The organism is Microlunatus aurantiacus, assembly GCF_039536605.1.
GTDB classification, from domain to species: domain Bacteria; phylum Actinomycetota; class Actinomycetes; order Propionibacteriales; family Propionibacteriaceae; genus Microlunatus; species Microlunatus aurantiacus.
In genome coordinates this window covers 442,752-499,180 of the sequence record NZ_BAAAYX010000004.1, presented here as the reverse complement: position 1 = coordinate 499,180, position 56,429 = coordinate 442,752, and the positions used below count along the sequence as shown (strand labels likewise).

Below are 56,429 nucleotides of genomic sequence, written 5' to 3'. Positions count from 1 at the left end.
GAGCAAGAAGGACCGGCAGCAGCTCACCGCGGCCGGCGAGATCGAGGTGCCCCCGGACGAGGTGATCCTGGCCGCCCGGGTCGAGGACCTGGCCGAGAAGGAGGCGGTGCTGGCCGAGCACCCGGAGGCGGTCTTCACCACGCCGCACTTCAACGGCTACCCGGCGGTGCTGGTCCGGCTGGACCGGATCGGCGAGGACCTGCTGGAGGAGGTCGTCACGAGCGCCTGGCTGGCCGTGGCCCCGAAGAAGCTGGCCGACGAGCTCGCCGCCACCGACGACACCACGTCGGGACCGCCCGCGCCGGGATCGAGCTAGACGTCGTCCTCGGTCGCCGCCGACTTCTTGACCTTGGTGAACTTCTTGTACTCCTCGACCACCGACTCGGGATCGCCCTCCATCATCAACCGGCCCTTGTCGAGCCAGATCGCGGCGGTGCACATCTCCTTGATGCTGTTCAGCCCGTGGCTGACCAGGAACATGGCCCGGGCCGACGACCGGAGCTCGGCCATCTTGTCGTTGGCCTTGGCCCGGAAGCGGGCGTCGCCGGTGGACAGGGCCTCGTCCACCATCAAGATGTCGGGCTTCATGTGCACGGCGACCGAGAACGCGACCCGCGCCGACATGCCGGAGGAGTAGGTCCGCATCGGCATCTCGATGAAGTCACCGATCTCGGTCCACTCCGCGACCTCGTCGGCCCGCTCCTCCACCTCCTTGCGGGACAGGCCGGCGGCCAGCCCGCCGAGGATGATGTTCTCCCGGCCGGACAGCTCCTTGTTGAAGCCGACCCCCAGGGCGAGAAGCGTGCTGGCCTTGCCCCAGACCTCGATCGAGCCCTGGGTCGGGGGCAGGATGCCGGCCACCGCCCGCATCAACGTGGACTTGCCGGCGCCGTTGGCGCCGACGATCCCCATCGCGGTGCCGACCGGCACGGTGAACGTCAGGTCCTGGAGCGCGTGCACCTCGCGGACCGAGCGCTGACCCCGCCCGAAGCGGATCAGCGCCTGGCGAAGAGTGGGCTTGCGCTCGAAGGTGGTCCGGTACGTGATCGACAGGTTGTCGACCTTGACGGCCAGACCGGTCTGCTGCTCGTCAGGTGAGCCGGACAGCGAACTCACGCTCCCTCGAGATGAAGAACAGGAAACCGATGATGACCGAGCCGATCGCCCACGCGGCCGAGGCCACCCACATCCACAGCGGGGGGAACGCCTCGCCCTGCAGCAGGTGGGCGTAGCCGGTGAGCATCGGGTACATCGGGTTGAGCTCGACGATCAGCTTCGTCGCCCGACCCATGTGCGACAGCATGTCCGGCATCCACAGCACCGGGGACAGGTACATCCACAACCGGAGGCCGTACGGCAAGAAGTTGGACGTGTCACGGAAGTAGACCTGGCAGGTCGCGAAGAAGGCGGCCAGACCCATGCTGAACACGATCATGGTCAGCAGGAAGTAGAGCGAGACCAGCATCCGCGGGTGCCAGGCCAGACCGAAGACGGCGTGGAACAGCAGGTAGACCGGGATCGTCGGCAGGAACCGCCAGAACGCGGTCCGGACGGCCGACAGCGGGATCAGCAGCCGCGGGAACGCGGTGTTGATGAGCAGTCGGCCCGATCCCGTGACCGAGGTGGCCCCGGACGACGCGGCGGCTTGGACCATGGTCATGGCGAACAGGGCCAGGGTCAGGTGGGTGAACAGCGCCGGGTCATGGCGCTGCCGGATGATGGTGACGAGCAGGTAGTACACCCCGGCCAGCAGCAGCGGGTTGAGGATCAGCCACATCTGCCCGAACACGGTGTTGACGTCGGCGCCCCGCAGCGTGGCCTTGCTCATCTCCGCGGCGAACTCCCGGCGGGCCCACAGCTCACGGAAGTACGGGACCAGGGGTGGCAGCCCGGCGCGGTGCGGTCCGTACTGGTGGTAGACGGGCTCGAAGTCGTCTCGCTCACCGTGGTGAGCGCGGGTCGGCGCTGTCATGTCACCTCTTCTGAACCGTGCAGGCGGATCTGACGCCGGTCGTGTCGTGGGAGCCGGGCCTGCCCGTCCTCGGCAGGACCCCGCCCTCGGTGGGCGGACCACAGTCTGCCACGAGCCCTCCCGCTCACCGGTGATGACGCGGGAGCCGGCGTCGGACCGAGAGCTCCTACCGGGGCCGAAGTATCGCGTTGTTCACATGCGGGGTCTGGTCACCGGCGCCGATCTCGATGAGACTTCGCGGGTACTGCCGTCTGAAGTGGAGGAGTTGTCGCATGGGGTTGCTTTCGAGACGGACCTGGTGGCGGCGGGCGGCGCTGGTCGCGGCGACCGCGCTGGCGCTCGGGTCGCTGAGCGCGACCGGGGCCGAGGCCCACGGGGGCAAGCACCCCAAACCGTCGCCCGCGTCCGTCCAGGTGCGGGTGATCAGCTTCAACGACCTGCACGGCAACCTCGAACCACCCAGCGGGTCGTCGGGTCGGGTGGTGCTGGCCGACGGCACCACCGTCGACGCCGGCGGTGCCGCCTACCTCGCCACCCACGTGAAGCAGCTCGAGGCTGAGGTCAAGAACTCGGTGGTGGTGTCGACCGGTGACAGCATCGGTGCGTCGCCGCTGGCCTCGGCCCTGTTCCACGACGAGCCCACGGTCGAGGTGCTCAACGCGCTGGGGGTGAAGGCGATGGCGCTCGGCAACCACGAGCTGGACGAGGGCTACGACGAGCTGCTGCGCCTGCAGCGCGGCGGTTGCCACCCGGTCGACGGCTGCCAGTTCCGCGACACCTTCGAGGGCACCGACTTCCCGGTCCTCGGGGCCAACGTCTACCTGAAGCGCTCCGGCCGGCCGGCGCTGCTGCCGTTCCGCATCGTCCGTTCCGGCGGGATGCCGGTCGCCATCATCGGCGCCACGCTGAAGGACCTGCCCGACGTGGTCGTGGCCGACGGCATCAAGGACCTGAGGTTCGGTGACGAGGTGTCGGCCATCAACCGCACCGCCAAGGTCCTGGACCGGCTCGGGGTGAAGAGCCAGGTCGTGCTCGTCCACCAGGGCGACTCGCCGCTCGCGGGCAACCCGCCGAACGGCTGCGGCGTGACCAGCGGCCCCGGTTTCACGATCGCGAAGAACGTCTCCGCGAGCGTCGACGCGGTCTTCCTGGCCCACAGCCACCAGCAGTACAACTGCGTGGTCAACGACCCGTCGGGCAAACCCCGGGCCGTCATCCAGGGCCTGTCGTTCGGCCGCCTGCTCTCGGTGGTCGACCTGCAGATCGACCGCCGCACCAAGGACGTCATCCGGTCCAACACGATCGCCGAGAACGAGGTCGTCACGCGTACGGTCACCCCGGACCCGGCCGTCCAGGCCATCGTGGACGAGGCCAAGGCCAAGGCGGCTCCGCTGGCCAACCGGCAGATCGGCACCATCACCGCCGATCTCCTGCGCGCTCAGGCGCCGTCGGGGGAGAGCACGCTGGGCGACGTGATCGCCGACGCCCAGCTGGCCGGCACCCGGGCCAACGGCGCCCAGATCGCCATCACCAACCCCGGGGGGATCCGCGCTGACCTGGTCTACGCCTCCAGCCCGGTCGGCGAGGGCGGCGGCGTGGTCACCTACGGCGAGGCGTTCACCGTCCAGCCGTTCGGCAACATCATGCAGACGGTCACCCTGACCGGCGCCCAGCTGGACGCGGTGCTGGAGCAGCAGTGGCTCAGCGGCGGACGCACGGCGATCCTGCAGATCTCGAACGGGTTCAGCTACACCAGCAGCCCGACCGACCCGATCGGGGCCCGGGTCTCCGACCTGCGGTTGGACGGTGTGCCGATCACGCCGACCGGGACCTACCGGGTGTCGATCAACAACTTCCTCGCCGGGGGTGGGGACGGGTTCAGCGTCTTCGCCGAGGGCACGGACCTGGCGGGGGGACCGATCGACCTGGACGCCCTGGTCGACTACTTCGAGGCCAGCAGCCCGATCGCCCCGCCGCCGCTGAACCGGATCACGGTGAACTGACCCCGCCCGGGAGGTGAAGCAGCGCAGGGCCGGTCGGAGTCACTCTCCGGCCGGCCCTGCGTCGTTCGCAGCTCGACTTGGTGTCGGCGGGCGCGACACGCCGTGCGGGCGGCCAGGTCGCGTTGAGAACGCCGCAGAGTCTGCCCGATCGTCTCTGGTCGCGGTCCCGTCCGCCGGTGTATCACGGTCGGAGCGGCGGTCCTCCTGACGTCGTCGGAGAGGAACCGTCGATGCGCGTGCTCAGTCGTCCTCGGTGCGGGGCTTGTCTCCTCGCGCCGCCATCCGGGTCCACCGCGTCGCCACCCGGGCGGGGGCGGCGGTGACCGCGGCCCGGGCCGGCACGCAGCGGCCGCCCGACCCGAGCAGCTCCCCCGACTTCACCGCGGACGACTTCCCGGTCGAACCGGGGCTGCAGTGCGACATCGTGATGAAGGGTGGCATCACCAGCGGGGTGGTCTACCCGCTGGCGGTCTGCGAGCTGGCCACCACCTTCCGGCTGCGCTCGGTCGGCGGCGCCTCCGCCGGAGCGATCGCCGCCGCCGCCGCGGTGGCCGCCGAGCTGGGCCGGCGCTCGACCCTGCCGGTCCCGACGACCGCGACGGCCTCGACGACCGCGACGGCCTCGACGACCGCGACGGCCTCGACGACCGCGACGGCCTCGACGACTGCGACGACTGCGACGACTCCGACGACCGCAACGTCTCCGACAGGCTCGACGGCGCCGCCAGCCCCGACGCCGGTCCAGGCCGTCGCCGCGTCCTTCCGCGGCCCGGGACCCGGTGCTGACGCCCTGCCGCCCGGCTTCCTCGGGCTCGCCCGATTCCCGGCCCTGCTCACCCAGACCCAGAGCGACGGGCGCTCCCTGTTGTTCCACCTGTTCCGACCCCAGCCCCAGGCACGTCGGCTCTTCGGGCTCCTGTCGGCCGTGCTCGAGCAGAAGACCGCGATGCCGGCCGAGCCGTCGCGCCTCCGGCGGCTCCGGGCGGTGATCGCCGTCGTCGCGCACGCCACCACCAAGGCGCCGATCCGGTCCCTGCTCGGGGTCCTGCTCGGACTGGCCCTGGCCGTCCTGGGCGTGATCGGGCTGACGCTCCGCCCCGACACCGCCGGCCCGGTGGTCATCGTGGCGTTGGTGCTCGCCGTCGTCGTCGGCCTGGTCGCCTGCGTGGTCGGGTTGGCCCTGGCGCTGCTCAGCGGTGTGCTTGCCGATCTCGGCCGGCTGCCGTCGGTGGGGTTCGGGATGAGCTCGGGACGTGGCGCCGACGACACCGCGCTGGCTCTCACCCCGTGGCTGTACCGGCGGCTCCAGGAGCTGGCCGGGCGGCCGTACGAGCGTCCGCTCACCTTCGGCGACCTCCGGCCCGACGAGCTCGAGCTGAAGATGATGACGACCAACCTCTCGCGCGCGCAGCCGATGCCGATGCCCTGGAACGACGACGTGTACTTCTTCGAGCCCGCCGAGTTCGAGGCCCTGTTCGGGCCGGTGGTGGTCCGGGCGATGGTCGAGCACCCCCCACCCCTGCCGTCGGGACCGGTCGCGGCCCTGACCCGGGAGGTGCTGCTGCGGCACGCGGGCAGCAAGCGTCCGTTCCCGCGGGCCGACGACCTGCCGATCATCGTGGCCACCCGGATGAGTCTCAGCTTCCCGCTGCTCATCTCGGCGATCCCGCTGTACGCCGTCGACAACGAGTCGAACGCCACCGTCGCCTACCACGAGGCGCTGCGGGCCCGCCGCAAGGAGCGTCCGGACGCGACGGCGGCCGGGCTCGCCGAGGCCGTCGCCGAGCGGCCCGTGTTCGACGTCAACTGGTTCTCCGACGGCGGGCTGACCGCCAACCTGCCGGTGCAGTTCTTCGACTCCGTGCTGCCGACCCGCCCGACCTTCGCCATCGACCTGGCCCCGTTCAGTGACGACCACCCCCGCAGCCCCGACGAGCGGGACAACAGCTACCTGCCGTCGGTCAACCAGGGCGGCGGCCACCGGCGTACGGCACGGTGGGCGCCCAAGCCGTTGTCGGCTCTGTTCTCCTTCGGGCTGTCTCTGGTCGAGACCGCACGCACCTGGGTGGACCAGGCGTCGCTCACCATGCCGGGCTACCGCGACCGGGTGGTCACCGTCTACCAGGACGGCGCGGAGGGCGGCATCAACCTGGCCATGCCGCCGGAGCTGGTCACCGCCCTGAGCCAACGCGGGCGGTTCGCCGCCGCCCGGCTGGTCGACCGCTTCGGACCGGGTGAGCCCGGCTGGGCCAACCACCGCTGGATCCGCTACCGCACCTCGACCGCCGCCCTGAGCGACTGGCTGGCGGCGTTCACGAAGGGCTACACCAACCAACAGCCCCCGTTCTACGACGCGTTGCTGTCCGACCCCGACTCCCAACCCTGCTACCGGGTCTCCGGCGACAAGCTCGACGCGATCCGCGCCCGGACGCGCGGGCTGCAGGCCGAGGTCGTCGGCTGGGCTGCCGACCCGGCCGACGCCTTCACCGCGAACCGACCCCAGCAGCCGCCCGTCCTGCGGCTGGTGCCGCCCCCCGACGGGGGGTCGTGAGATGGCGACCACCGTGACCGGCGGCGGGTCGGCCGCCGACGCGAGCGCCGCGGCGGCTCTCGCCTACCCGGAGCCCCGGCGCCGGTCGCTGCAGATCTACGCGGTGGACCCGATGATCGCCCGGCTGTCCGGCAACGAGGTGGTCACCATCACGGTGCCGTACGAGCCGTTGCTGCCCGGACCCAGCGGCGACCTGGTGCAGGTGATCGACTACGACGCCAGCACCCGGCAGTTCTACACCCCGGTCGACCTCGACTCTCCCGTCCTGCTGGCCCAGGACGGGCTCGCGCCCAGCGAGCGGGACCCGCGCTTCCACCAGCAGATGGTGTACGCGGTGACGAGCTCGCTGCTGGAGAACTTCGAACGCGGTCTGGGTCGCCGGTTCCGGTGGCGGGGCAACGAGCGGCTGCGGATCTTCCCGCACGGGTTCCAGGGGGAGAACGCCGTCTTCGACGACGGCGAGGGTGGGTCGTTGCGGTTCGGCTACTTCCGTACCGACCCTCGCGACGCCGGCCGCAACCTGCCCGGACAGTGGGTGTTCAGCTGCCTGTCCCACGACATCGTCGTGCACGAGGCCACGCACGCCCTGGTCGACCGCCTCCGCCCCCTCTACAAGGAGGCGACCAACATCGACGTGTACGCCTTCCACGAGGGCTTCGCCGACGTGGTCGCGCTGTTCCAGCACTTCGCGCTGCCCGACCTGCTGGCCCGCTACATCCAGTCGAACCGGGCCGACCTGACCGCCCGGTCGCCGCTGGTCGAGCTGGCCCAGCAGTTCGGTGAGAGCACCGGCCGCGGCCGGGCGCTGCGGGACGCGCTGGGCGAGGAGCCGGACCCGACCCGGCTGAGCCGGACCCTGGAACCGCACGCCCGCGGGTCGATCTTCGTCTCGGCGGTGTTCGACGCCTTCTTCACCACCTACCAGGCGGCGATCGCCGATCTGATCCGGATCGCCACCGCCGGCTCCGGCCAGCTGCCGCCGGGGGCGCTGCACCCCGACCTGGTCGCCCGCGTGGCCGGGGAGGCGCGGGCGATGGCGCAGCGGGTGCTGATGATGTGCATCCGCGCCTTCCAGTACCTCCCCCCGGTCGACGTCACCTTCGGTGACTTCCTGCGCTCAGCGGTCACCGCGGACTGCGACCTGTTCCCGGCGGATGGTCTCGGGTTGCGGGCCGCGTTGGTGGAGGGCTTCCGGAAGCGGGGCATCTACCCCGACGGCGTCAGCGGCCTGGCCGACGAGGCCGTCGCGTGGCCCGCGGCCGCGGAGCTGGGGCTGCCGCCGCTGGACGTGGTGGCGGTCGTGGAGCCCCTGGTCGCCGAGACCGCGCTCGGGTTCCGCAGCCGGCGGTCGGCCGCCGAGGACACCCCCGAGCGGAAGGAGCGCCGTCAGGGCGTGGCCAAGGCACTGAGCGCGTACGCCCGTCGGCACGCGGGAGCCCTTGGTCTCGACCGGCGACTGAAGATCCAGGTGCGCAGCTTCCACGCGGTGTTCCGGCAGGCCAGCAGCGGACTGCTCCAGGTGAACGTGATCGTCCAGATCGTCCAGACCGCGCCGCCGGAGGTCGCCCGGGCGCGTGACGTCGGCGGGATCGAGCTCCGCGGCGGGGTGACCCTGGTCGCCGACGTGGACGGCGAGGTCCGGGCGGTCGTCTCCCGACCGACCCCGGGCCTCGATCCGGTCGGGAACCCGGGTGGCGCGGCCCGGTTCGAGGCGCTGGGGGCCTTCGTCGACCAGTTCGACGACGTCGACCTGCCGGGGCCGTGGCGGATCGACGACCCGACCGCCACCTGGCCCTCGCTGGCCCACCGGCGCGGGCGGGAACGCCGGATCGCCGCCTCGCTCACCCTGGGTCGCCTCGATCGGGGCCGGCCGTGGTGACCGCGACCCTGCGGATGTACGCCGTCGGCTTCGGCGACTGCTTCCTGCTCACCGTCCCGCGGTTCGGCGATCGGCCCTGGCGGATGCTGGTCGACTGCGGCGTGCACGGGATGGGACGCAGCGAGCACTCACTCGGCACGGTGATCACCGACGTGCTCGAGACCTGCCGCGACGGGGACGGTGGGGCGGGTGGGGGCGCCGGGGCCGGCGGGAAGCCGGTCATCGACCTGGTGGTGGCCAGCCACGGGCACCAGGACCACATCGCCGGCTTCACCGACGCCCGGTGGGAGGAGGTGACCGTGGGCGAGGTCTGGCTGCCGTGGTGTGAGGACCCGACCGACACCGAGGCGCAGCGACTGCGGACCCGGCTCGACGGGGCGGCCCGGACCCTGCACCAGCGGTTCGCCGTGGACGGCCCCGAGATCGCCGCGATCGCCCTCAACTCACTGTCCAACGAACGGGCCATGACGACCTTGCGCGACGGTTTCGCCGGGGCGCCGGTCCGCCGCTTCCAGAGCGCCACCGCTCCGGTGCGGACCGAGCTCCCCGGACTGCCCGATGCCCGCATCCACCTGCTCGGTCCGGCCCGCTCCGAGGAGGCGATCAAGGCGATGGACCCGCCCGAGCTGGAGCGCTGGTTGGCGCTGGGCGCAGCGCCGGCGGCCGGTTCGGGCCCAGGACTGTCGGGCTCGGAGTCGCTCGGGCCGTTCGGACCCGCGTACGGGATCGCCGACCGCGACCTCTTCCGGCAGCGGTTCCCGCACCTGGACACCGACGACGACCTGCTCGACCACCCGGTCCTCGACCCCGACGACGCGCTCGCCGCCGCCTCGTGGCTGGATCGCTGCCTGAACAACACCAGCCTGGTGTTCGTGGTGGAGATCGAGGACGTGCGCATCGTCTTCCCCGGCGACGCGCAGTGGGGGGTCTGGCGCGAGATCCTGGCCAACACCGACGCCCGGGCGCTGCTGGAGCGGGCCACCCTCTACAAGGTCAGCCACCACGGCAGCCACAACGGCTCCCCGAAGTCGCTGGTGCACGACGTACTTCCCGACCACGTCACCTCGATGATGTCGTTCCGCAGCATGGAGCGGTGGACGGCGATACCGCAGACCGACCTGGTCGCTGCTCTGCGCACCCCCGGTCGCACCCTGCTGCGCCCCGACGAGGATCTCCCCGCCGGTGGGGCCGCCGGGGTGGGCGAGGTCCGTCGGGCCGCCGACGGCCTGTGGACCGAGATCGACCTGGGTTGACCCGCGGCTGCCGGCCGTTGCGCCCGCCCGTCCTGCTCCGTGCACCCCTTACCCGGCCCTGCACCGGCTACAGCGGGTGCACCGGCGGCGGGAGGGTGCAGCAACGAGAGGGCGGTGCGGGTGCGGGCTGCGACGACGAAGGGCTGGCCCGGTGCACCGGACCAGCCCCTCTTCTGCTCCCGTTTTACCGGAAGAGCGGCTCCGGCCGACCCGACCGGACGTCTCATCCGAGGGTAGGCCCAGATCCGGGCGGTTGACCAGACCGATCGGGTGGTCCCCGGACTCAGCCGTTGAGGTTGATCGACACCGTGACCGTCGAACCGCGCTGGACCAGCGTCCCCGGAGCCGGCTGGATGCCGAGCAGCTCCTCGTGCTCGCGACCCGGCAGCTGGCGTTGATGGTCGTACGCGACGACCAGACCCAGGGCGGTGGCACTCGGCCGCTCGAGCCCACCCATCGAGTCCCCGGACTCGATCTCGGCGAGGCTCAGCCAGGCCGGAACCGCGACCAGCCCCAGGCCGGCCGCCATGGCCGACAACATCTCGGTCTGCGCCGCGAGGGCACGCTGGATCTCGATGACGCCGCGCTCCAGGCGGTCGAGCTGGTCGGGCAGCGGCGCGGTCCGGCGGTCCAGCAGCTCGAGCCAGGCGAAGGCCCGTACGCGTTCGCGCAGCAGCGACGTGACGTGTCGGCCGACCGCTTCCACCGTCACGTCGAGCGTGTCGGGATTCATCACCTTCCCACTCAGCGTCGTGTGGGCTTTCAGCGTCGACGGCTCCTCCCACCGCTGACGGGTCCACCGTTCGGATTCGGTCATCGGGTAGTCGGGGTCTTCGGGCACGGCGCCTCCGATCGATGGAACTCCAGGAGCCCATCATCGATCGTCGGCAGGTCCCGAGCTCCCCGGGGCGGCGCGATCGCGCAGCAAGGACGCCGCGACGCTGCGCCGGCTCGGCCGTCAGGCCCCGAGCACCCGGTCCAGGTACTGGTTGGTGAACACCCGGCGAGGGTCGAGTCGATCCCGCAGCCCGACGAACTCGTCGAACCTCGGGTAGAGCGGGCGGAGGTCGTCGGCGGAGAGGGAGTGCTGCTTGCCCCAGTGCGGACGACCGCCGTGCTCGGCGACGATGGCCTCGAAGGCGGCGAAGAAGCGCCGCGGATCCCGGCGCCAGTAGTGGTGGACCGCGACGTAGGCGTTCTCGCGCCCGAAGCCGGTGGAGAGCCAGAGGTCGTCGGCGGCGGCGGAGCGGATCTCAATCGGGATGCCGATCCGCTCGTCGCTCGTGTCGATCCAGCGGCGCAGCGCGGAGACCACCGGCACCAGCGACGCCCGCGGGACGGCGTACTCGCACTCCACGAACCGCACCCGGCGTGGGGACACGAACACCGCGGCGGAGTGGTCGGTGAAGGTGCGCGGACTCAGGGTCTGTCCGGCGATCTCGTTGATCCGGGGCTGCCAGTCCGGCCGGCGGGTGCCGAGCTCGTTCATCAGAGCGAGTGCGCCGTTGGCCAGCAGCTCGTCGTCGACCAGTCGGCGCCAGCCCGACAACGGGGCCGGCGGCCCGTCGACCCGGTTGTTGCGCTTGGTCAGCACCCACTCCGTGTGCGGGAACCAGTGCAGGTCGACGTGGTCGTTCCCGGCGGTCCAGCTCGGCCACTCCTCCAGCACCTCGTCCAGGCTGGCGGAGCCCTCCTCGGCCCGCAGGAAGAAGGTGGGTACGCACTGCAGGGTCACCTCGACGACGATGCCGAGCGCGCCCAGACCGACGGCCACCGCGGCCAGCAGGTCAGCGTTCTCGTCCGCCGAGCACCGCAGCACCGAGCCGTCGCCGGTGACCACGGTCAGTCCGCGGACCTGGGTGGCCAGTCCCCCGAGCCGGTCGCCGCTGCCGTGGGTGCCGGTGGAGATCGCGCCGGCGATGGTCTGCCGGTCGATGTCACCCAGGTTGGGCAGCGCCAGACCGTACGAGGCCAGGGCCAGGTCGAGGTCCGCGAGGCGGGTGCCGCCGCCGACGGTCACCAGCCCTGCCCCGCGGTCGACGGACCGAAGTCCCGACAGGGCGTCCAGCCGCAGCTGCACCCCGTCGGTGACGGCGATGGGGGAGAAGGAGTGGCCGGCGCCGACGGCCTTGACCGGCCTCCGCCGGTCGGCCGCCTCGGTGACCAGCCGTCGGACCTGACCGACATCGGTCGGCGTCAGGACGGCGGTGGGCCGGCTGGTGACCGTACGGCTCCAGTTGGTCCAGCCCGTGTCAGCCCCCGGACGCCGGCTCATCCGAAGTTCATCCCCTCACCCCGGTAGGTCGGGACCGTGTCGACCAGCTCGCCGCCGCGGACCAGGTGGATCCGGTCGAACCGCTCGCACGCCTCGCCGGCCTTGGCGTGCCGGAAGAACACCCGGTCGCCGATCTGCAGCCCTGCTGCTCCCGGTCCGGCCAACGGCGTCTGCACCTCGCCCGCTGCCTCGGAACCGAGCAGCTCCAGCCGCCGCGGCCAGACCGGTGTCGGGACCCGTGACCGACCGGGTGGGCCGGACGCCACGTAGCCGCCGGAGTAGACGGTCGCGTGGCCGGGCGAGGGCCGTCGGACCACCGAGGTGGCGAAGACCATGGCGGGCCGCGGGGTGAACGCCCGGTAGCCGTCGAACAGGGTGGGTCCGTAGAGCCCGGACCCGCCGGCCAGCTCGGTGAGCTGCCCGTCGCCGGACGTCAGGTGCAGGCTGCCGGTGCCGCCGCCGTTGACCAGCTCCAGGTCGGCGTACGGCTGCACGGCCGCCACCACCGCCGCCCGTCGGCGGGCGAGCTCGGCCTCCGAGGCGCGCTTCACCAGCCGGACGGCGGCGGACGCGTCCGGGAGCCCGGCGATCTGCGCGTCGTAGAGCATCAGCCCGACCAGCCGGGCGCTGTCGCGGCGGGAGATCTGACGCGCCAGGTCCGCGGCCTGGGTCGGGGTGTGGACGGGGGAGCGGCGGACCCCGAGGTGCAGCGGTCCGAGGCGCAACGACGCGTCGATGTCGATGGCCACCCGGATCGGGTGCACCGGCGCGGCCCGGTCGATCAGGTCCAGGTGGGCGCGGGAGTCGACCATCACCGTGACCGCGGCGGCCAGCGCAGGATCCTGTCCCAGCTCGGTGAGGGCGTCCAGGTCGATGGTGGGGTAGCCGACGACGACGTCGCCGTGGCTGTGCCGGGCCAGCCAGAGCGCCTCGACGACCGAGTAGGCGAGCACCCCTCGGAAGCCTGGGCCCGACGCGCCCCCGGCGCCGGTCAACGCCCGGTCCATCAGCGTCCGGCAGCGCAACGACTTCGAGGCCAGCCGGATCGGCAGCCCGTGCGCGCGCGCGGTCATGTCGGTCACGTTGGCGTCGAAGGCGTCCAGGTCGACAGCGGCGTACGGGGTGGTCAGGCCTTCCGTGGCCGCGGCGAGCGGGCCGAGGTCGAGCGGGGCCACGGGAACGGACGCCATCGTCGGTGCCGGACCCTCAATCGAGGTGCCGGCGCAGCCAGGCGATGTCAGCCGCCTGGCCCTCCCGGCCCCCGGGGGTCTCGACCACGATCGGTGCCCCGGCCGCCCGCACCACGGTCAGCAGCCCCTCCGCCCCGATCTCGCCGTCGTCGAGGTTGGCGTGTCGGTCGGCGCCGGAGTCGAAGGAGTCGCGCGAGTCGTTGCAGTGCACCAGGTCGATCCGGCCGGTGATCTCCAGGACCCGCTCGACGGCCTCGGCCAGCACGATGCCACCGGCGTGGGCGTGGCAGGTGTCCAGGCAGAAGCCGACGGTGTCGCCGCCCGAGGCCGAGGTGACGGCGTCCCACAGGCGTTCGATCCGCTCCATCCGGCGCGCCATCGCCTGGTCCCCGCCGGCGGTGTTCTCGATCAGCAGCGGCACCGGCATCTCCAGCCCGTCGATGCACTTGCGCCAGTTGTCGAAGCCCTTGGCCGGGTCGTCGTCCTTCAGCACGTGACCGCCGTGCACGATCACCCCGGCCGCGCCGATCTCGGCGGCGGCGTGCAGGTACTGCTGGAGGAACTTGCGACTCGGGATCCGGATCCGGTTGTTGGTGGTGGCCACGTTCAGCACGTACGGCGCGTGCACGTAGAGCGCGATGTCGGCGTCCCGGGCCGCCTGCTTGAGGGCGGCGGCCCCACCGGCGTACGCGAACTCCGGCCCCTTCCAGCCCTGCGGGTCGCCCAGGAAGAACTGGGCCAGGTCGGCCCCGCGGGCCTGCGCCTCGGCGATCGGGTCGTCCTGCTCGCCGTGGCCACCGATCCGGACGTCGCTCATGCAACCGACCCTAGCCACCCCCACCCCCAGACGTGGCCCAGCGAGGGGTGAGCGGGCCAGGTCGGCTGTGGTCGGACGGCAGGTGCCCCGAGGGAGAGGGGCGGGGGTCGGGGGTGAGGCGCGGTCAGGGCCTGGGCGGGTCGGCGGAGGTCGGCAGGGCCGGTGGGAGGTCCTTCTGGAGCTGGTCCACCTGAGCCCGCAGCAGCTTCAGCTCACGCGTCCGTCGGTCCCAGAGCACCGCCAGCAGCACGACCGCGATCGCGGCCACCGCGCCGAGCACCACCCCCCACAACGTGGCCTGCCGGAAGCCCGGGGCCAGCACGTCCAGGGTGCGGTTGCCGGCCCGGGCGGCCGCACCGGTGCCGACGGCGATGCCGAGCGTCATCAGGTTGGGCGCGGTCAGTGCGGCGGCGACCAGCGCGATGATCACCTTCGTCGGCCAGCGGAAGGCGCGGTGCCGGGCCTGGGCCAGCACGATCAGCGGCAGGAAGGTGAACACGGAGCCGTAGAGCAGACCCAGCACGACGCCCGCGCCGATCCGCCCGCCCACCTGGCGACCGACGGACTGGGACCACCAGCGCGGGATGAACGCGGACAGCAGGAAGTAGAGCAGCACCGTCAGCACCGCTCCGACCACCACGAACACCGTGAACCGGATGACCGCGGCTCGGCGCTCCAGCTGCTCCGGGGTCCGGGGCCGCTTGGCCTTCGCCGGCTTCGGACTCGTCGGTGCGGCGGCGGGCGTGGCGCCGTCCTGGGGCTTGACCGGGGTGCGTGTCGGCTCTGCGGGACCGGTGCTCTCGCTCACGGACCGATCATCGCAGCCTCAGGGGCGGCCGTCGCTCCGGTCGCCGTCGTCCTGGTCGCCGTCGCGCCCGGCCGTCCACCAGCCCCTGACCCGTCCGGCGGCGGCGTTGCCGACCCCGCCGACGACGGTGCCCACGGTGCCGACCACGCGGAACAGCGGGTCCGACGACGTGCGGAAGGCGTTCGCGTACGAGGCGGCGGCGGCCTTGACGTCCTCGCCCATCGGGGCGGCCGCGTCCTCGGAGCGGCGGGGGTACTCCCCGGACAGGATGGCCCGGTACTCCGGACCCGCCGCCCACTGCTGCAGCTCGGCGGCGCGGAGCGCGGCCAGCGGGTGGGTCTGGGAGCTGATCTGGACGATCTTGAGCAGGCTGTCCCGGACGTCGCCGGTGGTCGTGTACTCCGTGGCCTGGTCGAGGAACCCGGCCACGTCCATCTCGTCGGGGTTCTGCGCCCCGGCGAGGGTGGCGTGCACCCGCAGGGCGGCCTTCGGGTCCTGACCACAGAGCAGCCCGGCGCGATCACAGGAGAGCTCGGACTTGCGGTACCACTCGTTGAGGCCCTGGATGATCGCCCGGATGCCCCAGTAGCCGATCGGCATCCACTGGATCGACGTGGCGATGTTGATGAGCTGCAGCAGCATCGTGCGGTAGACGGCGTGCCCGGACAGGACGTGCCCCATCTCGTGCCCGATCACGAACCGCAGGCCGTCGTCGTCCACCAGGTCGAGCATCGCCGTGCTGATCACGATCAGCGGCCGGTCCAGCCCGACGGTCATGGCGGTCGGCAGCGGACTCTGCTGGACGTAGAGCTCGGGCACCGGCTGCACGTCCAGGGCGGTGGCGCACTCGTTCAGCATCTGGTGCAGCAAGGGGTACTGGCGGGGCGAGACGCGGATGGCCGAGGCCAGGTAGAGCAGCCGGACGCTGCGTTCACCGATCGCGGCCGAGACGGCCTTGAGGACCGCGTCGAAGCCGGGAACGGCCCGCAGGGCCACCAGGGCGCCACGGTCGGCCGGGTGCTCGTACGCGCGTGAGCTGAGGTCGGGGAACCGGATCCGTCCGCCACCGACGGCCCAGCGAGACGACTGTGTCATGCAGGCAATGTAGGCGCGTGCTGGTTCGGCCGCCGGGTCGGTGGCTCGAGCCGGGACCGTCGCCCCGTGGTGCCGGCCGGATCTCCGGCGCAGACGTGCGCAGGGGCGGCCACCCCGTCCGGGATGACCGCCCCTGTCAGGCGCGTGCGGTGCCTAGCCGCCCATGTTCTGCAGCATCGGCAGACCCACCGTGAGGTTGTAGATCAGACCGATCACGAACAGCACGGCACCGACGATGATGCCGGCCAGCGCGATGTTGTTCTTGAAGCCCGCCTGCTTGGACTTGTTGAAGGCGATGATGCTGACCACGAGACCGATGAGGTTGCAGAAGATCGCCAGCACCAGACCGACGATGCCCATCGTGCGACCGGGGTCCTGGGCGGGCGGGCCGCCGTACTGGGGAGCTCCGTAAGGGGTGCCGCCGCCGGGGGGCGGGGGGGCCTGGTCGTAGGACATGTCCGAACTCTCTCTCTGTCGTCCTGCGTCTGGATGGCGTCAGCCTAGCGACCGAGGGGCTCGCGCGCAGGACAAAGCGCCCCGAACCGCCGTAGGCTCGGCGACCATGAACGTGATCTTCGTCGAGCCTGCGTTCCCCGCCTACCAGCGTCAGTTCGTCCGCGGGCTGCACGCCGTCGGGGCCACGGTGATCGGGATCGGCGAGCGGCCCGGCGAGTGGCTCGACGACGAGCTCCGGGGCTGGCTGCACCACTACCACCAGATCGGCTCGGTCACCGACGTCGGTGCGCTCCACGACGCCGTCCGCTGGGTGCAGGACAAGCTCTGGGTGGACCGGCTGGAGGCGACGATCGAGGCGCACATCCTGCCCGCGGCCGAGGTGCGGGAGGCGTGCGGGATCCCGGGCACCAGCCGGCGTACGGCGTGGTTGTGCCGGGACAAGCCGGCCATGAAGGAAGCGCTGCGGTCCGCCGGCGTGCCGACCGCGGCGTCGGCGGCCGTCGACTCCTCCGACGAGGCCCACGCGTTCGCGGCGGCCGTCGGCTATCCCTTGATCATCAAGCCCCGGGCCGCGGCCGGTGCTTCGGGCACCAGCCGGGTGGACAACGACACCCAGCTCGACGCGGCGCTCGCGCAGTTCGGGGCCGAGGGGGTCGGCTCCGTGGCCCTGGAGGAGTTCGTCGAGGGCCACGAGGGCTTCTACGACACGTTGTCGATCAACGGGCACGCGGCGTACGACTTCGTCTGTCACTACTACCCGAACGTGCTGGAGGCGATGCGGACGCGGTGGATCTCCCCGCAGTTCGTCTCCACCAACCGGGTCGACGCCGCCGACGGCTACGGCGAGCTCAAGGAGATGGGGCACCGGGTCAACGAGGTGCTCGGCATCGGCACCTCGGCCACCCACATGGAGTGGTTCTCCGGCCCCAAGGGACTGCGCTTCTCCGAGATCGGCTGCCGCCCCTCCGGGGTCGGCGCCTGGGACCTGTACGTCGCCGGCAACGACGTCGACCTCTACACCGAGTGGGCCCGGGCGGTGGTGCACGGCGACGTCCACGCTCCGCTGAGTCGCCGGTACGCGGCCGGCATGATCGCGTTGCGGCCGACCGCCGACGGGCAGATCCACGGCTACTCCGGGGTCGAGGAGATGCAGCAGCAGTACGGCGAGTGGGTGTTCGACGCCCACCTCCCCCCGGCCGGCACCCCGACCCAGGCGGTCGAGGCCGGCTACATGGCCAACGCGTACGTCCGGCTGAAGCACCCGGACTTCGACGTGCTGCGCGGGATGCTCAACGACGTGGGCGAGACGATCACGGTTCACGCCGGCTGACGCGGGGTACTGGCCTCACATGGACGTCACCGTTCTCGGACCCCAGCGTCGCACCACCGCGACCCGGACCGCCGTCGCCGAGCTGATCCCGACGGGGTCCGTGGCCACCGTCAACGCCGGTTGGCGGGAGCGCGAGTCGGCCGACACCGAGCTCGGCGAGGTGCTGGGCGGCCGGATGGTCAACCTCCGGCTCTACCAGCGCTGGCAGGAGCTGGTCAACGAGGATCCCGACTACGCCGCCGCGGAGCGCGGGTTGACCGAGCTGCTCGAGGAGCAGCAGACGGTCTACGCGCAGCGCCTGTTCCACGCGGTGGCCGCGATCGAGGAGGTCAACCGGCGGGACAAGATGTCGACCGTCCGGGCGGCCGCGGTGGCCGACGGGATCCGGGCGCTGAGGGCGCTGGACACCTGGCACCTGGCCGAGGTGGCGTCCTCGCGGCACCGGTTCTACGCGGAGACTTCGATCGGTGACCGGGAGAGCGTTCGGCGGCACCGCCTGGAGCTGGCCGAGCTGGTCCACGACAGCGCCGGTCTGGTGATCGCGGGCGGACACGTCGGGGTGCTGCTCCACCTGCTGCACGTCTTCGGGCTCGTGACGATGATCAAGGAACCGGTGATCACCTGGTCCGCGGGGGCGATGGCCCTCTCGGACCGGGTGGTGCTGTTCGGCACGCACCGACCGGCCGGCCGGCGACTGCCGGAGGTGTGGGCGGAGGGACTCGGCGTCTTCCCGGGTGCGCTGGTCTTCCCGCACCCGCGGCACCGGCTGCCCATGCACGACCCGTACCAGCTCGCCCTGCTGGCCCGCCGGTTCAAGAGCTGGTCCTGCCTGCTGTTCGACGACGGCGCCCGGGTCGACCTGACCGGCAGCTGGCCGCCCCCGGTCGGCGCCCGGTGGCTCACCCGGGACGGCGCGGTGTGGGCGCGCACCGAGGACCACATCGTCGAGGAGCGTGCCGGGGTGCCGTTCGACGAGAGCGGTCACCCGGCCCGCCGTCCGATCGACGCCGACGTGGTCACGGCGCGGACCGCATGACGATCATGGTCGATGCGCCGTCTGCCGGGCGTCTCGGGAGGGAGGGCTAGTGGCCCGCCGCGAGAAGCTCGCGATCAACCGGCTGCGGGAGTCAAAGGTCCTGGACCAGCAGGAGCTCGAGAGCTTCGTCGAGAAGCACGACTTCCCGATCATGGAGGGCACCCAGGCGACCTTCGTGGCCTGGCAGCAGGCCGATCAGGTGTTCCTGCGGCACCGGGTCGTCGGCATCCCCGATCAGCTGCCGCTCCGCCGGATCGAGGGCACCGACCTCTGGTACGTGGTGCTGGAGATCCCGCGGGACTCCCGGGTGGAGTACCAGCTCGAGGTCCGCCGCGGTGATCACTGGGAGCGGTTCAACGACCCGCTGAACCCGCGGACCGCGCGGAGCCCGGTGGGTGACTCGTCGGTCTGCTACGGCCTCGGCTACGAGGTCCCGGACTGGGCCCGGCACGACCCCGAGGCACGGCCGGGTGAGCTGGTCGAGCTGATGATCAGGAGCCAGGCCCAGCGACGGGACAACCGGGTCACCCTCTACCTGCCGGCACGGTTCCGGACCACCAGGCGCTACCCGCTCCTGGTGGTGCACGACGGCGGCGACTTCCTGGAGTACGCCTCGATGAAGACCGTGCTGGACAACCTGATCCACCGTCTGGACATGGCCGAGACCGTGGTCGCCTTCACCTACCCGGGCGACCGGCTGCGCGAGTACCCGAACTCGGGCCCGCACGCGCGCTGGATCACCAAGGAGCTCCTCGGCCAGCTCGAGGAGCAGTTCCCGCTGATCGCCCACCCGTCCGGTCGGGCCCTGATGGGGTCCAGCTTCGGGGCGATCGCCTCGCTCACCACGGCGGTCCGCTACCCGCAGACGTACGGGTCGCTGCTGCTCCAGTCCGGCTCGTTCGTCTTCACCGACATCGGTGACCTGCGGGGGGAGGACCCGGCGTTCGCCCCGGTGGTGAAGTTCATGAACCGCTACCGGACCAAGCCCCTCCGGATGGTCGACCGGATGTTCCAGTCGTGCGGGGTCTACGAGCCGCTGATCGTGTTCAACCGCTCGATGGTGCCGGTGTTCACCGAGACCGGCATGACGGTCAACTACGTGGAGTCCCGCGACGGGCACAGCTGGGAGTCCTGGCGCGACCGGCTCCGGGACGGTCTCTGCTGGATCTTCCCCGGCGAGAGCCTGTACGTCTACGAGTGAAGGCGTTCCCGGGCGCCGCCGGCCAGCCCGACCCCGACGGACCCGACCCCGATCCCGTCCCCGACCCGACCCCGTCCCCGACCCCCTGCTGACGCCCCCTTTCACTGCATCACGCCCCCGCTGCGGAGGGGGCGTCAGGGAGCGAAAGGGGGCGTCGGCGGGTTGGGGGGCGCTGGTTTTGCTGCTGCGCGGACCCAGCCGGTAGTCTTCTCCGTTGGCGCCCGACCATCCGAGGCCGGGCTCCAGGCATCGCCCTCCTGCCATGGGGACGTCCCATGGCCGCTGAGACCAGAGGAGGAGGAGTTCGCGCATGCGCCCATACGAGGTCATGGTCATCTTCGACCCCGAGACCGATGAGCGGTCGGTTCAGCCGACGCTCGAGCAGTACCTCACCGTCATCACCAAGGGTGGCGGCACCGTGGACAACCTGGACATCTGGGGTCGTCGCCGTCTGGCGTACGAGATCCAGAAGAAGTCCGAGGGGATCTACGCCGTCATCACCTTGACCGCTGAGCCGGACGACGTGAAGGAAATGGATCGTCAGTTCCGGATCAACGAGTCGATCATGCGGACCAAGGTCATCCGGCCCGACACCCGCTGAGGTCGTCGCCCGCCACGGGTCGGCACGCTGACGGCACGACTGGTCAGCTGGTCGACCTGTCGGGGCACCGGCAGGCCCGTCCTGTCAGTGGCCACTGACAGGCTGGCACCGCACACCACACAGACTGAGTCCAACGGAGACACACCATGGCTGGCGAGACCGTCATCACCCTGGTCGGCAACCTGACTGCCGATCCCGAGCTGCGCTTCACCCCGTCGGGGGCACCGGTGGCCAACTTCACCGTCGCCTCCACGCCCCGCACCTTCGACCGCCAGACCGGCGAGTGGAAGGACGGCGACGCGATGTTCCTCAGCTGCGCCGTGTGGCGGCAGGCGGCGGAGAACGTGGCCGAGTCGTTGCAGAAGGGGATGCGGGTCATCGTGCAGGGGCGGCTGAAGTCGCGCTCGTACGAGACTCGTGAGGGCGAGCGCCGGACCGTCTTCGAGGTCGACGTGGACGAGATCGGCCCTGCGCTGAAGTACGCCACGGCCAAGGTCACCCGCTCCTCCGGTGGAGGCGGCGGCGGTGGCTACTCCGGTGGCGGCGGCTCCGGCGGCGGGAGCGGCTACTCCGGTGGCGGCTCCGGCGGTCAGGGCGGCGGTCAGGGTGGCGGTCGCCCGGGCGGCGTCGGCAACGACCCGTGGGCCACCGGTGGTGGCTCCGGCGGAGGCAACTCCGGCGGTGGCAACTCCGGCGGTCAGGGCAACCAAGGCGGTGGCGACCCGTGGGGAGCCCCGCCCAGCGACGAGCCCCCGTTCTGATCCAGGCATCAGAGTTCTGATCCTGCGATCGCAGGCTGGTCACCCGATCAGCACACGGCTCGTCATCCAGTAACAGCAGTTCGGCACATTCCGGCTCCGTACGCCGGGCTTTCGAAAGGAGAGCACCACAATGGCCAGCACGCCCCCACCTCCTCGCAAGGTGAAGAAGAAGGCCAACCCGCTCCGCGCGGGCCAGCACATCGACTACAAGGACACCGCCACGCTGCGGAAGTTCATCTCCGAGCGTGGCAAGATCCGCGCTCGCCGGGTGACCGGTCTCTCCGTCCAGGAGCAGCGCCGTGTCGCCATCGCCATCAAGAACGCCCGCGAGGTTGCGCTGTTGCCGTACGCCTCGACGGCCCGCTGAGTCGAGAGGACGCAGAGATGAAGCTCATTCTGACGGCCGCCGTCGACAACCTGGGTCTGGCCGGCGACATCGTCGAGGTCAAGGACGGCTACGGCCGGAACTACCTCGTGCCGCGCGGCTACGCCCTGCGGTGGACCAAGGGTGGCGAGAAGCAGATCGAGGGCATCAAGCGCAGCCGCGACGCCCGCGAGATCCGCAGCCTCGACCACGCGCAGGAGGTGCGGACCCAGCTCGAGGGTCTGACCATCCAGCTGGATGCCCGTGCCGGTGAGAGCGGCAAGCTCTTCGGTGCGATCACCCCGGCCGACGTCGCGTCGGCCATCAAGAAGTCGGGTGGTCCTCTGGTGGACAAGCGGTCCATCGAGATCGGCAAGCCGATCAGGTCCACCGGCAAGCACACAGTGGGTGTCAAGCTGCACGAAGCCGTGACCGCCCACGTCGCTGTCGCGGTGAACGCCCAGGCCTGAGCCTGAGCACAGCCACGACGTGACCGCTGCAGCGTTCGCACCGACGGCCGGTCCCGGGATCCCCCGGGGCCGGCCGTCGGCGTCTGCCCGGCCGGGACGGTGAGCAGCGTGTCTCCTCGCGCCCGGGTCGCCGTCGTCGTGGTCATCGGCGTGCTGATGGCCGTCAGCCTGGTGGCGCCACACATCGGCATCGCCGGTCAGGGGATCGGCCGCTCCCTCATCCCCGCCGGACTGCTGTTCTCCCAGGTGCAGGCGGCCGCGGTCGGGCCGTACGACCCGGTGCTGCTGGGTCTGGGCATCAACGTCGGCTACCTGGGCATCGGGCTGCACCAGCTCAGCCTGGTGGCGGGATCCGCCTCGTTCTGGGTGCTGGCCACCGAGGACATCAACCGGTGGATCTACCGGATCGCGGTGGCATCGGGTTGGGTGCTGGCGGCGAGCGCACCGATCGCCCTGACCGGGTGGTCCCTGATCGCCTCGTCGGGCGCCCCGGCCCTGCTCGGCTGGGCCTGGCTCCCGGCCCTGCTCGCGGGGATCGCGCTGATCGTGGTCGGCCGACGCTCCCGCGAGCGGATCGACCGCAGCTGGTACGTCACCAAGCCCGAGCTGCAGTAGCGCCGGCGGAGCCGGCGGTCGGCGAGCACCTCGTCCCCGCGTGCTGCCGCGCCGTCGGCGGGGTCAGGCGAAGGGGTCGGTGATCTCGCGCAACAGCACCAGAGCCCGTTCCAGCTCGGCGGTCGCGGGCTCACCGAGATGATCCCGCCACTCCTGCTCGATCGCGCGCTCCACCGTGCCGGCCAGCGCGATCACGTCCTGCCCCCGGCGGGTGGCCCGAACCAGACGGGCGCGTCCGTCGGTGGGATCGGGCACCCGCTCGACGTAGCCGCCGCTCTCCAGCTGGTCGACCAGGAACTTCGCCGCCTGCTTGGTCACCTGGGCGGCCTCGGCCAGCTGGGTGAGTCGCGACCCCTGCCGATCGACCCGCTGGAAGAGCCGGGCCTGCGGGAGCGTGATCGCGTACCCGGCCGCCGTGACGGCTTCGAGGATTCGTTGCTCCATGTGCCGGTACGGCAGGAACAGCAGCACCCCCAGGTTCGGTTCCGTCCGGTCGGGCGTCACCATCGCGTACCCCTTGCCAGCGTCGTCCGATCGGTCCACACTAGTAAAAGTCTATTACTAGTTGAGGAGGCGAGCGTGGACGACACGACCTGGCAGCTCATTGCGAACGAGCGCAGGACCATGGCGGATCTGCTCGAGGGTCTGACCCCTGACCAGTGGGAGGTCACGTCCCTGTGCTCGGAGTGGCGGGTGCGGGACGTGGCCGCGCACCTGGCCATGACACCGACCGGTGCCCCTCCGGTGGCGACGATGCTGCGGGCGCTGGTGACCACCAGGGGCCGGTTGTGGCCGGCCGTTCGTGACGTGGCCGTGGCGTATGCGGCCGCTCGTCCGGAGGATCTGGTCGCCGGGTTGCGGCGGGACGCGGCGTCGCGGAGGAAGTCGGTCTTCGTCCAGGCCGAGAACATCCTCCCGGACCTGGTCATCCACGGTCAGGACATCGCCGTCCCGCTGGGCATCGACCGGGCGGTCCCGCCGGCGGCCGGGCGAGTGGCCCTCAGCCGGATCTGGTCGCTGGGGTGGCCCTTCCACGCCCGACGCAGGTTCGCCGGCGTCACGGTGCGGGCGGAGGACTGCGACTGGTCCGCGGGTCAGGGACCCGAGGTCCGGGGCAGCACCGCGCAGCTCCTGGCGGAGATGACCGGCCGGAGCGTCGGCGGCGACCTGCACGGTCCCGGAGCCGAGGCCGTCCGGCGGCGCACCGCCCCGGCACCCACTGTCAGCGCGACCTAGAGAGGACCACCACCATGTACTACGGCGTGATCACCAGCGTGGGCGAGAGCATCACCAGCTACGACCGGCTGCACGCGGCGCTGATGGAACGCACCGGTGACGACCTCACCGGCATGCTGCTGCACGTCGGGCGGGAGACCGACGAGGGGTTCCAGGTCATCGAGGTCTGGGAGACCAAGGAGCAGTTCGACCGCTGCAACCGCGAGATCATCTGGCCGCTGGCCGCCGAGCTCTTCGGTCCGGAGCCGTCGGCTCCGCCCACCTTCGAGGAGTTCGAGCCGCGCGGTCTGGTCCTCACCGGCAGCCGCCTCGCGCACTGAGCCGAGCGGTCACCGGACGGCGTCGAGGGCCCAGAGCGCGTTGGCGGCGGTGGAACACGGGTACGGACCGCCGGAACCGTCGGCGCGGCACTCCCGACACTGGAGCACGACCCGTCCGCCGGCCAGCACGCTCGTCGTGTCGTGGGCGTGCAGGATGATGGCCAGCGCTCCGATCAGCCGGTCGCCACTGGCCAGGGCGCGCCGGAGCAGCGTCGTCCGCTGACGGATGAAGACCTCCTGCTCGGGGTCCGGCGTCTGCCGGACCGCCGCGGAAAGGGCCAGGTCGTCGGCTGCGGAGTCGTCGGCCACCTCGTCGAGATCCTCGAAGCCCATGGACCAGTCGGGGAAGCGTCGTTCCGCGCTGGTGCTGGTCCAGACCGTGGTCACGTCGAAGTGGCGCGAGTCGCCCTCGATCTGTCGGTAGAGATCCCGGACGGACCGGTCCGGCCCTTCCAGGATCTGCATCACGTGGCGATCTCGTACGAGCAGGACGCCGGTGACCTGCTGGGCCGCGTTGCGGTCCCGGCTCGTGGCCAGCAGCTCCTCGATCTCGGCCGGCGAGAGGGAGTCTCGCAGCGTGCTCACGTAGGTCAGCGTGTGGATCACGGACTCACGATACGAGTCGGACGCCGGCCGCGTCGGTCCCGCCGGGACGGGGGTCAGCCGGGGTTCCCACCTCGCTCCTAGTCTGACGACCATGGAGCAACGCATTCTCGGTCGTACGGAACGTCCCGTCTCGGTGGTGGGCCTGGGCACCTGGCAGCTCGGAGCGGACTGGGGGTCGGTGTCGGAGACGGACGCGCTGGACGTGCTGGCCGCCGCGGTGGAGGGCGGGGTCACGTTCCTCGACACCGCCGACGTGTACGGCGACGGACGCAGCGAGCAGCTGATCGGCCGCTTCCTGGTCGAGCACGCCGACACGCCCGTGACCGTGGCCACCAAGATGGGGCGCCGGGCGGAGCAGGTGCCCGAGAACTACAGCCTGGCCAACTTCCGCGCGTGGGTCGATCGTTCCCGCCGCAACCTCGGCACCGACCAGCTCGACCTGGTGCAGCTGCACTGCCCGCCGGCGTCGGTCCTGTCCGCCGACCAGGTCTACGACGACCTGGACACCCTGGTCTCCGAGCACGTCATCGCGGCGTACGGGGTGAGCGTGGAGACCTGCGACGAGGCGTTGACGGCGATGTCGCGGCGGGGCACCGCCACGGTCCAGATCATCCTGAACGCGTTCCGGCGCAAGCCGCTGGACGACGTCCTCGCCGCGGCCGCGGCGAACGGGGTCGGGGTCATCGCCCGGGTGCCGCTGGCCAGCGGACTGCTGAGCGGCCGCTACACCGCCGACACCACGTTCGCCGCCGACGACCACCGCACCTACAACCGGCAGGGCGAGGCGTTCGACGTCGGCGAGACCTTCTCCGGTGTCGACTTCGCCACCGGGGTCGAGGCGGCGCGCGAGTTCTCCGAGCTGGTGGCCGGCGCCGGGATCGACGCTACGCCGGCCCAGGTGGCGCTGGCCTGGGTGGTGCAGCAGCCTGGCGTGACCACCGTCATCCCGGGGGCCCGCTCGGTCGACCAGGCGCACGCGAACGCGGCCGCCGGCGAGCTGCCGGCCCTGGACGACGCGTTCCTCGCCGCCGTGGAGGACATCTACGACCGGCACTTCCGAGCCGCCATCCACGACCGCTGGTGAACCGGCGATGAGTCGCGGCGTCGCGCGGAGTCCACACGCCTGACGATTGCCGATCCGACGGAGGACGATGCGCACCCTCAGCGTGACCATGAGCACGACCCTGGACGGGGTCGTCCAGGGACTGGGCCGACCCGATGAAGACACGCGGGGTGGCTTCGACCACGGCGGCTGGGGCCCGCGCTACACCGACGACGTGATGATGGCCGAGATGGGCAAGGGCATGAGCGCCCCGGGCGACATGCTCTTCGGTCGGCGGACCTGGGTCGACTTCCGCCACGCCTGGGCCGATGCCGAGGACGGCAACCCCTTCACGGCCCACCTGAACGGAGCGCGCAAGTACGTCGCGTCCACGACCATGACCGACGCGGACGCCTGGCAGAACTCGGTGCTGCTGCCCGGGGACGCGGCCCGGACCGTGGCCGAGCTCAAGGCCACCGACGGACCGGATCTGGGTGTCATCGGCAGCGCCGCTCTGGTCCGCTCGCTCCACGCCGCCGGTCTGGTCGACACCTACACGCTGTTGATCCACCCGCTGGTGCTGGGGCAGGGCACCCGCCTGTTCGACGACACGTCGCCGCTGACCGAGTTCACCCTGACCCGGTCCGTGGTCACCGGCACCGGAGTGATCATCGCCACCTACGCACGGACCTGACCCCCGACCACCCGCGGGGTAGCAGGGCCGGGGACCACGGCTGGGGGCCGATCAGCCCCAGTTGGCCGCGTCGGTCAGGCAGAACGGGTGTCCCGCCGGGTCGAGCAGCACCCGCCAGGTCTCCCCGGGCTGGTCGTCGGGCACGGTCGCGCCGAGCTCGACACACCGCCGCTCGGCCGCCGCGATGTCGCCGGCCTTCAGGTCGAAGTGGAACTGCTTGCTGCCCCGGTCGTTCGGCCAGGCCGGCGGCACGTAGTCGGGCACCTTGCCGAACCCGAGGGCCGCGGAGTCCGGTCCCTTGAGCATCGCGTACTCGTCCTCCACCGCGAGGACGTCCCAGCCCAGCAGCTCCGACCAGAAGGTCGCCTCCACCCGGGGGTCGGCGCAGTCCAGCGTGACCATCGCGAGGGCCACCGTCGTCGTCTCACTCATGGACCCCACTCTCCTCCCGCGGCCGCAGGTGGGCTTGGACAAATGCGACACCCGCCGGCGTTCGATCGTCTAGCGTGACGCGGGTGCTGGGACCGCCGACCGAGCTGACCGACCTCGAGGTGCTCCGCCTCGTCCGGGCCGCCTGGGACGACACGGCGACGGGCGTCGAGCACCTGGCCGTGGGGTTCGGTGCCCACCACTGGCGGGTCGACGGGCCCGCCGGGCCGAGCCTGTTCGCCACGTACGACCGCTTCGGTACGAGGCACACCGTCGACTCCCTGACGTCGGCGTACGCGGGCGCGATCCGGTTGGCCGACGCGGGTCTGGAGTTCGTGCTCGCTCCGTTGCGCACCCGGTCGGGTGGGGTGCTGGTGCCCGTGGCGCAGGGGGCGCTGAGCTGCACGCCCTGGGTCGACGCCGCCGTGGTGGGGGAGGGCACCGTCGACGACGCCGACGTGGCCGTCGCGAACATCGCCGACCTCGCCCGGCTGCACGCCGCCGACCCTCCCGCCGGTCTGCCCGGCTGGGCGCCCGTGGTGGAGCCCGACACCGGGGACCGGCTGGCCGGTCTGGTGGCGAACCCGTGGACCACGGGTCCGTACGGGGAACGGGCTCGACGGGCGGTCGCCGGGCGACTGCCCGCGATCGCGACGTGGGCCCGCCGCTACCTGGCGCTCGCCGAGGCCGCCGCCGATCGGCGGTGGGTGGTCACGCACGGCGAGACCCACACCCGCAACCAGCTGATGACCCGCGACGGCATCCGCTTCGTCGACTGGGAGTCGCTGAAGCTGGCGCCGCGCGAGCGGGATCTCGCCACGCTGGTGCAGGCGGGCTACGGCGCACGGGTGGACGCCGACCCGGAGATGGTCGAGCTGTTCGACCTGGAGTGGCGGTTGGCCGAGATCGTCGCGTACGCCCACTGGTTCGCGGCCCCGCACACCGGCACCGACGACGACCGGATCGCGTACGACGGTCTGCTCGACGAGCTGGATCGGGGTCCGTGGTGGCCACCGGCCTCCGACCCCCGCTGACGCCCCCTTTCGCTGTCTGACGCCCCCACTGCAGACGGGGCGTCACCGAGCGAAAGGGGGCGTCGTGGAGGCCGAGAACCGGCGGCTGACCAGGGAATCGCCGGCGGGACGAGTCGGCGTAGCTCGCAGTGGGTTGCCAGCCGCGGACCCCTTCGGTACTGTAAGCGCTTACGGAGCCACGGGCGGCGACGACGGCATCTCTGCCACCCTGCGTCACGTGACCGAGCAGGAGACGGGAGGGGGACGAGGTGTCGACGGACCGCGGCCGACCACGAGCGCGCAGGTCACCGACGTCGGGTCGCGCCACCATCTACTCCGTCGCGGAGCGGGCCGGGGTCTCCATCGCCACCGTCTCGCGGGTGCTCAGTGGCACCGCCGTCACCTCCCCGGAGGCGACCGAACGGGTGCTGAAGGCCGCGCACGAGCTGGCGTACGTGCCGCAGAACTCGGCGAAGAGCCTGGCGTCGGCGCGCTACCAGACCCACGCGGTGGTGATCGGCTCGCTGGACGGTCCCTACTACTCCGAGCTGTTGATGGGGTACGAGGAGGTGGCGGCCCGTCACGACCAGGAGCTGCTGCTGGTGGTGGCCGACCTGCCGCGACGGGCCCGCACGCTGGCCGACCTGCGGGCCCGGGTGGACGGCGTCATGATCGCCCAGATGGACATCCCGGCCGAGGAGATCGCGGCGCTGGCCGCGCTCATCCCGGTGGTGGTCGTCGGGCGCACGCGGCTCGAGGGCTGCGACGTCGTGATCAGTGAGAGCACCGACACCGCGAACGCCCTGACCCGTCATCTCATCGACGTCCACGGGCGCCGTCGACTGGTCTTCGTCGGGGACCCCGACCAGTCCAGCGACGTGGCGGCCCGGCACGCGGGTTTCCAGGCCGCCCTGACCGAGAGCGGTCTGGACCCCGTTGCGGAACCGCTGCGCGTGCCCTACACCGAGCAGGGCGGGGACGCCGCTGTCGCGCTCGTGCTCGGCCTCCCGTCGCGGCCGGACGCCCTGGTCTGCGCCAACGACGAGGTCGCACTCGCCCTGGGAGCGGGGCTCCGCCGACGGTCGATCGTCCCCGGTGCCGATCTCTCCCTGACCGGCTGGGACGACGTGACCGCCGCACGCTACGTCAGACCCGGTCTCACCACCGCCCGCCAGCCCGTCCGGGAGATGGGCGGCCGCGCCGCGGAGCTGCTCCACCGACGGGTCGGCGGGTCCGCGGGGCCGGTGGGTCAGCACGTCCTGGCCACCGAGGCGGTGATACGGCAGTCCTGCGGCTGCCCGGACTGACCGACAGCCGTCACCACCGCCGAGTCGACACCGACCCGGCTCGGTCGAACACGCCCGGCCCAGCGTTCTGTGACCCCGCCCGCCGGTCCGGCCAGCACGACGACCACCCGCCGCACCACCGTCCGACCGACACGACGTGAGAGCAACGGGGTGATCATGAGGGACGATCCGCCGGCGCCCTGCTGGTCTGCACCCTGGCGCTGTCCAGAGGCGGATCCTGGGGCGCTCCCGTAGCCGGGGTCACCGCGCAGACCCGAGCCGGGCGGGGCCGATCGCGCTCGGCGGAGGGCCGACCGTTCCGACCAGCTGCCGGGCACCCGGTCGGCGCGCCCTGACCCGCCGGCCCCCTCGGCACGGAAGAGTTCGCCGGGTGAGCGTCCTCTCCGGTCAGGGTCTGGCCAAGGGAACGGTGCGCGCCGCACTCGTGACCGCGGCCCGGATGCTGGGGTCACTGGTGGCGGTGATGGCGATCTACTACCTGCTGCCGGTGCGGTTGGACGACGGGGTCTCCGACGTCCCGTGGCTGCTGCTGGACGTGGTGCTGTTCGCCGCGCTGGTCGGGGCCCAGCTGCCGTTGATCGGTCGGTCCCGCCATCCCGAGCTGCGCGCGATCGAGGCCATGACGCTCAGCATCATGATCTTCCTGACCCTGTTCGCGCGCCTCTACCTGTCGGCCGATGCCGGCGACCACGCCGCCTTCAGCCAGCCGCTGGATCGGACGACCGCTCTCTACTTCACGATCACCGTGTTCGCCACCGTGGGCTTCGGCGACATCGTGGCCCAGACCCCGGCCGCCAAGGTCCTGGTCAGCGTGCAGATGCTGTTGAACCTGGTGGTCCTCGGCCTGGTGGTCAGGCTGCTGCTGAACGCCGGTCGGCGAGCCGTCCGGCGCCGGCCCCCGGATGCTTCCCCGGAGTCGTGAACCCGGCGGGACCGCACCGGGCGCGAGCCCGACCGGAGCCGGGACGGCGCGTGACCTCAGCCGAACACCTCGGTGACCACCGCGTACGCCTGGTCGAGGTGTCCCCACTCGTCGGGGTCGGGGCCGTCGTAGACCATGGCCAGGGGACCGGCGTAGCCGGCGTCCCGCAGCACGCCCAGCGACCGCCGGTAGTCCTCGACGTCCAGGCCGGTGTCCGCCATCCGCACCTTGGCCTGGCAGGTCTCCGCCAGGTGGGCGACCCGGGCGAGCTCGTCGTACTTCCCCGGCCCGCGCCAGTTGCCCAGATCGGCCAGGAACCCGACCCGGTCCTCGGTCCGCTCCAGCAGCGCGATCACCGCGTCCGCGTTCGGCAGCAGGGCGTGCCAGTTCTCCGTCACCACCCGGAGCTCCGGGTGCCGGTCGGCCAGGCGCCGCAGCACCCGCGCGCTGGCGTCCAGTCGCAGGGGGGTGGGCTCGGACTTGCCCGCGACCACCCGGGCCCGGGGCGCGCCCAGGGCGACGGCGATGTCGAGCCAGCCGCTGATCCAGTCCTCGCCGGGGGCGGCGCCGATCGTGTCGCTGGGGTCCCCGTCGTCGATCAGGAAGCACTCCAGCTGGACGTCAGCGGCGGTCAGGGCCGCGCGCAGCTCGGCGAGGTAGCCGGGGTCGGTGCTCGGCAGGTAGAAGTGCGCCAGCTGGAACGCTCCGTACCCGCGCCGAGCCAGCTCAGCGGGAAGGTCGAGCAGGGCGAGTCCGCCGCCCCCGCCGGCCGGCAGCCCGCCCATCGGCATGGCCCCGGCGGCGACGAAGGATCCGAGGGTGCGGTGCAACGCCCAGCTGTGGACGGCTTTGACGGGGGCGGGGCGTCGGGTGGCGGTCACCCCTCGACCCTAACGGCGTCCGGTCAGCGGACCTTGCGCCGGTAGATCGCTCCGGCGCCCAGGTACGCCGCCAGACCGATGGCGACCAGCCAGCCGAGGGCGACCCAGATGTCGTCGCCCACCGGCTGCTGGGCGAACAGCGCCCGTACGGTATCGACCACCGAGGTGACCGGCTGGTGCTCGGCGAACCAGGCCACCGGACCGGGCATCGTGTCGGTCGGCACGAAGGCGGAGCTGATGAACGGCAGGAAGATCAGGGGATAGCTGAAGCCGCTGGCGCCGTCGACGGTCTTCGCCGACAGGCCCGCGATCACCGCGATCCAGGTCAGGGCCAGGGTGAACAGGACGAGGATGCCGACGACCGCGAGCCAGGCGGCCACGGAGGCGCCGGTCCGGAACCCCATGACCAACGCGACCCCGATGACGATGACCACGGCGGCGAGGTTGGCGACCAGGGACGTCAGCACGTGCGCCCACAGCACGCTGGAGCGGGCGATCGGCATCGACCGGAACCGCTCGACGATGCCGCCCTGCAGGTCGAGGAACAGCCGGTAGGAGGTGTAGGCCACCCCGGACGCGATGGTGATCAACAAGATCCCGGGCAGCAGGTAGCTGACGTACGACTCTCCGGAGCCGATGTCGATCGCGCCGCCGAACACGTACGTGAACAACAGCATCAGCGCGACCGGGGTGACAGCGGTGGTGATGATCGTGTCGGGGCTGCGGACGATGTGGCGGAGGGAGCGACCGGTGAGGACACCGGTGTCGCTCAGCACGTGCGTGGTCATCGGTGGTCCCCTTCGTCCGGTGCCGTGGGGCCGACGAGAGCGAGGAAGACGTCCTCGAGCGAGGGCTGCTTCTCGACGTAGGTCACCTCGCCGGGCGGGAGCAGCTGCTTGAGCTCGGCCAGCGTGCCGTTCTGGATGATCGTGCCGCGGTGCAGGATCGCGATCCGGTCGGCGAGGTGCTCGGCCTCGTCCAGGTACTGGGTGGTGAGCAGCACCGTGGTGCCGCCCCTCGCGAGATCCTGCACGGTCTGCCAGACCTCGTTCCTCGCCTGCGGGTCGAGACCGGTGGTCGGCTCGTCGAGGAAGATGATCGGTGGGTCGCCGATGAGGCTCATCGCGATGTCCAACCGACGTCGCATCCCACCCGAGTAGGTCGCCACCCGGCGCTGAGCGGCGTCGGCGAGCCCGAAGCGGATCAGCAGGTCGTCGGCGACGCTCCCCGGGTCGGGGAGGTGGCGCAGCCGGGCCACCAGCACCAGGTTCTCGCGACCGGTGAGCACGCCGTCGACGGCCGCGAACTGGCCCGTGAGACTGATCGCCCGACGCACCTCGGCAGGGTGCTCGGTGACGTCGACACCGTGGACGACGGCGTGGCCGGCGTCGGCGGTGAGCAGGGTCGAGAGGATCTTCACCAGGGTCGTCTTGCCGGCGCCGTTGGAGCCGAGCAGGGCGAAGATGCTGCCGGCGTCCACCTCGAAGTCGACGCCGCGCAGCACGGGGAGGTCCGCGAACGACTTCTCGATCCCCTGCACCCGAATGGCGGTCGTGGCGCTCACGGCTGGTGTCCCTGTTCGGTGTCCTCGACGGCTCTGGTCAGCCGGGCACGTTCCTTGTCGATCCAGTGCGTGCCGGTGTAGGACTGGCAGAACGTCTCGGCGAACCCGACGGGGTCGTCGCCGACGATCGCGCGGACCGGGGTCCCGTCCGCCGCGGCCCGCTCCCAGAGGTCGGCGAAGTCCTCGAGCATCGTCAGGACGGAGTCCCCGTCCACCAGACCGGCGTAGTAGAGGAAATAGCGCTGGAACGCCTTGGCGGAGGCGCGGTACGGCTCGGGCAGCGCCTCGATCCTCCTCTTCTGCCGCCGGTATCCCTTCTTCTGCTCCAGCGGGCCGGTGACCAGCTCGAGCCACTTGATGCTCACGATCGTCCTCCTCCGTGGAGCTGTTCCAGGCGTTCGGTGAGGAAGCTCCAGGTCCTCCAGAACTCGTCCAGCTGGTCGCGTCCGTCGGCGTTGAGCGAGTACACCTTGCGCGGCGGCCCCTTCTCCGAGGGGACCTTCTCCACGTCCACGAGGCCGCGTCGCTCGATCCGGATCAGCAGGGCGTAGACGGTGCCCTCGACCAGGTCGGTGAAACCCTGCTCCCGCAGGCTTGCGGTGATCTCGTAGCCGTACGCGGGGCGGCGGGCCAGGATCGCCAGCACGATCCCCTCGAGGGTGCCCTTGAGCATCTCCGTCATCTGGTTGCCCACGGACCCACCTCGCTACTCTCTGTCGCTGACTACTGGTAGACCGTAACACCAAGTACCGGTAGCTAGCAACACCGAATAGTGAACGAGGCGTCCAGGCGCACGGTGTCGGTGCGTCGAACTCAGCCCGACTGGCGGCTCCACCGGCGTGTCGCGGCCGTTCCGGCCAGGTCGAGCTGAGTTCGACGCAGCTTCCTAGGAGACGAGCGCGCTCAGGGGGGTCGCCGGGCGACCGGTGAGATCCGCGACAGCGTCGCTCGTGGCCCCCATGAAGCCCTCGCGGGTGGCCGTCCCGAAGGAGGCGAGCAGCTCGGCCACCGGCTGCGGGAGGCCGGCCGACACCAGCCCGGCGACGTAGGCCTCGTCGGTGACGTCGACCACCTCGACCGGCTGGCCACCGATCTGACCGGCCAGCTCGGCCAGGTCGGCCGTGGAGACGGCGGTGGGGCCGGTGATGTCGTAGACCTGGGCCGGTTCGGGCAGCAGCAACGCCGCCGCGGCCGCGGCCGCGCAGTCGGTCCGGGTGACGTACGCGGTCAGACCGGCGCCGGCGTTGGTGACCAGCTGTCCGCTGGCGGCGGCCTGCTGCAGCGTCGGCAGCTGGAACTCGGAGTACAGGTTGTTGCGGAGCGCGGTCCAGGGCAGCCCGCTGGCGGCCAGCGCCTCCTCGGTGGCCCGGTGATCCGGCACCACCCCGGCGGGGTTGTCGGCGGTCGGCTCCGAGACCGAGGTGTAGAAGACGTGCCCCACGCCGGCGGTCCTGGCCGCGGCGACGGCGGCGAGCTGACCCTCCAGGCGGTCACCCACCACGTCGGTCGAGATGATCAGCAACCGGTCGACCCCGGCGAAGGCCGCGGGCAGCGTGTCGGCGTCGGCGAAGTCGGCCGACCGCACGGAGGCCCCGCGAGCGACCAGGTCCGCGACGGCCTCGGGCCGCCGGGTGATCAGGACGACGTCGGCGGGGTCGGTGAGGGCGAGCAGCTGCTCGGCGACGAGGCGGCCGAGGTTGCCGGCGGCACCGGTGAGGGCGATGGTCATGGGTGAGCTCCTTGAGGGTGAACAAAGACTGTCTCAGTCTGATGACGAATAACTGTAGCCAGTCTGACGGCGATCTGGGAGAATGGACGCATGGCGAGACCGACGAGCACCCAGTTCGCGGTGGCCGTGCACGTCCTCACGTATCTGGCCAGCGTCATGGCGGAGGCGCGCGCGGTGAGCTCCGACGAGCTCGCCCGGAGCGTGAACGCGAACCCCGTCCACGTACGCCGGGTGCTCGGTCCGCTGCGGGACGCCGGTCTGGTCTCCTCCCGCCCGGGGCCGCGGGGCGGCTGGGGTCTCGGCCGCCCGTCCACCGACATCACCGCGGCCGAGGTCTGGGACCTGGTCCAGGGGGATGACGCCGTGCTCGGGCTGCACGGTCCGAACCCGGCCTGCCCGGTCGGGCGGTCGATCCAGCAGTCCCTGGTCGACATCGACGCGCGCGCCCGCCGGGCCGTCCGGGCCGAGCTCGACCGGATCACGATCGCCGACCTGGCCGCAGGGGTCGCGCTGGCCGTCTGAGCCGGCCGCTCAGGTCAGGTCCGCGCCCGTACGGATCCAGGCGTCGGAGCGGGCGCGGAGCACCAGGGTGAGCATCCGGGCCAGCATGAAGCCGCCGTACGCGACCCACAGCCAGACCAGGCCCGCGTCCAGCCAGCGCACCGTGAGGGCCAGCGGGATGTAGGCCAGCAGGGAGAGCAGACCGGCCAGGGCGAGGTAGCGGCCGTCCCCGGCCCCGATCAGCACCCCGTCCAGCACGTAGACGATGCCGGAGATCGGTGTGAGCACGGCCACGGCCACCAGCACCCGCCCGACCAGTCGCTGCACCTCCGGGTCGGGGGTGAAGACCGCCGCCACGAACTGCCCACCGATCGCCACGACCAGCCCGAAACCCACGCCGCAGACCACGCCCCAGCCGATCATCCGGGTGGTCATGGCCCGCCCCAGGGCGACGTCGCCGGCTCCCAGCAGGCGGCCGATGATCGCCTGGCCGGCGATGGCGATGGCGTCCAGCGCGAAGGCCAGCAGCACCCAGATCGAGTTGACCACCTGGTGGGCGGCCAGCACGACGGTGCCTCCGGCCGCGGCCACCACGGTGGTCAGCGTGATGGCGGCCTGCAGGGTGGCGGTGCGGGCGATCAGCCAGACCCCGGTCCGGGCGGCGGCGAGGACACCGCGGGGGTGGAACCCCAGCGGCACGTCCGAGCGGCGCGCACCCCGGATCACGATGACCGCGATCACGGCAGCCGCCCCGGTCTGCGCGATCAGGGTGCCGATGGCCGAGCCGCGGATGCCGAGTCCCACCCCGTAGACCAGGGTCGCGTTCAGGGCGATGTTGGCCAGGTTGGTGGCGACCGCGACCTTGAGCGGGGTGGTGGTGTCCTGCAGACCGCGGAGCACCCCGGTGCCGGCCAGCAGCACCAGGACGGACGGCAGCCCGCAGACGGCCACCCGCAGATAGGCCAGCGCCGCCTCGCGGACCGGGGCCGAGGGACCGTACGCGCCGACGATGGTCGGCAGCAGCAGCTGCAGGACGACCACCAGCCCCACGCCGATCAGCACGGCCAGGACGAGCCCGTCGATCCCGCCGGACAGCGCCGCCCGTCGGTCACCCGCGCCGAGCCGACGCGCCACCGTGCTCGTGGTCCCGTACGCGAGGAAGATGCACAGCCCGACCACGATGCCGATCAGGTTGGCGGCGATCCCGAGACCGGCCAGCTGGTCGGTGCCGAGGTGGCCGATGAAGGCGGAGTCGGCGATCAGCAGCAGCGGCTCGGTGACCAGGGTGGCGAAGGTGGGCAGCGCGAGCGCGAAGATCTCGCGGTCGAGGGCACCGAAGCGGCGGTTCTCCCCGGGCACGCGGCTCCGGCTGGGTCGGGCAGGCATCACGGCCTCGGGTCGGACGGTCGTCGTGGACGACGGGGCGGGGTGGACGAGGGGCGGGGTGGATGCAGGGGGCGGGCGACTCGTTGTCCACAGGAGTTGTCCCCAGTGTGGACGAGTTACACGCGTGTCATTAGCAGTCGACCACCGGGCCAAGGGTGCACGGTCGTGCCGTCAGCGCCAGAGCGTGGCGATCCCGAACGCGGCGGCCATGCCGCCCATGCCGATCAGGATGTTCCAGTTGCCCAGCGCCGCCATGAACGGGATCTGGTAGCCGGCGATGTAGAAGACGATCAGCCAGGCCACCCCGAGCAGACCGACCGTGATGAAGGTCGGCGGCACCCAACGTCGGCTGGACGGCGCCTTGACCTTCTTCGGTGTCGCCTCGGCTGCCGCCTTGTGCTTCTTCTTGCTCTCGGTCGACTTACGGACTCTGGACTCGGGCACGCTGATAACTCCTCGGGTGTCGAGCCGTTAGCGTAGTTCACTTGGCCGTGGAACCGCCGCTGCCGACGACGGGGACGAGGGACGGAGGGGCCGTGGAGGGATCGGGCCGACCGGTGCAGTCCGTCTGGCGTCGCCTGCGTCGGTCCCTGGTCCGGGCCCGCTCGGCCCAGCGGCGGCGCGACAGCCAACGCACCCGGGCCGGACGGCTGGCCACGGCGGCGGTGCTGGTGGTCGCCGGGCTGCTGGTGGTGGTGAGCGCCTCGAACGCCCGCGGGATCGACCTGCGGCCGGGTCGCAACACCGATCTGGTCAGCCTGGTCCAGTCGGAGTCGCGCCGCAACACCGCGCTGGCCGCGCAGCTCACCCGGTTGCGGTCCGAGGTCGACACGCTCGCGGCGGCCCAGGGGGACGCCGGCAGCACCGACCTCTCCGAGGAGCTGGCCGAGCGGTCCGCGCTGGTCGGGCTGACCCCGGTCTCGGGGCCGAGCGTGACCGTCACCCTCACCGACGCACCGAGCTCGGTGGCCGGCGACGGGGTCGACCAGGACCTGCTGGTCGTCCACCAGCAGGACATCCAGGCCGTGGCCAACGAGCTGTGGCGCGGTGGCGCCGAGGCGATGACCATCCAGGGCCAGCGGGTGATCGCCACCACCGGCATCAAGTGCGTGGGGAACACCGTCGTGCTGCACGGCATCCCCTACGCGCCGCCGTACCGGATCAGCGCCATCGGTGACCCGGCGAAGCTGCAGGCCGCCCTGGCCGGCTCGGAGTTCATCCGGATCTACCAGCAGTACGTCGACGCCTACCGGCTGGGGTACGAGGTGACCTCCTCGTCGCGCGCGGACTTCCCGGGCTACCAGGGCTCGATCGACCTGCAGTACGCGACCCCGCTGGAGACTCCCCGCTGATCGCGGGTCGTCCCCGAGATCCGCGGGTGGCCGACACGTCGTGGCCCGTGCGCGAGAATGGGCCCATGCCGCGTACGAAGATCCTCGTGGTCGACAACTACGACTCGTTCGTCTACAACCTCGTCCAGTACCTGGCGCAGATCGGCGCCGAGGTCGAGGTGTGGCGCAACGACGACCCGAGGTTCGCCGACGACTCCTTCACCGCCGGCTTCGACGGGATCCTGCTCTCGCCCGGACCCGGCACTCCCGAGGAAGCCGGTGTCTGCATCGACGTGATCCACCGCAAGGCGGGCGAGGTGCCGATCTTCGGTGTCTGCCTGGGTCTGCAGGCGATCGGGGTCGCGTACGGCGGGGTGGTCGACCGGGCGCCCGAGCTGCTGCACGGCAAGACCTCGTCGGTGCACCACGAGGGGCTCGGCGTGCTGGCCGGTCTACCGGAGCCGTTCACCGCCACCCGCTACCACTCGCTGGCGATCGAGCCGGACACCATGCCGGCCGTCCTCGAGGTCACCGCGGCGACGGAGGGCGGGGTCATCATGGCCGTCCGCCACCGCAGCCTGCCGGTGGAGGCCGTGCAGTTCCACCCCGAGTCGGTGCTCACCGAGGGCGGCTACCAGATGCTGGCCAACTGGCTGGCGATCTGCGGTGACCCGGAGGCACCCGAGCGGGCCAAGGACTTCGCTCCGCTGATGAGCGCCCGCTGAGTGCTGGGCCGGAGGTGACGGGAACGATCACCTCGGAGGCGCAGGACCCGGCAAAACGCCGGAGAACGGCTGACGAGAAGCAGATTCCCGTCACGAAGTAATCCAACCCGCCCGGGACGCTCAGGAGAAGCCGAACCGGGCCAGCGGCTCGACCAGCTCGTGCTCCTCGTACGACAGGTGCGAGGTCATGGTGTCGCTGAGCAGGTCGACGGCCCGGCGCAGCTCGGGCAGCCCGTCGGGCCCGGAGACGACCGCGACCAGGGCCCGGTCGACCTCGTCGAGCACCCCCGCGATCACGTGGTGCTCCGCCTCCAGCCGGTCGATCACCGGGGACAGGGCGACATCCGCGGATCGCAGGTGGGGGAACAAGCTGGCGTCCTCGAGGGAGTGGTGGGTGGTGACCAGCCTGCAGTAGGACTGGCAGTAGGCCCCGAGTGTCCAGTCGTTCTGCCGCATCGTCATCGCATTGATCAGCGACCGGGCCCGGCCGGCGTCGACGGCACCCGCCGCCACCTGGTCGATCAGGTCGAACAGCTGCCGCAGCTCTGTCCGCAGGTGGTCGTGGACGTCGATCAGGTGCTGGCCGGACGCCCGCTCGTGCGCGGTCCAGGTGAGCGGGGCCGAGGACGGGGCGTACGTGGGTCGGGTGGCGTCGTCCCACGGACGGCGGTCGCTGCGGCGTACGCCGTCGTCCGGGGTCGGGCGGGGTCCGTCGCCCAGCCGGCGTCCCCGCGGGACGTCCGGTCCCGCCTCCGACCGGGAGCGCGGGGGCTCCGCCGACAGCTCGGCGTCCCCGTCGGCACCGGTGGCGGACGGGTCGGTGGCGGTGGCGTGGGTCTCCGAGTCGAGCCGGTCGGGGTCTCTCGAGCCGCCCGTGCGTTCGGCGGTCACCAGGTCGCGGACCGCCGGGGCGATCTCGCTCCCGAAGCGCTGGATCACCTGCGCGTCATCGCCGGCGACGATGAAGGTGCTGGCGCCGTGGACGAGGGCGAGCTCGGCGAGCTGCTCGGCCCAGGCCGGATCGGTGGACGGGTTCACGTTGTAGAGCCGGCGGATCTGCCCGGGGTCCCGCCCGGCCGCCAGCGCTGCCTCGTCGATCCGCGCGTTCTTCTCGGCCAGCTGGTCCGGCGGCACGTACGCCTGCGACGGCAGCCAGCCATCGGCCGACCGGCCGGTCAGCGCCAGCATCTTGGGTCCGATGGCCCCGACCCAGATCTCCATGGCGTGGGCCGGCGCGGGACCGGGATGCGCGCCGACGACCCGGTAGTGCGTCCCGTAGACCCGGACGGAGCGCCGGGCGGCGTCCCATGTGGCCCGGATGATCTCGATGCCCTCGGCCAGCGCGGCGACGGCCTCCTTCGGCGTCCGCCGGGGACCACCGGCCGCCACCACGGCGTCCCAGAACGCGCCGGCTCCGATCCCCAGCTCGATCCTCCCGCGGCTGAGGAGGTCGAGACTGGCCACGGTCTTGGCCAGCACGAACGGCGGCCGCAGCGGCAGGTTGGTCACGTTGGTGGTCAGTCGCAGCGTGCTGGTCCGCGCCGCGATGGTGCCGATCAGCGCCCAGCTGTCCAGGAACCGGGCCTGGTACGGGTGGTCCTGGACGGTGGCCAGGTCGAGACCGGCCGCCTCCGTCAGCAGCCCCAGCTCGACGACCTGATCGGGCCGGCTCGCGTCGGGGGTGAGGAACGTACCGAACTGGAGATCCTGGCCGTAGTCGGTCACGTCCCGATCCTGCCGCACATTCTCGTTCCCGCGGCACCCACCGGATCCCGCTCCCGTGCTCCTGCTCTCGCTTCCGTCGGGCCACCGCGATCCGACCGGGCGCGGGTCGTCCGCCCGGATCCTGCGGTCAGCGCACCCCGCGGGGTCGGAACTGCACGCTCATCCGCGGCCCGACGGGGCGGGAGGTCTTGGGGACCGCATGCTCCCAGGTGCGCTGGCAGGACCCGCCCATCACGATGAGGTCGCCGTGTCCCAGTCGATGCCGGATGGTCGCGCCGCCGCCCCGCGGGCGGAGCAGGAACTCCCGCGCCGATCCCAGCGAGAGGATGGCGACCATGGTGTCCTCGCTCCGGCCCCGGCCGATCGTGTCGCCGTGCCAGGCCACCGAGTCGCGGCCGTCCCGGTAGAGACACATCCCGGCGGTGGTGAACGGCTCGCCCAGCTCGGGGCCGTAGTGCTGGTTGAGGGCCTGCCGCGCCGTGGTCAGCGTCGGGTGGGGAAGCTCCTCGCCCTCGCCGTAGAACCGCAGCAGCCGGGGCACGTCGACCACCCGCTCGTACATCTGACGTCGCTCGGCCTGCCAGTCGACGTCGAGCAACCGGTCGTACACCTCATCGGCGCAACCCAGCCACCCGGGCAGCAGATCCACCCACGCGCCCCGGCCGAGCCGGTGCCGGACGACGAGATCGGCCAGCGGGCCCAACCCGGGCGCCGCGTCGAGCTCGAACAGGGACCCCTGCAGTGCGGTCATCACGGACATGCGCCGAGTGTACCCCTATTCGATCCCGTGTTCTATTAGGCGAACCGCAGCGTTCGCCGCGGGCGGGAGGCGCAGGCTCCCGCCGAGCGGACGGAGCGCAGAAGTCGACAGTGGTCGGAAACGCCCGCCCCCGCCACCCGCCCCCGCCACCCGTCTCCGCCGCCCGCTCCCGCCGTCCGTACGCGGCGACCTGGCGACCATGGTCGGAGAGCGCACGCTCCTGCCGACAGCACGGGCGCGTACGCCGACAGTGGTCGGAGAACGGACGCCTGGCTCCGCCCGCCGGCCCCGCCCGCCAGCCCCGCCCGCCGGCCCCGCCCGCCAGCCCCGCCCGCCCCGTGCCCGCTCCGGAGCTCAGCTCGGGGTGTCGGACGGCTCCGGGGTGGTGGGGGTGCTCGGTGGGGCCGAGGTGGGCGGGGGAGTCGGGGTCGGGGACGGCGACGGCGGGGGAGTCGCGGCGACCACGAGCGAGATCGTCTCCCCGCGGGCCAGCGTCGAGCCGGAGGCCGGGTCCTGGGAGACGACCAGTCCGGCGGGCTGCTCGTCGGTCGGCTGCTCGGTGAAGCGGACCTTGAAGCCGGCCGCCTTGGCGTCGGTCTCGGCCCGTTCCCGGTTCACGCCGACGAGGTTGGGAACGGTCGACTCCCCGGTGGCGTAGGTGAGCGTGACCTTGGTCGAGAGCGGGACCGTCGCGCCCTCCTTGGGACTCACCGTGAGCACCTGACCGGCCTTGGCGTCGTTCGGCTCCGACGTGGCCGCCTTGGCGTCCACGGAGTCGAAGCCGGCCTCGTTCAGCCGGTCCTCGGCCGCCTTGCGGTCCCGACCGACCAGCCCGTCGGGGATGGCAGCGGTCTCCGGACCCTGGTTGACGGTGATCGTGACCGAGCTGTCGACCTCGACCTGGGTCTCCGCGATCGGGTCCTGCTGAGTCACCTGGCCCTTGGTGTCAGCCGGTCCGTTCACCTCGCGCACCGTGGCCTTGAGACCGACCCCCTCGAGGCGCGCGGTCGCCTGGTCGGCGGTGTAGGTGAGCACGTTCGGCACCGCGACGAGGGCGGGCGGTGGTGGTTCGTTCGGCTGCGTCCACCGGTAGACGCCCCAGGCCACTCCGCCCAGCAGCAGGACGGCGAGGACGACGACGAGGGCGATGAGTCCGCCGCGCTTCTTCGGCTCCTCGTCGATGTCGTCGTCCACCGGGGGCGGCGGCGTGGGCACCGGGCGGGTGGCGACGCGAGTCGGCACGTCCGACTCGGGCAGCGGTCGGGGGACCACGGCGGTCGCCTGCTGTCCCGCCAGCACCCGGGTGATGTCGTTCTTGAACTCCCGGGCCGACTGGTAGCGGTCGTCGGCGTCCTTGGCCAGCGCCTTGAGCGTGATGGCGTCGATGTCGGGGGTGATCTCGGGGTCGAGCCGGCTGGGCGGGACGGGTTGCTCGCGGACGTGCTGGTAGGCCACGCTCACCGGCGAGTCGCCGACGAAGGGCGGCCGTCCGACCAGCAGCTCGTAGAGCAGGCAGCCCGCCGAGTAGATGTCGCTGCGGGCGTCCACGGTCTCGCCGCGGGCCTGCTCGGGCGACAGGTACTGGGCCGTGCCGATCACCGCCGCCGTCTGGGTCATCGTCGCCGAGGTGTCGGCGACCGCCCGGGCGATGCCGAAGTCCATCACCTTGACCTGACCGGTGGGGGTCAGCATCACGTTGGCCGGCTTGATGTCGCGGTGCACGATGCCGGCCTTGTGGCTGTAGCTCAGTGCGTCCAGCACACCGACTGTCAGCTCCAGCGCCCGTTCGGGCAGCAGCTTGCGGCCCTCGCGGAGCACGTCCCGCAGCGTCTGGCCCTCGACGAGCTCCATCACGATGTACGGGATCGAGGTCCCGGTGACCGGGTTCGTCTCCTCCCCGGTGTCGTAGACGGCGACGATGGTCGGGTGGTTGAGACCGGCGGCGGACTGCGCCTCACGACGGAACCGGGCCTGGAAGGTCGGGTCGGTCGCCAGATCGGCGCGCAGCTCCTTGACCGCCACGGGTCGCCCCAGTCGGAGGTCGAGCGCCCGGTGGACCTCGGCCATCCCGCCGCGGCCGAGCAGCCCGCTCAGCTCGTAGCGTCCCCCGACCAGCTTGGGCTGGCTCGTCATCTCCTCAGTCCTCTCATCCTCGGCACTCCCGCCGACACCGCGGCCACGCTCGTCGACCCTCCCACGACCACGGCAGGTCGCACGACCACCCCGAGGGGTGCGGGTTGCCCGACGACCGGGCGGCGAGGGGTGTTCCGGCTGCCCGCCCGGGTGCTGGCCCGACCCGCTCGGGTGCCAGCCTCACCTGCTCTGGTGCCGGCCCGACCCGCCGGGGTGCCTGCCTGACCGGGTCGAGCCCTCACGACAGGGCCGCCTGCATCGTGGCGCGGGCGATCGGTGCGGCCACCCGCCCCCCGGCGATGTCCTGCCGCGGGATGTCGGCGTCCTCCACGATCACCGCGACCGCGACCTTGGGGTCGTCCACGGGGGCGAACGACGTGAACCAGGCGAAGGGCTTCCGCGTCGGGTCGGACTGGGCGGTGCCGGTCTTGCCGGCCACGTCGACGCCGGAGATCTGCGCCGACGACCCGGTCCCCTCGGCCACGACGACCCGCATCATCTCCTGCAGCTCCTTGGCGTTCGCCGGGCTCATCGCCTGGCTCAGCTTGGTGGGGTTGGTGGTGGAGATCGGCTTGAGGTCCGGTCCCTGGACCATGCTGACCACGTACGGATCCATCACCGCCCCGTCGTTGGCGATGCCCGCGGTGACCATGGCCATCTGCAGCGGGCTGGCCGCCACGTCGTACTGGCCGATCGAGCTCAGGGCGAGCTGAGCCTGGTCCATCTCGTCGGGGAACTGGCTGGCCACGCCGTTGAGGTCGGCCAGGTGCCGGGCGTTGAAGCCGAACTTCTGCGCCTGCTCCCGCAGCTTGTCCTGCCCGACCTCCAGCCCGAGGTTGGCGAAGGCGGTGTTGCAGGAGACCCGCAGGGCGTTGCCGATGGTGGTCTCCGAGCCGCCGCAGTTGGTGGAGTTCGGCAGGTAGGTCTCGGTGTTGGGCAGCTTCAGCCGGTCCGGCGAGGCCACCTTGCTGTCGGCGGACATGCCGTCCTCCAGCGCGGCCGCCGCCGTCACCAGCTTGAACGTCGACCCGGGCGGGTAGATCTCGCGCGCGGCCCGGTTGGCCAGCGGCCGGGTCTTGTCCTTGGCCAGGGCGCTCCAGCTCTTGTTGGCCGCCTCGATGTCGTGGCTGGCGACGGTGTTGGGGTCGTAGCCGGGGCTGGTCACCATGGCCAGCACGGCACCCGTCCTGGGGTCGAGGGCGACCACGGCGCCCTTCTGGTTGCCGAGCGCCTCGGCCGCCGCCTTCTGCACCCGCGGCACGATCGTGGTCTGGACGCTGGCGCCCTTCTGCGGGCTGTCGGTGACCAGGTCGACCAGGCGGCGGACGAACAGCGAGTCGTCGGTGCCGGCCAGCTGGGTGTTGTAGGAGTTCTCCAGCCCCGTCCGGCCATGGTCGTAGGAGTAGTAGCCGGTGACCACCGAGTAGAGGTCGTCGTCGGGGTAGACGCGCTGGAAGCGGAACCGGTCGTCGGACGCCTCGGTCTCGGCCATCGGCACCTTGCCGGTGGCCAGGATGGCACCCCGGTCCTGGGCGAACTCGGCGTCCCGCGTACGACGGTTCTGGCTGTCGGCCTCCAGACCTGCCTGGCGGAACAGCACGGAGTACGTGACGTTGCCCAGCAGCAGGGCGAACATCACCATGGCCACGAACGCGACCCGGCGGATGGGCTTGTTCACACCGGTCTCGCCATCAGCTGGGTCGTCTCGCCGTCGGGGTCGATCTCCATCGTGGTGGCGATCGGCTTGCGGGCGTGGTGGGAGATGACCATCAGCAGCCCGATGACGATCCAGTTGCAGATCAGCGACGAGCCGCCCTGCGACATGAAGGGGGTGGTCAGACCGGTCAGCGGCAGCAGCCGGGTCACCCCTCCGATGATGGTGAAGACCTGCAGCGCGAGACCGAACGCGAGACCGGCCGCCAGCAGCTTGCCGAACGGGTCCCGGCACTGCAGGGCGGTGCGCAGGCCCCGGAAGACGATCAGGCCGTAAATCACGATGACGGCCATCAGACCGGTGGCGCCCAGCTCCTCGCCGATGGCGGCGGCGATGAAGTCGGAGCGGGCCAGCGGGGTCAGTCCGGGTCGGCCCTCGCCGAGTCCGCGCCCGAGCAGACCGCCCCAGGCCATGCCGAACTGGGCGTTGATCACCTGGTAGTAACGGTCGTAGTCGCCGAAAGGATCCAGCCAGGCGCCGACCCGGATCTTCACGTGGTCGAAGAGCAGGAACGCCAGGTACGCACCACCCGCGAACAGCGTGGTGCCCAGCACCACCCAGCCGGGACGCTCGGTGGCGACGTACAGCATCATCACGAACATCCCGAAGAACAGCAGCGAGGTGCCGAGGTCGCGCTGGGAGATCAGGATCAGCAGGCTCATCGCCCACACGCACAGGATCGGACCGAGGTCGCGGGCCCGCGGCAGGTCCAGCCCCAGCACCCGCCAACCGGCCAGGGCGAGCACGTCCCGCTTCTCCACCAGGTAGGAGGCGAAGGCGACGGCCAGCACGACCTTGGCCGCCTCGGCCGGTTGGAAGCTGTAGGGACCGACCTGGATCCAGATCTGCGCGCCGAACTTCTCGGTGCCGAGCCCCGGCACGAGCGGCAGCAGCAGCAGGACCAGACCGAGCAGCCCGAGCGTGTACGTGTAGCCCTGCAGCGGCCGGTGGTCGCGGAGCACCACGGCCACCAGGATGAACATGACGACACCGATGGTCGTCCAGATCAGCTGGGTGCGGGCCCCGTCCAGGGGCGGCGAGTTGATCAGGTCGATCCGGTGGATCATGGCGATGCCCAACCCGTTGAGCAGCACCACGCAGGGCAGCAGCACCGGGTCGGCGTACGGCAGCCGCCAGCGCACCGCGATGTGGGCGGCGACCACCGCGACCGTGGACGCGATGGCGAGGGTGGTGAACCGGGCCGAGAGCTCGCCGTCGACGTTGAGATCGACCTGCGCGTACGCGCCCAGCACCAGGACCAGGGCGAACAGCAGCCCGAAGAGCTCCGCCCCCCGGCGCTTGCGGGGGACGACGGTCATCGCGGAGTCGGCGCTCATCGGCCGGCTCGCCGTGCTCTCGTCACCACTAGCAGCCCTCACCGGGCAGCGGGGTCGGCGCGGGCGTGCTCGGGGTCGTCGCGCGGGGGGCGGCGGTGGGCTGGGTGGAGGTGAGGGAGCTGCTGGCCCCCGACGGGGTGGGTGCCGTCCTCGGCGTGCCCGACGCCCCGGGGGTGCTCGAGCTGCGCGGGATCGGACTGCTGGGGGTGCCGGCGGAGGCGCCGGTCGGCCTCGGGGTCGGCGAGGCGGACGGCTTGGTCGCGCACCGGAGGGCCATCTCGCGCAGCTGCTCGATGGTGACCCGGGCCGCCTCGACACTCGCCACCTCGATGCCGGCGGTCACCTCCGCCTGGTAGTACGGCGGCAGGCTCCGCACCGGCAGGTCCTGCACCTCGTAGACCGTCGAGAGCCGCAACCCGGGGATGCCGTCCGGCAGACCCTGGTAGATGGCGACCTGGTCACCGGCGGCACCGACGAAGAACTGGGTGCGGGTCCAGGCGTACCCGGCCCCGAGGCCGGCGCCCGCCACCAGCAGGACCGCGAGCCCGACCAGCAGCGTGCGGACGAGACGCCGCTTGACCGGCGGGCCCGGGGAGTAGCGGGACTCGTCGTCCTGGGTGCTCCGAGCCGGCGGAGGGGGCGTCGTCGTCCCGGCGTCCGGATCCGTCGCCGGGTCCTCGTCGAGGTTGTCGTCGACCTTGTCGAAGCCCGGCACCAGCGAGCCCCGGGTCGGCGCCGCGGGGATCTCGCGCTCGGCGGCAGCGCCGAGCACCACAGCGGCTCCCACCACCGGCCGGACCGCCGTGTCGTCCTCCTCCGGCACGACCGTGCTCGTCAGCTCGACGGCCTCGGCCGCGATCACGGTGATGTTGTCGATGCCGCCGGCGGCCAGAGCCTCGTCGACCAGGTCGGCGACCGCTGTGTCGAGGTCGGCCTGTCCGAGGAGCTGGCCGATCCGGGGGTCGTCGACCAGACCGCAGAGCCCGTCGCTGCAGAACAGCAACCGGTCGCCCGCCCGCAGCTCCACCGTGGTGAGGTCCGGGTCGTTGGCCGGTTGGCCGTTCAGGACCTTCAGCAGCAGCGAACGGTGCGGGTGGTAGGCCGCCTCGTCGGGGGAGATCTTGCCGTCGTCGATCAGCGACTGCACCCAGCTGTGGTCGTGGGTCAGGCGCTCCAGCCGGCCGTCGCGGAGCAGGTAGGCCCGGCTGTCGCCGATGTGGGCCAGACCGAGCCGAGAACCGTCGAAGACCGCTCCGGTGACGGTGGTCCCCATCCCCTCGAGGCTGTAGTCGGCGGCCACCAGGTCGGCGATCCGGGTGTTGGCGTCCGCGATCGAGGCGGCCAGCCGGGCGAGCAGCGGGTTGAGTCCGGCCGCCCCCGGCTCCTGGTCGACCAGTGTGAGCGGCACGATCACCGTGTTCTCGTCACCACCCGCCGACCCCGACTCGGACCCCGTGGACCCGCCGGGGCCCGGGGTCTGCACCGGGTCCTCGTCGCCGGACGTTCTCGACGCGGGCTCATCGTGGTCGAGCGAGGGCGTGGCCGTGTCCGGGGTTCCGGCCGGCGCCGTGGTGGCGAGCAGGTCCGGTGTGTCGAGCCGCTTGATCTCGTCGATGGCCACCGCCGAGGCCAGGTCGCCGGCGGCTGCTCCGCCCATCCCGTCGGCGACGACGAGCAGGTGCGGGCTGGCGTAGCCGGAGTCCTGGTTGTTCTTGCGGACCAGTCCGACCTCGGAGTGGGAGACGACGCGGAGCTGGAGGGTCATCCGCTCAGACCTCCAGCTTCAGGACCGTCTTGCCGATCCGGATGGTGTCGACCAGGGACACGCTGGTGGGCGCCGTGATGCGCTGGCCGTTGACGTAGGTGCCGTTGGTCGAGCCGAGGTCCTCCACGTACGGACCCTGGTCAGCGGCCACGACGCGGGCGTGCCGGGTGGAGACGTAGTCGTCGTCCAGGATCAGCTGGCAGTCCGACCCGCGGCCGATCAGCACCACCCCGTCGGCGAGACCCGCGGTCAGGCCGGACTGCGGTCCCTGCACGATGGTCAGCTTGTGCGGGCGGCCCTTCTTGCCCCGACGCGACTTCTTCGCCGGGGCCGGTTCCTCCAGCGGCTGCGGTTGGGGGTCGTCCACCGGGGAGGGCGTGGGCACCGTCCGACCGAACAGGTCGCTGCGGATGACCGAGACCACCGACAGGATGAACAGCCACAGCAGCGCGAGATAGAGCACCTTGATGGCGGTGACAGCGAGCTCGGACATGGTTGCCAGGTGCCTTCAGCGCCCGGCAGGCGCGTGCACCAGCATCCGGGTGGAACCGATCTCGATCCGCGTGCCCTCGGTCAGCGCGGCCCGTTGCACCTTGTGACCGTTGACGGTGATGCCGTTGGTGGAGCCGAGGTCGAGGATCTCGGTCGCCCCGCTCGCGGGGTGCACCTTCACCTCGGCGTGCAGCCGGGAGATGCCGGGATCGTCGATCCGCAGGTCGGCGTCGGTGCCTCGGCCGATCACGAACCCGGGCGGGGTGAGCGGGTGCCGCAGCCCGTTCACCTCGAGCACCAGCGCGGTGCGGTTGGTGGTGGGTCGGTAGAGATCGTCCGGCGCGCTCTCGGCGGACCGGGCCGAGAAGGCCGACCCCCCGCTGAGCCCGGACGCGGCACTCTGGGCCGACGGAGCTGACCACGCCGAGGAAGCTGACTGCGCCGAGGGGGCTGACGGCGCCGACGGGGCCGGGGGACCCGACTGAGGAGACGTGCCGGAGCGTCCGAACCGGCCCGACGGGGCGGCGGGCCGGGCTTCTCCCGCCGGGGTCATGCCGGCGACGGCCTCCGAGGCGACGGTGAACCGGCCGGTCGGCAGGGCGGTGTCCTGGTCGAAGTGGATCCGGATCGGGCCGTTGAACACGTAGCCCATGTCGCGGGCGTGGGTCTTCAGCTCCGCGGCCAGCTCGGCGATCAGGGTCTTGCTGTACGGGGTGAGCTTGGCGTAGTCGTGCTCGGAGAGACCGACCGAGAACTCGTTCGGCACCAGTCGCTTGTCCCGCGACATCAGCTTGGCCTCGGCGTCCAGCTCCTTCTGCAGCCGGGCCGCGATCTCGACCGGCTGGACGTCACCCTTGAAGGCGCGGGCGAACACGCCGTTGACCGCGCTCTCGACCTTCTTCTCGAACTTGCCGAAGATGCTCACGTCGCCTCCTCCCTGGATCGTCGCCGTCGTCGTTCCGTACGTCGTGCTGGACAGACCGGAGCGACCGTACGCGCCCGCGGCGCACCGGGACCACAGCCTCGGCACGGTGGATCAGCCTAGATCGTATCCAGCAGATCGTGCCCGACCCCGGTTCCGCCGGCCGGTGAGAGCACGGTTCGGTCACGTCGGGACGGTTCTCCCCGCTCACCTGACGGTTGCGCGGTCACCGTCGGGTAACGCCTGGAAGGCTTCGATCCGGGTGCGAGCTCCCGGCGTGTCCCGGCCCGTCGAGGGGTCACCGGGCGGTCGTCAACGGATTCGTGCCCTCCCGGACACCGTGCTAGCCTTTCCCGGCGGTTGCCCCACCAGGGGTCGCTGACGCGCGAGTGGCGGAATGGCAGACGCGCTGGCTTCAGGTGCCAGTGTCCGCAAGGACGTGGGGGTTCAAGTCCCCCCTCGCGCACCGACAGGCCCCGGGATCTTCGGAACCCGGGGCCTTTTGCGTTCCGTGGAAGCGTTGTCTGAGTGCGCCGAAATGGTCGCGGGGACTCGATACGCCCTGCCGACGCACTCATCCTCCCTGTGCGGTGAAGCAGGCCGTCGGCCACCGACCGGTCTCTGCCGCTGTGCCAGACTGACCTGGTGCCGAGGCCCGAACGAACTCTGCTGATCACCGGCGCTGGCGGCCCAGCGGGACGGTCTCTGGGTCGACAGCTGGCCGAGCGGATCGCTGACGGTCTGTCTGTGCACGTCGTGGGCGTTGATCTGACGCCGCTGGAGGCCATTGGTTACGACCGGGTGCTGGCGGTGCCGCCTGCCGGTGACCTCGGCTACGGCCCGGCGATGCGGGATGTGGTCGCGGCCGTGGCACCGGACGTGATCATCCCCACCGTGCAGGATGAGCTGCCACAGATCGCGGTGCTCGCCGACATCTTGGGGCGGGCGGCAACCCTGGGCCGCGCCGACAAGACCCCGGCCCGGGTGGTCACCGCCGGAGCGGTCCCCTCGGCGATCGCCGCGGACAAGCTGCTCACCATGTGGGCACTGGCTGCGGTCGGTGTGCCGGTGCCCGTGCACGCGCCGGCGAACGCCTTCGCCTCAGCGGCGGACGCCATCGCCTGGGCCGGCGGTCCCGTCGTGGTCAAACCGCGCGTCTCCCGGGGCGGTCGCGGAGTGGTCCTGGTGGAGGAGCCTGCAGACGTCGATTGGTCGACCGTCGGCCCTGCTCACGTGGTGCAGAGCTTCGCCGGTGGCACGGAGTACGCGCCTCAGACCTACCGGGCTGTCGATGGCACCGTCAGGTCCTACGTGCTGGAGAAGACCGTGCTGAAGCAGGGCCGGGTCGGCAACGCCGCGGATGCCATCCGGGTCCCGGACGGCTCGCGACCCGAGATAGCGCAGCTGGCTGTCGCCACCGTGGAGGCGCTCGGACTGGTCGGGCCGGTGGACATGGACATACGGCTGGATGACGCCGGCCGACCACTGGTGCTCGAGGTGAACGGGAGGTTCGGAGCGCTGTCGGCGCTGGCGCCCGAGCTCCTCGCGGGTGTGCTCGAGGACCACCTGCCCCGATGACCGACCCGCGATGAGCGACGTCCTCGGCAGCCTGGCCGCCGTCATCGCGATCACCATGGTCGTCGCCGGTCTCATCCGGTTGGCCTTGGTGCCCTTCGCGGTCGCCTTCGAGATCCGGCATCGGGGGCACCGCGCGGACGATGCGCCCGTGACCACCCACACGATCTTCTCCGAGCCGCCGCTGGTCACGGTGGTCGTACCGGCGTACAACGAGGGTGTCGTCATCGAGAACTGTCTCCGCTCGATCGTCCGCAGCCACTACGACCGCTACGAGGTGATCGCGGTCGACGACGGTTCGAACGACGACACCTTCACCCGGATGCAGGTACTGGCCGCGGAGTTCGACCAGATCACGGCCGTACGTCAGGAGAACGCCGGTAAGGGGGCAGCGCTCAACACCGGTCTGGCCCTGGCCAACGGCAGCGTGGTGATGCTGGTCGACGCCGACGGCCTGTTCGGTCCTCACACCATCACCCGGATGCTGCGTGGGTTCTCCGACGAGGGTGTCGGCGCCGTCTGCGGCAACGACCGGCCGGTGAACCTGGACCGCATCCAGACTCGGTTCATGGCCCTCATCTCCCATCTGGGTACCGGGCTGATGCGGCGTTCGATGAGCGAGCTGCACTGTCTCCCGGTGGTCTCCGGCAACATCGGTGCCTTTCGCCGCGACGTCCTCGAGGCCACCGGCCCGTTGCGCGAGGACACCGTCGGCGAGGATCTCGAGCTCACCTGGCGGGTGTACGCCGTCGGGCGCCGGATCGCCTTCGCCCCGCACGCCCTGCTCTACGCCGAATCGCCGTCCACCCCGCGGGCGCTGTGGCGTCAGCGGGTGCGCTGGGCTCGCGGTCTGCTGCAGGTGACCCGGCTGCACAAGCGGATGGTCGGCAACCCTCGGTACGGGATGTTCGGGCTCTTCCTCGCCTACAACTCGCTGACGCAGATCGTGGTGCCGTTCCTGCAGGTGCTGGCTGTGCTGCTCGTCAGCGGGCTCGCGCTGGCCGGGCGGGTGCCGAGCACGCCGGCGGGTCTGTGGCAGGTGCTGATCCTCGTCGGACTGCCCCTGTCGATCCTGCTGCTGCTGATCTCGGTCCTGCTCGACCGGTCTCCGGGCGACCTCCGGCACGCCTGGACGCTGCCGATCTGGCCGCTCTACTCCAGCTTCATGACGCTGGTCATGCTCAAGGCCGTCTGGCAGGAGATCTCGCGGGCAGAGAACCGCTGGAACAAGCTGGAACGGACCGGCACGGTCTCCATCGGCGGTCTGGTGGACGACGAGCAGTCGCCGGGCGGATCCTGAGCGTTGCGGCTACGAGGCCTGGCCCGCTCGCCCGACCGGGGCCGGGGGGCCGACGGTGACCGCGGCACGGATCGTCTCGAGCGGCTCGACGTCGATGGCCTGGCTGAAGCGTGACCAGTAGCGAGCCGTGGCACGCACCATGTCCGGCTGCATGTAGTCACGGTGCGTCTGGGACGCGTAAGCGGCCAGCATCTCCAGCTTGCGGTCCACGAACCCGGTGATGTCGACGAATCGGTTGGGCTTGAAGTCGACGGTGCACGAGGGGCTCTGGAAGCACCACAGACCGGCTACCTGGCGGGCGGCGATCTGCACGGACTCGTTGACGGCTCGATGGTCCTGGTGCCGGTCGTGGGGACTGTGGGTGTAGATCAGATCGGGTTGGACCTGGGAGATGACCTTCTCGACGGCGCTGATCACGCCCTTGGCCGGATCGAGCAGCGTGTCCTCGAAGTCGAGGTGGACCAGTTCCGCACCCACCGATCCCGCCGCCTGCATCGCCTTCTCCTGCCGGACGCTCGCCTCACCGCCGATCGCCCCGCCGGACAGCGTGAGGATGGCCAGGCGGTCGCCCGCAGCCTGATGGGCGGCCAGGGTTCCGCCCACGCCGATCTCGACGTCGTCGGGGTGCGCGCCGATCGCCAGTACGGCCAGCCGGTTCCGCGCCCGCCGGGTCCGTCCGAGATCAGCCAGCTCGCTCGCCCGGCTCGCGAGCTCGGCGGGCCGGATCGGCTTCACCAGGAAGTCGTCGGCGGCCTGCCGCAGAGCCTCGACGGCATACGTCAGACTGCCGTGGGCGGTCAGGACCAGCACGGGCACTCCGGGCTGCAGCTCGCGGATCTGGGGCAGGATCTCCAGACCTGAACGACCCGGCATCTCGATGTCGGTGATGATGATGTCGAAGGACCGGTCGGCCAGCGCGCTGAGCGCCTCCTGGGCGTCGGCGCAGATCTCGACGTCCATCCCGGCGAGCTGTCGCAGGGTCGTCTGGCTCAACAACGCCGAGTCGGCATCATCCTCGATCACGAGGACCCGGAAGGGGATGGTGAACATGACAGTCCTCCGTGCGTCATCGGATCGGGGGCCGCTGAATTCGGGCGGACACCAAACGTAACGCGGTCAGGGCGCGACGCCGCGTCGGGTGGGCTGCGTCGACGCTGCGCGCCCGCTGGCAGGTGGCCTGCTTGACTGGGGGCATGTCGGTGCGGCGACGGTCTGTCCGGACCCCGGGCGCGCGGCGGCGAGGAGTGACCCGATGGAGGGTACGAGACCGGTCGGGCGAGATCCCGACCGACGATTGCGTCCGTCCGCGGTCCTCGTGATCGTCCTGTCCGTCGTGATCGTGCTCCTGGTGGTCGCCGTGCCGGCGGTCCAGCGCTGGAAGGCCGACGAACCACCGGTGCCCCTGCGACCGTCCACCGCTCCGGACCGGGTCCGATCGGTCAGCATCGACTTCGGACTCGTCGTCGACCCCGGGACGTCCTGGCCCGGCGTCGCGCGCCGGCTCGATCAGGTACAGGCGACCGGCGTCGCGCTCAACGCCGGCCGGGTCGAGTTCACCGCCTTCGACTGGCCGGCCCACCCCGAGGTCGCGGCTGAGTCCGGCACCGACCACCTGGCCGTGGCCGCCCGCCAGCTCCGGGTCGGCACCGATGGGCAGGAGCGGCAGATCACCTTGGTGGTCGACGCCTTCATCCCCGAGTGGATCAAGTCCGACCCCTCGGTCGGTGGTGTCGGCGCCGCGGGACAGCGAGGGCCGTACACGGCGTCGGCCTCGCAGCTCCACTCCGGTGTCGTCGGCGACCGTCTGGTGGAGTACGTCGCGGCGCTCGGCGAGCGCTACGACCCGAGTGCCATCGAGCTCACCGAGCTGTTCTTGAGTCGCTACACGTTCGGTGCCGAAGATCTCGTGCTCTACCGGCAGATGACCGGCGCGACCGACTGGCCGCGCAACACCGACGGCTCGATCTTCGAGGACGACCCCACCATCGGCACGTGGCGATCCCAGGTGCTCGCCCACCTTTTGGGTCGGATGCGCAGTGCCCTGGACGGCGTCCGCGACGGGAGGGGCAGCGACATCGACTTGATCATGGACGTCCGAGTGGACTGGGAGGATCCGGCGGCCGGGCGACCGTTCAGCGGTCAGGACTACGCCATTCTGCTCGGTGTGGTCGACAAGCTGCAGCTGTGGGCCTACCTCGGCTCACCCACCGGGCCTGAACGGACGGTGTCGGACATCACCGACCTCACCGGCACCCTGCAGTCGGCCGGCCTGGACATGTCCCGGCTGATCGTCTCGGTGGGGCTCTGGTCGGGTTCGGAGTCGGGAGAACCGCCCGGGCGCCTGGCGCCCCGAACCCTCGGTGAGGCGGCGGCCGCGGCGGAGCAGCACGACATCCGGGCGGTCAGCGTCACGCCGTACACGCTGATGACGGACGACCACTGGGCCGCCCTGGCCGAGATCTGGGCGTGATGTGAGTCCGGGCCGACGGGGGCTGAGGCAGCCCTAGCACCCTGACAGGTCCGTTCGCTGGCGCTCGAAGCGCTTGGTGATGTGTGGTGCCTCGGGCGCGGTATCCGTCGTAGTGGGCAGGGGCACCCGGTGAGACCGTCAGCGCCGGCTGGGCCTGCTGGTGGAGGGATCGGCGAGACGTCGGGTGCGGACACGAGGACACCTCACCTGAGGTTGCGACAGTGCTCCCCCAGACGGCGGCGCGATCGCCAGTCTCGATCAAGGACTGACTGATGTGCCCCCTTAGGATGCGCGCATGCCCTCGACCGGTCGTCGCCCGTCCTCGACCGGCGCGGTGATCGCGGTGCTGTGCCTGGCCGGCACCACCGTCTCCCTGCAGCAGACCCTGGTGGTGGCCCTGCTGCCCAGCTTCGCGGAGCTGCTCTCGATCTCCGCGGACGACGCCTCCTGGTTGATCACCGCGACGCTGCTCACCTCCGCCGTGGCCACGCCGGTCGTCGCCCGGCTGGCCGACATGTACGGCAAGCGGCTGATGATGATCATCTGCATCCTGCTGATGGCCAGCGGGTCCCTGGTCGCGGCGCTCAGTGCCGGCAGCTTCGCCCTGTTGATCCTCGGGCGGGCGCTGCAGGGCTTCTCCTCCGCGCTCATCCCGGTGGGGATCTCGATCATGCGCGACGAGCTGCCCAAGGAGAAGGTGTCCTCGGCCATCGCCTTGATGAGCGCGACCCTCGGGATCGGTGGGGCGCTGGGGCTGCCGCTGGGCGGGCTGCTGTTCGGGCAGTTCGGCTGGTCGTCGGTGTTCTGGCTGTCGGTGGTGGTCGGGCTGGCGATCGGGGTCGCCGTGCTGCTGGTGGTGCCGGAGTCGGGCGTGAAGACCCGCGGTCGGTTCGACCTGCTCGGAGCCGTGCTCCTGTCGGCCGCCCTCACCTGCCTGCTGCTGGTGATCTCCAAGGGCGCTCGCTGGGGTGGCGAGTCCATCGCCCTGCTGCTGACCGCCACCGCCGTGCTGCTGGCGGTCTGGTTCCCGTACTCGCTGAAGGTCAGCCAGCCCCTGGTGGATCTGCGGACCTCGGCCCGGCGTCCGGTGCTGTTCACCAACCTGGCCTCGATCCTGGTCGGGTTCGCCCTGATGGCCAACATCCTGGTCAGCACCCAGCAGCTGCAGCTGCCCCCGGAGGCCGGCGGCTACGGTCTCGGCGCCCTGCAGGCGGGTCTGGCGATGGTGCCCGGCGGCCTGGCCATGGTGGTCTTCTCGCCGGTCTCGGGGAAGATGATCAACGTCCTGGGTGGGCGGATCACCTTGATCACCGGTTGCGCGATCATGGGTGTCGCGTACGTGGGTCGGGTCTTCCTCGACCACTCGCTGCTGTCCATCGTGATCGGCTCGGCCGTGGTCAGCGTCGGGTCGGCGATCGCGTACGCGGCCATGCCCAGTCTGATCATGGCCAACGTCCCGATCACCGAGACCGCCTCGGCCAACGGTCTGAACGCCCTGCTGCGCGCCCTGGGGACCTCCACCGCGAGCGCCGTGATCGCCGGCCTGCTGACCGCTGTGACGATCACCGTCGACGGCGCCACGGTGACCAGCCCGGCCGCGTTCACCATCACCTACTGGCTCGCCGGGGCGGTGTCCCTGCTGGCCTGCGGGATCGTCTGGCTGGTGCCGCGCCGGTCGGTGGAGGCCGCGCCGGTGTCGGAGGTCGAGCCGGCGGCCTCGGTCAGCCAGGCCGGTGGGGGAGCGGAGATCGTCGTCCGCGGCCGGGTGCTGCGCCCCGACGACAGCCCGCACCCGCACGCGGTGGTCACCGCCGTCCGGCTGACCGGCGAGCCGCTGGACTGGAGCCGGGCCGACAACACCGGCGCGTTCTCG

General features: G+C 71.5%; 55 protein-coding genes, 1 tRNA gene and 1 pseudogene (2 of these 57 cut by a window edge). 28 read left to right on the top strand and 29 right to left on the bottom strand.

Annotated features, from left to right (window positions below; genetic code table 11):
- Window positions 1-316, top strand: partial view of an MmcQ/YjbR family DNA-binding protein gene (locus ABD714_RS10170; protein WP_344812204.1) — the 3' portion only. The gene continues 140 nt to the left of window position 1, outside the view; only the last 316 of its 456 coding nucleotides appear in the window; its start codon lies beyond the left edge, outside the window; the stop codon is at window positions 314-316.
- On the opposite strand, the gene ABD714_RS10165 is transcribed toward ABD714_RS10170, so the two are convergent.
- The gene (locus ABD714_RS10165; RefSeq protein ID WP_344812203.1) at window positions 313-1,116 is read right to left on the bottom strand and encodes an ABC transporter ATP-binding protein; all 804 of its coding nucleotides are present in this window, start codon (window positions 1,114-1,116) and stop codon (window positions 313-315) included. The two genes, ABD714_RS10170 and ABD714_RS10165, sit on opposite strands and share 4 nt — an antisense overlap.
- A complete protein-coding gene (locus tag ABD714_RS10160) occupies window positions 1,091-1,972 on the bottom strand; it encodes an ABC transporter permease (RefSeq protein WP_344812202.1) in 882 nt (293 codons plus the stop codon). The genes ABD714_RS10165 and ABD714_RS10160 overlap by 26 nt, the downstream gene beginning before the upstream one ends.
- Window positions 1,973-2,244: 272 nt before the next feature.
- Here ABD714_RS10160 and ABD714_RS10155 point away from each other — a divergent pair, with 272 nt between their 5' ends.
- From ABD714_RS10155 to ABD714_RS10140, 4 genes are all read left to right on the top strand, one after another.
- On the top strand, window positions 2,245-3,975 hold the full coding sequence (locus ABD714_RS10155) for a bifunctional metallophosphatase/5'-nucleotidase (protein WP_344812201.1): 1,731 nt from the start codon (window positions 2,245-2,247) through the stop codon (window positions 3,973-3,975).
- Between the two features lie 262 nt (window positions 3,976-4,237).
- Window positions 4,238-6,526 carry a hypothetical protein gene (locus ABD714_RS10150; RefSeq protein ID WP_344812200.1) on the top strand — a complete coding sequence of 763 codons (2,289 nt, stop codon included), beginning with the start codon at window positions 4,238-4,240 and terminating at the stop codon, window positions 6,524-6,526.
- Between the two features lies 1 nt (window position 6,527).
- Window positions 6,528-8,405, top strand: a complete 1,878-nt coding sequence (locus tag ABD714_RS10145) for a gluzincin family metallopeptidase (protein ID WP_344812199.1) — start codon at window positions 6,528-6,530, stop codon at window positions 8,403-8,405.
- The gene (locus ABD714_RS10140; RefSeq protein WP_344812198.1) at window positions 8,399-9,658 is read left to right on the top strand and encodes a ComEC/Rec2 family competence protein; all 1,260 of its coding nucleotides are present in this window, start codon (window positions 8,399-8,401) and stop codon (window positions 9,656-9,658) included. The genes ABD714_RS10145 and ABD714_RS10140 overlap by 7 nt, the downstream gene beginning before the upstream one ends.
- Before the next feature lie 283 nt (window positions 9,659-9,941).
- Here the strand turns inward: ABD714_RS10140 and ABD714_RS10135 are convergent, their stop codons facing one another.
- The 7 genes from ABD714_RS10135 to ABD714_RS10105 all read right to left on the bottom strand — a co-directional run bounded on the left by ABD714_RS10135 (window position 9,942) and on the right by ABD714_RS10105 (window position 16,299).
- The gene (locus ABD714_RS10135; RefSeq protein WP_344812197.1) at window positions 9,942-10,499 is read right to left on the bottom strand and encodes a hypothetical protein; all 558 of its coding nucleotides are present in this window, start codon (window positions 10,497-10,499) and stop codon (window positions 9,942-9,944) included.
- 117 nt (window positions 10,500-10,616) lie between these two features.
- Entirely contained in the window at window positions 10,617-11,933 is a 1,317-nt protein-coding gene (locus ABD714_RS10130; RefSeq protein WP_344812196.1) for a D-arabinono-1,4-lactone oxidase, read from the bottom strand.
- Entirely contained in the window at window positions 11,930-13,123 is a 1,194-nt protein-coding gene (locus ABD714_RS10125; protein WP_344812195.1) for an alanine racemase, read from the bottom strand. Before ABD714_RS10125 ends, ABD714_RS10130 begins: the two co-directional genes overlap by 4 nt.
- A gap of 16 nt (window positions 13,124-13,139) precedes the next feature.
- Window positions 13,140-13,940, bottom strand: coding sequence for a deoxyribonuclease IV (locus ABD714_RS10120; protein WP_344812194.1), 801 nt, complete (start codon window positions 13,938-13,940; stop codon window positions 13,140-13,142).
- A 124-nt stretch (window positions 13,941-14,064) separates the two neighbouring features.
- Window positions 14,065-14,748, bottom strand: coding sequence for a hypothetical protein (locus ABD714_RS10115; protein WP_344812193.1), 684 nt, complete (start codon window positions 14,746-14,748; stop codon window positions 14,065-14,067).
- An 18-nt stretch (window positions 14,749-14,766) separates the two neighbouring features.
- Window positions 14,767-15,843: a M48 family metallopeptidase gene (locus ABD714_RS10110; protein WP_344812192.1), complete on the bottom strand. Its 1,077-nt coding sequence runs from the start codon at window positions 15,841-15,843 to the stop codon at window positions 14,767-14,769.
- A gap of 153 nt (window positions 15,844-15,996) precedes the next feature.
- Window positions 15,997-16,299 (bottom strand): hypothetical protein, encoded by a 303-nt coding sequence (locus tag ABD714_RS10105; RefSeq protein ID WP_344812191.1) that lies wholly within the window; start codon window positions 16,297-16,299, stop codon window positions 15,997-15,999.
- Window positions 16,300-16,405: 106 nt separating this feature from the next.
- Between ABD714_RS10105 and ABD714_RS10100 the strand changes: the two genes are divergently transcribed.
- The 8 genes from ABD714_RS10100 (at window position 16,406) to ABD714_RS10065 (ending at window position 22,677) form a co-directional block, all read left to right on the top strand.
- Window positions 16,406-17,629: an ATP-grasp domain-containing protein gene (locus tag ABD714_RS10100; RefSeq protein ID WP_344812190.1), complete on the top strand. Its 1,224-nt coding sequence runs from the start codon at window positions 16,406-16,408 to the stop codon at window positions 17,627-17,629.
- 19 nt (window positions 17,630-17,648) lie between these two features.
- The gene (locus tag ABD714_RS10095) at window positions 17,649-18,665 is read left to right on the top strand and encodes a hypothetical protein (RefSeq protein ID WP_344812189.1); all 1,017 of its coding nucleotides are present in this window, start codon (window positions 17,649-17,651) and stop codon (window positions 18,663-18,665) included.
- 49 nt (window positions 18,666-18,714) lie between these two features.
- Window positions 18,715-19,866: an alpha/beta hydrolase-fold protein gene (locus ABD714_RS10090; protein ID WP_344812188.1), complete on the top strand. Its 1,152-nt coding sequence runs from the start codon at window positions 18,715-18,717 to the stop codon at window positions 19,864-19,866.
- 310 nt (window positions 19,867-20,176) lie between these two features.
- Window positions 20,177-20,467 (top strand): 30S ribosomal protein S6, encoded by a 291-nt coding sequence (gene rpsF / locus ABD714_RS10085; protein ID WP_344812187.1) that lies wholly within the window; start codon window positions 20,177-20,179, stop codon window positions 20,465-20,467.
- A gap of 146 nt (window positions 20,468-20,613) precedes the next feature.
- The gene (locus ABD714_RS10080) at window positions 20,614-21,228 is read left to right on the top strand and encodes a single-stranded DNA-binding protein (RefSeq protein WP_344812186.1); all 615 of its coding nucleotides are present in this window, start codon (window positions 20,614-20,616) and stop codon (window positions 21,226-21,228) included.
- 130 nt (window positions 21,229-21,358) lie between these two features.
- Window positions 21,359-21,595, top strand: coding sequence for a 30S ribosomal protein S18 (gene rpsR, locus ABD714_RS10075; protein WP_344812185.1), 237 nt, complete (start codon window positions 21,359-21,361; stop codon window positions 21,593-21,595).
- A 17-nt stretch (window positions 21,596-21,612) separates the two neighbouring features.
- Window positions 21,613-22,062 (top strand): 50S ribosomal protein L9, encoded by a 450-nt coding sequence (gene rplI / locus ABD714_RS10070; protein WP_344812184.1) that lies wholly within the window; start codon window positions 21,613-21,615, stop codon window positions 22,060-22,062.
- Between the two features lie 108 nt (window positions 22,063-22,170).
- On the top strand, window positions 22,171-22,677 hold the full coding sequence (locus ABD714_RS10065) for a hypothetical protein (RefSeq protein ID WP_344812183.1): 507 nt from the start codon (window positions 22,171-22,173) through the stop codon (window positions 22,675-22,677).
- Between the two features lie 63 nt (window positions 22,678-22,740).
- Here ABD714_RS10065 and ABD714_RS10060 read toward each other — a convergent pair whose 3' ends face one another.
- The gene (locus tag ABD714_RS10060) at window positions 22,741-23,184 is read right to left on the bottom strand and encodes a MarR family winged helix-turn-helix transcriptional regulator (protein WP_344812182.1); all 444 of its coding nucleotides are present in this window, start codon (window positions 23,182-23,184) and stop codon (window positions 22,741-22,743) included.
- A 72-nt stretch (window positions 23,185-23,256) separates the two neighbouring features.
- Between ABD714_RS10060 and ABD714_RS10055 the strand changes: the two genes are divergently transcribed.
- Window positions 23,257-23,913: a maleylpyruvate isomerase family mycothiol-dependent enzyme gene (locus ABD714_RS10055; protein WP_344812181.1), complete on the top strand. Its 657-nt coding sequence runs from the start codon at window positions 23,257-23,259 to the stop codon at window positions 23,911-23,913.
- 14 nt (window positions 23,914-23,927) lie between these two features.
- Window positions 23,928-24,233, top strand: a complete 306-nt coding sequence (locus tag ABD714_RS10050) for a hypothetical protein (protein WP_344812180.1) — start codon at window positions 23,928-23,930, stop codon at window positions 24,231-24,233.
- A gap of 9 nt (window positions 24,234-24,242) precedes the next feature.
- On the opposite strand, the gene ABD714_RS10045 is transcribed toward ABD714_RS10050, so the two are convergent.
- On the bottom strand, window positions 24,243-24,839 hold the full coding sequence (locus tag ABD714_RS10045; RefSeq protein WP_344812179.1) for a BLUF domain-containing protein: 597 nt from the start codon (window positions 24,837-24,839) through the stop codon (window positions 24,243-24,245).
- 91 nt (window positions 24,840-24,930) lie between these two features.
- On the opposite strand from ABD714_RS10045, the gene ABD714_RS10040 reads away from it, so the two are divergent.
- Complete coding sequence (locus tag ABD714_RS10040; RefSeq protein WP_344812178.1) at window positions 24,931-25,923, top strand: aldo/keto reductase; 993 nt, start codon at window positions 24,931-24,933, stop codon at window positions 25,921-25,923.
- 67 nt (window positions 25,924-25,990) lie between these two features.
- Window positions 25,991-26,575, top strand: coding sequence for a dihydrofolate reductase family protein (locus ABD714_RS10035; RefSeq protein ID WP_344812177.1), 585 nt, complete (start codon window positions 25,991-25,993; stop codon window positions 26,573-26,575).
- 51 nt (window positions 26,576-26,626) lie between these two features.
- Here the strand turns inward: ABD714_RS10035 and ABD714_RS10030 are convergent, their stop codons facing one another.
- Window positions 26,627-27,007, bottom strand: coding sequence for a VOC family protein (locus ABD714_RS10030; RefSeq protein ID WP_344812176.1), 381 nt, complete (start codon window positions 27,005-27,007; stop codon window positions 26,627-26,629).
- An 83-nt stretch (window positions 27,008-27,090) separates the two neighbouring features.
- On the opposite strand from ABD714_RS10030, the gene ABD714_RS10025 reads away from it, so the two are divergent.
- The 3 genes from ABD714_RS10025 (at window position 27,091) to ABD714_RS10015 (ending at window position 30,246) form a co-directional block, all read left to right on the top strand.
- Entirely contained in the window at window positions 27,091-28,038 is a 948-nt protein-coding gene (locus ABD714_RS10025; RefSeq protein WP_344812175.1) for a hypothetical protein, read from the top strand.
- 248 nt (window positions 28,039-28,286) lie between these two features.
- Entirely contained in the window at window positions 28,287-29,324 is a 1,038-nt protein-coding gene (locus ABD714_RS10020; protein WP_344812174.1) for a LacI family DNA-binding transcriptional regulator, read from the top strand.
- 370 nt (window positions 29,325-29,694) lie between these two features.
- Complete coding sequence (locus ABD714_RS10015) at window positions 29,695-30,246, top strand: potassium channel family protein (protein ID WP_344812173.1); 552 nt, start codon at window positions 29,695-29,697, stop codon at window positions 30,244-30,246.
- Between the two features lie 56 nt (window positions 30,247-30,302).
- On the opposite strand, the gene ABD714_RS10010 is transcribed toward ABD714_RS10015, so the two are convergent.
- From ABD714_RS10010 to ABD714_RS09985, 6 genes are all read right to left on the bottom strand, one after another.
- Complete coding sequence (locus ABD714_RS10010) at window positions 30,303-31,127, bottom strand: sugar phosphate isomerase/epimerase family protein (protein ID WP_344812172.1); 825 nt, start codon at window positions 31,125-31,127, stop codon at window positions 30,303-30,305.
- Between the two features lie 23 nt (window positions 31,128-31,150).
- Window positions 31,151-31,915 (bottom strand): ABC transporter permease, encoded by a 765-nt coding sequence (locus ABD714_RS10005; RefSeq protein ID WP_344812171.1) that lies wholly within the window; start codon window positions 31,913-31,915, stop codon window positions 31,151-31,153.
- Window positions 31,912-32,691, bottom strand: coding sequence for an ABC transporter ATP-binding protein (locus tag ABD714_RS10000; RefSeq protein WP_344812170.1), 780 nt, complete (start codon window positions 32,689-32,691; stop codon window positions 31,912-31,914). Before ABD714_RS10000 ends, ABD714_RS10005 begins: the two co-directional genes overlap by 4 nt.
- Window positions 32,688-33,056, bottom strand: coding sequence for a DUF1048 domain-containing protein (locus ABD714_RS09995; protein ID WP_344812169.1), 369 nt, complete (start codon window positions 33,054-33,056; stop codon window positions 32,688-32,690). Before ABD714_RS09995 ends, ABD714_RS10000 begins: the two co-directional genes overlap by 4 nt.
- Window positions 33,053-33,385, bottom strand: a complete 333-nt coding sequence (locus tag ABD714_RS09990) for a PadR family transcriptional regulator (RefSeq protein ID WP_344812168.1) — start codon at window positions 33,383-33,385, stop codon at window positions 33,053-33,055. The genes ABD714_RS09995 and ABD714_RS09990 overlap by 4 nt, the downstream gene beginning before the upstream one ends.
- A 192-nt stretch (window positions 33,386-33,577) precedes the next feature.
- Window positions 33,578-34,420: an NAD(P)H-binding protein gene (locus ABD714_RS09985; protein ID WP_344812167.1), complete on the bottom strand. Its 843-nt coding sequence runs from the start codon at window positions 34,418-34,420 to the stop codon at window positions 33,578-33,580.
- A gap of 90 nt (window positions 34,421-34,510) precedes the next feature.
- On the opposite strand from ABD714_RS09985, the gene ABD714_RS09980 reads away from it, so the two are divergent.
- A complete protein-coding gene (locus ABD714_RS09980) occupies window positions 34,511-34,942 on the top strand; it encodes an Rrf2 family transcriptional regulator (protein WP_344812166.1) in 432 nt (143 codons plus the stop codon).
- Between the two features lie 9 nt (window positions 34,943-34,951).
- Here ABD714_RS09980 and ABD714_RS09975 read toward each other — a convergent pair whose 3' ends face one another.
- Both ABD714_RS09975 and ABD714_RS09970 read right to left on the bottom strand, forming a co-directional pair.
- Window positions 34,952-36,280: an MATE family efflux transporter gene (locus tag ABD714_RS09975; protein ID WP_344812165.1), complete on the bottom strand. Its 1,329-nt coding sequence runs from the start codon at window positions 36,278-36,280 to the stop codon at window positions 34,952-34,954.
- A 198-nt stretch (window positions 36,281-36,478) separates the two neighbouring features.
- On the bottom strand, window positions 36,479-36,751 hold the full coding sequence (locus tag ABD714_RS09970; protein ID WP_344812164.1) for a cell division protein CrgA: 273 nt from the start codon (window positions 36,749-36,751) through the stop codon (window positions 36,479-36,481).
- Window positions 36,752-36,798: 47 nt separating this feature from the next.
- Here ABD714_RS09970 and ABD714_RS09965 point away from each other — a divergent pair, with 47 nt between their 5' ends.
- Window positions 36,799-37,659, top strand: coding sequence for a DUF881 domain-containing protein (locus ABD714_RS09965; RefSeq protein WP_344812263.1), 861 nt, complete (start codon window positions 36,799-36,801; stop codon window positions 37,657-37,659).
- Window positions 37,660-37,724: 65 nt separating this feature from the next.
- Entirely contained in the window at window positions 37,725-38,363 is a 639-nt protein-coding gene (locus ABD714_RS09960) for an aminodeoxychorismate/anthranilate synthase component II (protein WP_344812163.1), read from the top strand.
- A 120-nt stretch (window positions 38,364-38,483) separates the two neighbouring features.
- Here the strand turns inward: ABD714_RS09960 and ABD714_RS09955 are convergent, their stop codons facing one another.
- The 8 genes and pseudogenes from ABD714_RS09955 to ABD714_RS09915 form a co-directional block, all read right to left on the bottom strand.
- Entirely contained in the window at window positions 38,484-40,088 is a 1,605-nt protein-coding gene (locus ABD714_RS09955; protein WP_344812162.1) for an LLM class flavin-dependent oxidoreductase, read from the bottom strand.
- 127 nt (window positions 40,089-40,215) lie between these two features.
- The gene (locus ABD714_RS09950) at window positions 40,216-40,848 is read right to left on the bottom strand and encodes an alpha-ketoglutarate-dependent dioxygenase AlkB (protein WP_344812161.1); all 633 of its coding nucleotides are present in this window, start codon (window positions 40,846-40,848) and stop codon (window positions 40,216-40,218) included.
- A gap of 354 nt (window positions 40,849-41,202) precedes the next feature.
- On the bottom strand, window positions 41,203-42,981 hold the full coding sequence (pknB, locus tag ABD714_RS09945; protein WP_344812160.1) for a Stk1 family PASTA domain-containing Ser/Thr kinase: 1,779 nt from the start codon (window positions 42,979-42,981) through the stop codon (window positions 41,203-41,205).
- Window positions 42,982-43,219: 238 nt separating this feature from the next.
- Window positions 43,220-44,659, bottom strand: coding sequence for a peptidoglycan D,D-transpeptidase FtsI family protein (locus tag ABD714_RS09940; protein WP_344812159.1), 1,440 nt, complete (start codon window positions 44,657-44,659; stop codon window positions 43,220-43,222).
- Window positions 44,656-46,032, bottom strand: a complete 1,377-nt coding sequence (locus ABD714_RS09935; protein ID WP_344812158.1) for an FtsW/RodA/SpoVE family cell cycle protein — start codon at window positions 46,030-46,032, stop codon at window positions 44,656-44,658. The genes ABD714_RS09940 and ABD714_RS09935 overlap by 4 nt, the downstream gene beginning before the upstream one ends.
- A 739-nt stretch (window positions 46,033-46,771) precedes the next feature.
- Window positions 46,772-47,797 (bottom strand): annotated as a pseudogene (locus ABD714_RS23055) (PP2C family protein-serine/threonine phosphatase); the annotation flags it as partial.
- A gap of 4 nt (window positions 47,798-47,801) precedes the next feature.
- The gene (locus ABD714_RS09920; protein ID WP_344812157.1) at window positions 47,802-48,290 is read right to left on the bottom strand and encodes an FHA domain-containing protein FhaB/FipA; all 489 of its coding nucleotides are present in this window, start codon (window positions 48,288-48,290) and stop codon (window positions 47,802-47,804) included.
- A gap of 15 nt (window positions 48,291-48,305) precedes the next feature.
- Window positions 48,306-49,214, bottom strand: coding sequence for an FHA domain-containing protein (locus tag ABD714_RS09915; RefSeq protein WP_344812156.1), 909 nt, complete (start codon window positions 49,212-49,214; stop codon window positions 48,306-48,308).
- Window positions 49,215-49,594: 380 nt separating this feature from the next.
- Between ABD714_RS09915 and ABD714_RS09910 the strand changes: the two genes are divergently transcribed.
- From ABD714_RS09910 to ABD714_RS09900, 3 genes are all read left to right on the top strand, one after another.
- Window positions 49,595-49,677, top strand: a tRNA-Leu gene (locus ABD714_RS09910).
- Window positions 49,678-49,967: 290 nt separating this feature from the next.
- Window positions 49,968-50,789, top strand: coding sequence for an ATP-grasp domain-containing protein (locus ABD714_RS09905; RefSeq protein WP_344812155.1), 822 nt, complete (start codon window positions 49,968-49,970; stop codon window positions 50,787-50,789).
- Window positions 50,790-50,799: 10 nt separating this feature from the next.
- Window positions 50,800-52,086: a glycosyltransferase family 2 protein gene (locus ABD714_RS09900; RefSeq protein ID WP_344812154.1), complete on the top strand. Its 1,287-nt coding sequence runs from the start codon at window positions 50,800-50,802 to the stop codon at window positions 52,084-52,086.
- Between the two features lie 9 nt (window positions 52,087-52,095).
- Here the strand turns inward: ABD714_RS09900 and ABD714_RS09895 are convergent, their stop codons facing one another.
- On the bottom strand, window positions 52,096-53,136 hold the full coding sequence (locus ABD714_RS09895) for a response regulator (RefSeq protein WP_344812153.1): 1,041 nt from the start codon (window positions 53,134-53,136) through the stop codon (window positions 52,096-52,098).
- Window positions 53,137-53,401: 265 nt separating this feature from the next.
- Between ABD714_RS09895 and ABD714_RS09890 the strand changes: the two genes are divergently transcribed.
- On the top strand, window positions 53,402-54,556 hold the full coding sequence (locus ABD714_RS09890) for a hypothetical protein (protein ID WP_344812152.1): 1,155 nt from the start codon (window positions 53,402-53,404) through the stop codon (window positions 54,554-54,556).
- A 295-nt stretch (window positions 54,557-54,851) separates the two neighbouring features.
- Window positions 54,852-56,429: the 5' portion of an MFS transporter gene (locus ABD714_RS09885; protein WP_344812151.1), read on the top strand. The gene runs 381 nt beyond the window's last position; only the first 1,578 of its 1,959 coding nucleotides appear in the window; it begins with the start codon at window positions 54,852-54,854; the stop codon falls past the right edge of the window.

What these genes read in the sequence shown, in the direction of transcription:
- ABD714_RS10050 (WP_344812180.1), top strand. Translation starts at nt 23,928, where the DNA reads ATGTACTACGGCGTGATCACCAGCGTGGGCGAGAGCATCACCAGCTAC.
- ABD714_RS10100 (WP_344812190.1), top strand. Translation starts at nt 16,406, where the DNA reads ATGAACGTGATCTTCGTCGAGCCTGCGTTCCCCGCCTACCAGCGTCAG.
- ABD714_RS09985 (WP_344812167.1), bottom strand. Translation starts at nt 34,420, where the DNA reads ATGACCATCGCCCTCACCGGTGCCGCCGGCAACCTCGGCCGCCTCGTC.
- ABD714_RS10130 (WP_344812196.1), bottom strand. Translation starts at nt 11,933, where the DNA reads ATGAGCCGGCGTCCGGGGGCTGACACGGGCTGGACCAACTGGAGCCGT.
- ABD714_RS10030 (WP_344812176.1), bottom strand. Translation starts at nt 27,007, where the DNA reads ATGAGTGAGACGACGACGGTGGCCCTCGCGATGGTCACGCTGGACTGC.
- ABD714_RS10125 (WP_344812195.1), bottom strand. Translation starts at nt 13,123, where the DNA reads ATGGCGTCCGTTCCCGTGGCCCCGCTCGACCTCGGCCCGCTCGCCGCG.
- ABD714_RS10095 (WP_344812189.1), top strand. Translation starts at nt 17,649, where the DNA reads ATGGACGTCACCGTTCTCGGACCCCAGCGTCGCACCACCGCGACCCGG.
- rpsR (WP_344812185.1), top strand. Translation starts at nt 21,359, where the DNA reads ATGGCCAGCACGCCCCCACCTCCTCGCAAGGTGAAGAAGAAGGCCAAC.
- ABD714_RS10160 (WP_344812202.1), bottom strand. Translation starts at nt 1,972, where the DNA reads ATGACAGCGCCGACCCGCGCTCACCACGGTGAGCGAGACGACTTCGAG.
- ABD714_RS09895 (WP_344812153.1), bottom strand. Translation starts at nt 53,136, where the DNA reads ATGTTCACCATCCCCTTCCGGGTCCTCGTGATCGAGGATGATGCCGAC.
- ABD714_RS09935 (WP_344812158.1), bottom strand. Translation starts at nt 46,032, where the DNA reads ATGAGCGCCGACTCCGCGATGACCGTCGTCCCCCGCAAGCGCCGGGGG.
- ABD714_RS10105 (WP_344812191.1), bottom strand. Translation starts at nt 16,299, where the DNA reads ATGTCCTACGACCAGGCCCCCCCGCCCCCCGGCGGCGGCACCCCTTAC.
- ABD714_RS10145 (WP_344812199.1), top strand. Translation starts at nt 6,528, where the DNA reads ATGGCGACCACCGTGACCGGCGGCGGGTCGGCCGCCGACGCGAGCGCC.
- rpsF (WP_344812187.1), top strand. Translation starts at nt 20,177, where the DNA reads ATGCGCCCATACGAGGTCATGGTCATCTTCGACCCCGAGACCGATGAG.
- ABD714_RS09980 (WP_344812166.1), top strand. Translation starts at nt 34,511, where the DNA reads ATGGCGAGACCGACGAGCACCCAGTTCGCGGTGGCCGTGCACGTCCTC.
- ABD714_RS10060 (WP_344812182.1), bottom strand. Translation starts at nt 23,184, where the DNA reads ATGGTGACGCCCGACCGGACGGAACCGAACCTGGGGGTGCTGCTGTTC.
- ABD714_RS10035 (WP_344812177.1), top strand. Translation starts at nt 25,991, where the DNA reads ATGCGCACCCTCAGCGTGACCATGAGCACGACCCTGGACGGGGTCGTC.
- rplI (WP_344812184.1), top strand. Translation starts at nt 21,613, where the DNA reads ATGAAGCTCATTCTGACGGCCGCCGTCGACAACCTGGGTCTGGCCGGC.
- ABD714_RS10040 (WP_344812178.1), top strand. Translation starts at nt 24,931, where the DNA reads ATGGAGCAACGCATTCTCGGTCGTACGGAACGTCCCGTCTCGGTGGTG.
- ABD714_RS10120 (WP_344812194.1), bottom strand. Translation starts at nt 13,940, where the DNA reads ATGAGCGACGTCCGGATCGGTGGCCACGGCGAGCAGGACGACCCGATC.
- ABD714_RS09960 (WP_344812163.1), top strand. Translation starts at nt 37,725, where the DNA reads ATGCCGCGTACGAAGATCCTCGTGGTCGACAACTACGACTCGTTCGTC.
- ABD714_RS10110 (WP_344812192.1), bottom strand. Translation starts at nt 15,843, where the DNA reads ATGACACAGTCGTCTCGCTGGGCCGTCGGTGGCGGACGGATCCGGTTC.
- ABD714_RS09900 (WP_344812154.1), top strand. Translation starts at nt 50,800, where the DNA reads ATGAGCGACGTCCTCGGCAGCCTGGCCGCCGTCATCGCGATCACCATG.
- pknB (WP_344812160.1), bottom strand. Translation starts at nt 42,981, where the DNA reads ATGACGAGCCAGCCCAAGCTGGTCGGGGGACGCTACGAGCTGAGCGGG.
- ABD714_RS09950 (WP_344812161.1), bottom strand. Translation starts at nt 40,848, where the DNA reads ATGTCCGTGATGACCGCACTGCAGGGGTCCCTGTTCGAGCTCGACGCG.
- ABD714_RS10080 (WP_344812186.1), top strand. Translation starts at nt 20,614, where the DNA reads ATGGCTGGCGAGACCGTCATCACCCTGGTCGGCAACCTGACTGCCGAT.
- ABD714_RS10155 (WP_344812201.1), top strand. Translation starts at nt 2,245, where the DNA reads ATGGGGTTGCTTTCGAGACGGACCTGGTGGCGGCGGGCGGCGCTGGTC.
- ABD714_RS09920 (WP_344812157.1), bottom strand. Translation starts at nt 48,290, where the DNA reads ATGTCCGAGCTCGCTGTCACCGCCATCAAGGTGCTCTATCTCGCGCTG.
- ABD714_RS10005 (WP_344812171.1), bottom strand. Translation starts at nt 31,915, where the DNA reads ATGACCACGCACGTGCTGAGCGACACCGGTGTCCTCACCGGTCGCTCC.